44 protein-coding genes and 2 tRNA genes (2 of these 46 cut by a window edge) are annotated in these 57,671 nt (G+C 62.1%); 18 read left to right on the top strand and 28 right to left on the bottom strand.

All coding sequences use genetic code 11. The annotated features are described in order from the left end of the window. From ACRQHG_RS03395 to ACRQHG_RS03405, 3 genes are all read left to right on the top strand, one after another. Nucleotides 1-267 carry the final stretch of a Dam family site-specific DNA-(adenine-N6)-methyltransferase gene (locus ACRQHG_RS03395; RefSeq protein WP_435719501.1) on the top strand. It extends 1,644 nt beyond the left edge of the window, so only the last 267 of its 1,911 coding nucleotides appear in the window; its start codon lies off the left edge, out of view; its stop codon occupies nt 265-267. Next, nucleotides 254-2,047 (top strand): AlwI family type II restriction endonuclease, encoded by a 1,794-nt coding sequence (locus ACRQHG_RS03400; protein WP_435719502.1) that lies wholly within the window; start codon nt 254-256, stop codon nt 2,045-2,047. The genes ACRQHG_RS03395 and ACRQHG_RS03400 overlap by 14 nt, the downstream gene beginning before the upstream one ends. Nucleotides 2,048-2,200: 153 nt before the next feature. After that, nucleotides 2,201-2,962: a hypothetical protein gene (locus tag ACRQHG_RS03405; protein WP_435719503.1), complete on the top strand. Its 762-nt coding sequence runs from the start codon at nt 2,201-2,203 to the stop codon at nt 2,960-2,962. Nucleotides 2,963-3,149: 187 nt separating this feature from the next. On the opposite strand, the gene ACRQHG_RS03410 is transcribed toward ACRQHG_RS03405, so the two are convergent. The 4 genes from ACRQHG_RS03410 to ACRQHG_RS03425 all read right to left on the bottom strand — a co-directional run bounded on the left by ACRQHG_RS03410 (nt 3,150) and on the right by ACRQHG_RS03425 (nt 6,435). Further along, entirely contained in the window at nt 3,150-3,614 is a 465-nt protein-coding gene (locus ACRQHG_RS03410) for a hypothetical protein (RefSeq protein ID WP_435719504.1), read from the bottom strand. Next, the gene (locus ACRQHG_RS03415; RefSeq protein WP_087070053.1) at nt 3,602-4,174 is read right to left on the bottom strand and encodes a Panacea domain-containing protein; all 573 of its coding nucleotides are present in this window, start codon (nt 4,172-4,174) and stop codon (nt 3,602-3,604) included. The genes ACRQHG_RS03410 and ACRQHG_RS03415 overlap by 13 nt, the downstream gene beginning before the upstream one ends. Before the next feature lie 286 nt (nt 4,175-4,460). Further along, a complete protein-coding gene (locus ACRQHG_RS03420) occupies nt 4,461-4,673 on the bottom strand; it encodes a hypothetical protein (RefSeq protein ID WP_435719506.1) in 213 nt (70 codons plus the stop codon). A gap of 49 nt (nt 4,674-4,722) precedes the next feature. After that, the gene (locus ACRQHG_RS03425) at nt 4,723-6,435 is read right to left on the bottom strand and encodes an ATP-binding cassette domain-containing protein (RefSeq protein WP_435719507.1); all 1,713 of its coding nucleotides are present in this window, start codon (nt 6,433-6,435) and stop codon (nt 4,723-4,725) included. A gap of 388 nt (nt 6,436-6,823) precedes the next feature. Between ACRQHG_RS03425 and ACRQHG_RS03430 the strand changes: the two genes are divergently transcribed. Then, nucleotides 6,824-8,467 carry an RNA-binding domain-containing protein gene (locus ACRQHG_RS03430; protein ID WP_435719509.1) on the top strand — a complete coding sequence of 548 codons (1,644 nt, stop codon included), beginning with the start codon at nt 6,824-6,826 and terminating at the stop codon, nt 8,465-8,467. A gap of 11 nt (nt 8,468-8,478) precedes the next feature. Here the strand turns inward: ACRQHG_RS03430 and ACRQHG_RS03435 are convergent, their stop codons facing one another. The 3 genes from ACRQHG_RS03435 to ACRQHG_RS03445 form a co-directional block, all read right to left on the bottom strand. After that, nucleotides 8,479-9,387, bottom strand: a complete 909-nt coding sequence (locus tag ACRQHG_RS03435) for a trimeric intracellular cation channel family protein (RefSeq protein WP_435719510.1) — start codon at nt 9,385-9,387, stop codon at nt 8,479-8,481. Nucleotides 9,388-9,511: 124 nt separating this feature from the next. Continuing rightward, entirely contained in the window at nt 9,512-10,390 is an 879-nt protein-coding gene (locus ACRQHG_RS03440; RefSeq protein WP_435719512.1) for a DNA-processing protein DprA, read from the bottom strand. A gap of 104 nt (nt 10,391-10,494) precedes the next feature. Next, nucleotides 10,495-10,989, bottom strand: coding sequence for a Panacea domain-containing protein (locus ACRQHG_RS03445; RefSeq protein WP_435719513.1), 495 nt, complete (start codon nt 10,987-10,989; stop codon nt 10,495-10,497). 274 nt (nt 10,990-11,263) lie between these two features. Between ACRQHG_RS03445 and ACRQHG_RS03450 the strand changes: the two genes are divergently transcribed. Together ACRQHG_RS03450 and ACRQHG_RS03455 are read left to right on the top strand one after the other, a co-directional pair. Beyond that, nucleotides 11,264-11,491: a hypothetical protein gene (locus ACRQHG_RS03450; RefSeq protein WP_435719515.1), complete on the top strand. Its 228-nt coding sequence runs from the start codon at nt 11,264-11,266 to the stop codon at nt 11,489-11,491. 310 nt (nt 11,492-11,801) lie between these two features. After that, nucleotides 11,802-12,113, top strand: a complete 312-nt coding sequence (locus ACRQHG_RS03455) for a hypothetical protein (protein WP_435719517.1) — start codon at nt 11,802-11,804, stop codon at nt 12,111-12,113. 181 nt (nt 12,114-12,294) lie between these two features. On the opposite strand, the gene ACRQHG_RS03460 is transcribed toward ACRQHG_RS03455, so the two are convergent. Together ACRQHG_RS03460 and ACRQHG_RS03465 are read right to left on the bottom strand one after the other, a co-directional pair. Then, the gene (locus ACRQHG_RS03460; protein WP_435719519.1) at nt 12,295-13,410 is read right to left on the bottom strand and encodes an endonuclease/exonuclease/phosphatase family protein; all 1,116 of its coding nucleotides are present in this window, start codon (nt 13,408-13,410) and stop codon (nt 12,295-12,297) included. 22 nt (nt 13,411-13,432) lie between these two features. Further along, nucleotides 13,433-15,406: an acyltransferase family protein gene (locus tag ACRQHG_RS03465; RefSeq protein WP_435719520.1), complete on the bottom strand. Its 1,974-nt coding sequence runs from the start codon at nt 15,404-15,406 to the stop codon at nt 13,433-13,435. Between the two features lie 226 nt (nt 15,407-15,632). On the opposite strand from ACRQHG_RS03465, the gene ACRQHG_RS03470 reads away from it, so the two are divergent. Both ACRQHG_RS03470 and ACRQHG_RS03475 read left to right on the top strand, forming a co-directional pair. Further along, entirely contained in the window at nt 15,633-16,610 is a 978-nt protein-coding gene (locus ACRQHG_RS03470) for an ABC transporter ATP-binding protein (RefSeq protein ID WP_435719522.1), read from the top strand. Further along, nucleotides 16,607-17,563, top strand: coding sequence for a hypothetical protein (locus tag ACRQHG_RS03475; RefSeq protein WP_435719523.1), 957 nt, complete (start codon nt 16,607-16,609; stop codon nt 17,561-17,563). The genes ACRQHG_RS03470 and ACRQHG_RS03475 overlap by 4 nt, the downstream gene beginning before the upstream one ends. 509 nt (nt 17,564-18,072) lie before the next feature. On the opposite strand, the gene ACRQHG_RS03480 is transcribed toward ACRQHG_RS03475, so the two are convergent. After that, nucleotides 18,073-19,263, bottom strand: a complete 1,191-nt coding sequence (locus ACRQHG_RS03480; protein ID WP_435719524.1) for a Fic family protein — start codon at nt 19,261-19,263, stop codon at nt 18,073-18,075. A 209-nt stretch (nt 19,264-19,472) separates the two neighbouring features. Between ACRQHG_RS03480 and ACRQHG_RS03485 the strand changes: the two genes are divergently transcribed. Together ACRQHG_RS03485 and hrpA are read left to right on the top strand one after the other, a co-directional pair. After that, nucleotides 19,473-19,742: an IS3 family transposase gene (locus ACRQHG_RS03485; protein WP_435719525.1), complete on the top strand. Its 270-nt coding sequence runs from the start codon at nt 19,473-19,475 to the stop codon at nt 19,740-19,742. Between the two features lie 295 nt (nt 19,743-20,037). Continuing rightward, nucleotides 20,038-24,627, top strand: a complete 4,590-nt coding sequence (gene hrpA / locus ACRQHG_RS03490; protein ID WP_435719527.1) for an ATP-dependent RNA helicase HrpA — start codon at nt 20,038-20,040, stop codon at nt 24,625-24,627. 17 nt (nt 24,628-24,644) lie between these two features. Here the strand turns inward: hrpA and ACRQHG_RS03495 are convergent, their stop codons facing one another. The 6 genes from ACRQHG_RS03495 to ACRQHG_RS03520 form a co-directional block, all read right to left on the bottom strand. Then, nucleotides 24,645-25,340 (bottom strand): hypothetical protein, encoded by a 696-nt coding sequence (locus tag ACRQHG_RS03495; protein ID WP_435719528.1) that lies wholly within the window; start codon nt 25,338-25,340, stop codon nt 24,645-24,647. Nucleotides 25,341-25,651: 311 nt separating this feature from the next. Then, on the bottom strand, nt 25,652-26,350 hold the full coding sequence (locus ACRQHG_RS03500; protein ID WP_435719529.1) for a hypothetical protein: 699 nt from the start codon (nt 26,348-26,350) through the stop codon (nt 25,652-25,654). Nucleotides 26,351-26,403: 53 nt separating this feature from the next. Beyond that, nucleotides 26,404-27,651, bottom strand: a complete 1,248-nt coding sequence (locus tag ACRQHG_RS03505; RefSeq protein ID WP_435719531.1) for a hypothetical protein — start codon at nt 27,649-27,651, stop codon at nt 26,404-26,406. Further along, the gene (locus ACRQHG_RS03510) at nt 27,648-28,301 is read right to left on the bottom strand and encodes a low molecular weight protein-tyrosine-phosphatase (RefSeq protein WP_435719532.1); all 654 of its coding nucleotides are present in this window, start codon (nt 28,299-28,301) and stop codon (nt 27,648-27,650) included. Before ACRQHG_RS03510 ends, ACRQHG_RS03505 begins: the two co-directional genes overlap by 4 nt. 398 nt (nt 28,302-28,699) lie before the next feature. Next, the gene (locus tag ACRQHG_RS03515) at nt 28,700-29,821 is read right to left on the bottom strand and encodes an ABC transporter ATP-binding protein (RefSeq protein ID WP_435719533.1); all 1,122 of its coding nucleotides are present in this window, start codon (nt 29,819-29,821) and stop codon (nt 28,700-28,702) included. 287 nt (nt 29,822-30,108) lie between these two features. Then, nucleotides 30,109-31,062: a LysR family transcriptional regulator gene (locus ACRQHG_RS03520; RefSeq protein WP_435719534.1), complete on the bottom strand. Its 954-nt coding sequence runs from the start codon at nt 31,060-31,062 to the stop codon at nt 30,109-30,111. Between the two features lie 424 nt (nt 31,063-31,486). On the opposite strand from ACRQHG_RS03520, the gene ACRQHG_RS03525 reads away from it, so the two are divergent. Both ACRQHG_RS03525 and ACRQHG_RS03530 read left to right on the top strand, forming a co-directional pair. After that, nucleotides 31,487-33,031, top strand: a complete 1,545-nt coding sequence (locus tag ACRQHG_RS03525; protein WP_435719535.1) for an MFS transporter — start codon at nt 31,487-31,489, stop codon at nt 33,029-33,031. After that, entirely contained in the window at nt 33,031-34,065 is a 1,035-nt protein-coding gene (locus ACRQHG_RS03530) for an L-idonate 5-dehydrogenase (RefSeq protein WP_435719536.1), read from the top strand. The genes ACRQHG_RS03525 and ACRQHG_RS03530 overlap by 1 nt, the downstream gene beginning before the upstream one ends. Before the next feature lie 914 nt (nt 34,066-34,979). Here ACRQHG_RS03530 and ACRQHG_RS03535 read toward each other — a convergent pair. The 9 genes from ACRQHG_RS03535 to ACRQHG_RS03575 form a co-directional block, all read right to left on the bottom strand. Then, nucleotides 34,980-36,344: an N-acetylglucosamine-6-phosphate deacetylase gene (locus tag ACRQHG_RS03535; RefSeq protein WP_435719537.1), complete on the bottom strand. Its 1,365-nt coding sequence runs from the start codon at nt 36,342-36,344 to the stop codon at nt 34,980-34,982. Next, nucleotides 36,345-37,115: a glucosamine-6-phosphate deaminase gene (locus ACRQHG_RS03540; protein WP_435719538.1), complete on the bottom strand. Its 771-nt coding sequence runs from the start codon at nt 37,113-37,115 to the stop codon at nt 36,345-36,347. A 97-nt stretch (nt 37,116-37,212) separates the two neighbouring features. Continuing rightward, a complete protein-coding gene (locus tag ACRQHG_RS03545; protein ID WP_435719539.1) occupies nt 37,213-37,887 on the bottom strand; it encodes an N-acetylmannosamine-6-phosphate 2-epimerase in 675 nt (224 codons plus the stop codon). Between the two features lie 165 nt (nt 37,888-38,052). Next, on the bottom strand, nt 38,053-39,231 hold the full coding sequence (locus ACRQHG_RS03550; protein WP_435719541.1) for an ROK family protein: 1,179 nt from the start codon (nt 39,229-39,231) through the stop codon (nt 38,053-38,055). A 9-nt stretch (nt 39,232-39,240) separates the two neighbouring features. Next, the gene (locus tag ACRQHG_RS03555; RefSeq protein ID WP_435713209.1) at nt 39,241-40,161 is read right to left on the bottom strand and encodes a dihydrodipicolinate synthase family protein; all 921 of its coding nucleotides are present in this window, start codon (nt 40,159-40,161) and stop codon (nt 39,241-39,243) included. Between the two features lie 4 nt (nt 40,162-40,165). Further along, nucleotides 40,166-41,038 carry an ABC transporter ATP-binding protein gene (locus ACRQHG_RS03560; protein ID WP_087070239.1) on the bottom strand — a complete coding sequence of 291 codons (873 nt, stop codon included), beginning with the start codon at nt 41,036-41,038 and terminating at the stop codon, nt 40,166-40,168. 16 nt (nt 41,039-41,054) lie between these two features. Next, nucleotides 41,055-43,163 carry a dipeptide/oligopeptide/nickel ABC transporter permease/ATP-binding protein gene (locus ACRQHG_RS03565; RefSeq protein WP_435719542.1) on the bottom strand — a complete coding sequence of 703 codons (2,109 nt, stop codon included), beginning with the start codon at nt 43,161-43,163 and terminating at the stop codon, nt 41,055-41,057. A gap of 2 nt (nt 43,164-43,165) precedes the next feature. After that, nucleotides 43,166-44,122: an ABC transporter permease gene (locus tag ACRQHG_RS03570; protein ID WP_087070237.1), complete on the bottom strand. Its 957-nt coding sequence runs from the start codon at nt 44,120-44,122 to the stop codon at nt 43,166-43,168. A gap of 163 nt (nt 44,123-44,285) precedes the next feature. Next, entirely contained in the window at nt 44,286-45,887 is a 1,602-nt protein-coding gene (locus ACRQHG_RS03575) for an ABC transporter substrate-binding protein (protein ID WP_284889970.1), read from the bottom strand. A gap of 302 nt (nt 45,888-46,189) precedes the next feature. On the opposite strand from ACRQHG_RS03575, the gene ACRQHG_RS03580 reads away from it, so the two are divergent. Beyond that, a complete protein-coding gene (locus ACRQHG_RS03580; RefSeq protein ID WP_435719543.1) occupies nt 46,190-47,206 on the top strand; it encodes a FadR/GntR family transcriptional regulator in 1,017 nt (338 codons plus the stop codon). A 1,120-nt stretch (nt 47,207-48,326) separates the two neighbouring features. Continuing rightward, nucleotides 48,327-53,270: an exo-alpha-sialidase gene (locus tag ACRQHG_RS03585; RefSeq protein WP_435719544.1), complete on the top strand. Its 4,944-nt coding sequence runs from the start codon at nt 48,327-48,329 to the stop codon at nt 53,268-53,270. A gap of 224 nt (nt 53,271-53,494) precedes the next feature. On the opposite strand, the gene ACRQHG_RS03590 is transcribed toward ACRQHG_RS03585, so the two are convergent. Next, nucleotides 53,495-54,697 (bottom strand): sialidase family protein, encoded by a 1,203-nt coding sequence (locus ACRQHG_RS03590; protein ID WP_435719545.1) that lies wholly within the window; start codon nt 54,695-54,697, stop codon nt 53,495-53,497. A gap of 479 nt (nt 54,698-55,176) precedes the next feature. On the opposite strand from ACRQHG_RS03590, the gene ACRQHG_RS03595 reads away from it, so the two are divergent. The 3 genes from ACRQHG_RS03595 to ACRQHG_RS03605 all read left to right on the top strand — a co-directional run bounded on the left by ACRQHG_RS03595 (nt 55,177) and on the right by ACRQHG_RS03605 (nt 56,671). Further along, nucleotides 55,177-55,773 carry a GNAT family N-acetyltransferase gene (locus ACRQHG_RS03595; protein WP_435719546.1) on the top strand — a complete coding sequence of 199 codons (597 nt, stop codon included), beginning with the start codon at nt 55,177-55,179 and terminating at the stop codon, nt 55,771-55,773. Between the two features lie 123 nt (nt 55,774-55,896). Beyond that, nucleotides 55,897-55,984 (top strand) — tRNA-Ser (locus tag ACRQHG_RS03600). Between the two features lie 513 nt (nt 55,985-56,497). Beyond that, a complete protein-coding gene (locus ACRQHG_RS03605) occupies nt 56,498-56,671 on the top strand; it encodes a hypothetical protein (protein WP_435719547.1) in 174 nt (57 codons plus the stop codon). Between the two features lie 118 nt (nt 56,672-56,789). Here ACRQHG_RS03605 and ACRQHG_RS03610 read toward each other — a convergent pair whose 3' ends face one another. Beyond that, the gene (locus ACRQHG_RS03610) at nt 56,790-57,086 is read right to left on the bottom strand and encodes a type II toxin-antitoxin system RelB/DinJ family antitoxin (protein ID WP_435719549.1); all 297 of its coding nucleotides are present in this window, start codon (nt 57,084-57,086) and stop codon (nt 56,790-56,792) included. A gap of 270 nt (nt 57,087-57,356) precedes the next feature. Here ACRQHG_RS03610 and ACRQHG_RS03615 point away from each other — a divergent pair. Next, nucleotides 57,357-57,429, top strand: a tRNA-Arg gene (locus tag ACRQHG_RS03615). A 93-nt stretch (nt 57,430-57,522) separates the two neighbouring features. On the opposite strand, the gene ACRQHG_RS03620 is transcribed toward ACRQHG_RS03615, so the two are convergent. Continuing rightward, a protein-coding gene (locus ACRQHG_RS03620) for a hypothetical protein (protein WP_435719550.1) crosses the window boundary here: on the bottom strand, nt 57,523-57,671 show its 3' end. Its footprint extends 295 nt past the window's final position; 149 of the gene's 444 nt are visible here — the last part of the coding sequence; the start codon falls outside the window, past its right edge; its stop codon occupies nt 57,523-57,525.

Here is a 57,671-nt window from a genome sequence, read left to right on the forward strand (position 1 = left end):
AAATCCTATCCGACTCCATTTGCATCTCGCAAAGGCGCCTACAACGCTTTTGACCGTTTATTCCATCAGCATCGGAACTCGATTTTACTCGTTTCATACTCCTCCAACTCATTGCCGACCCTTGATGAGATGGTCGAAATTATGAGCAAACATAAGCGAAACGTGGAAGTGCTTCCGATCAACTACAAATACTCTTTCGGAAATCAACACGCTCGAGTGGGTAACAATAGAAATTCAGTCCAAGAATACCTTTTTGTCGGATATTAAAATGAATCATGAGATCGACTTCAGCTTACGGCCTTGGCACCTAGCCAACACGACCTTGCGAAATCCTTTGCGGCTCAGAAATGCTTTACAAGCCCTCGTCGATGCCGGTTTCGAAGGCCGCATGGGTAAAGAAGAGGAAGAAGCAATCGCAAGAGCGCTCGATAACGCCGGTATTATTACGTTGAATCCTCGCACTAAAGATATCACGTCCATTTCCAGAAAATGGCGGTCAGGGCTCAGCAAACTAGGCTTTATCACCCCAGATTTCACGAAGTTAAAGGAGATTAGAGAGCTTGACACAAAACAAATCCTTAACGAACTTGGAAAGCCATACACCGTTACCGAAAATGGACAACGCTTATTATCCGCACAGTCACTGCAAGCACAGCAAGAGGTCTTCTTGCGCTCAATTTCAGCGTTGAGCTTACCTAGCCCTCTTGAGCATAATTACGCATTCAAACCATTCTCACCGCTGCGGCATATTTTAGAAATATTAAGACAGTTAGAGAAAAGTGGAATAGAGCCATACATTTCGCGGCTTGAAATGGCATCTCTTGTAATTTTCACTCACAATACTTCCGATATCGAAGCCATCTGCGATGAGATAATGGCGCTCCGAACACGTCGAGAAAGGGCTGTTAGCAAAAGGAAGTTCGATGCGGAAACTATGGAATCAGCTTTGGAACGACAACGCACTCTTGGCGCATCGCACAGTAATTACGGAACATTCTACGACTATCAAGACGTATCTTTCAGGTACCTTAAAATGACAGGGCTTTTCCAGTCTAAAGGACGTGGAATCAGTCTGGTCCCTGAAAAAAAGACTATTGCGCACGCGATCTGCGATGACTCCTACGATCCCCTCCCTGGGGCAGTTCCGTATATGCAACGACTTTTTAGCGGTGCCGAACTTCCAACCGACAATATTCGTGGCGCTGTGTCCGTACTCGAAGATCTTATTAAAGTCGCGAAAGCCCGACGCCTCGCTTTCGACAAATCAAACTACGATTTAGATACAGTAGCCGGTGCGAGTGCCGCGCGCTACGATCTGGACGCACTAATTTTTCAGAATAAAGAACTTGAATTCGCGTTGGAGCAGCCGCGAGAAATCGATGAAATATCGGCCTACCTTGCAATGCTAGATGAGAATAAGACTACCTACCAATTCGGAGACTACGAACTGAAGATTCCGAAAGAGGAGCGAGCCGCATACTTAGAGTGGACGTTGTGGAGGGTAGTTTTAGCCTTCGGCGACCTCGCCATTCCCCCAAATTCCGTTCGCCGATTCCACATTGATCAAGACTTCTTGCCTATTGGCACTGCTTCTGGTGGTGGTGCAGATATAATTGCGGAATACGACGACAAGGTAATTGTGATAGAGGTTACGCTTACCGAAAGTTCGCGCCAGGAGGCCGCTGAAGGAGAGCCAGTAAGGCGTCACGTCGCCGACATGCTCGCTGAACATCGCACAGACGGAAAAGATGTTCTAGGTCTTTTTATTGCTCGGAACATTGATACTAATGCCGCAGAAACTTTCCGTGTTGGGACCTGGTATTTGAGCGATAATGACAAAGTTCGACTAGATATTGCGCCTCTCACTTTGAAACAGTTACGTTTAGTCGTCGATTACGCAGGCCGGCACAAGACCCTATCTCCGCGCGTATTTTTCGAGCTAATCCAATCCGTTATGTCGAGCCGCGATATCACATCGGGCGCACCGGGATGGAAAGAAGAAATCGAATCTTATGTACAGTCATTTTACAGTCCTCAACGGAGATGAAAAGCCTCGGCCGGTCGGCATCAAGTAGTTGTGAAACGTTAGCGACTGTAGCGTAGGGATATGCCGGGGTTGAGGCGAGCGAAGATCCTGGCCTAACTTGCCTGCCTGGCCTGCCTGGAATCTGGGAAGCCCGTTGCGGCGGTAGGATGAAGCATGGCATGGAACAATGTGGCTCGCGGCGTGGCGGGGATATGTGCGGTGTGTTTGCTGGGGGCGTGCACGAGTAGCAGCCAGGCCCCCGCGGCGGGATCGCGGAGCGAGACCGGCGCGGCGTCGTCGGCCTTGAAGGAAGAGGCGGGCGGCGAGGTGAACTCTGCGAGCCCGAGCTCCTCGGCAGCGGAACAGAATGCGGGCAGCGGGGATATTTCCCGCGAGGCGCTGAGGTTCGTGGACGAACTCGCAGCAGCGGAGATGGGAATTATCCACTGGGACAACGCCAAGGGAGGCCCGGAGGACCTCAATTACGTGGGCGAACGGCGCATTGCGGTGACCTACTCGGGCGACGAGGCGAGTGACTATACCGTGCGCACGCGGGTGCCGGACGGTGCTGACGGCGGCCCCGTTCTCAAAAGCGATATGCGTTTCCTGATTGAGCATGCCGATTTTGGGCCGGCGGACGAGAGGGGCGTCTTCCACGGGAGCGTGCGCGAGGGAACCGCGGTGCCGGCAGCCGATACTCGCCTCCTCGAGGGATGCTCGGAGGGCGACGGGTGGATTATCACGCGGGGGTGGGTTGCATACAACCGGAACACCGATGTGATTGAGTCTTTCGACTTCACGGTAAAGAAGCCGGGCGCCACGATTGCGGTGCGCCCGTCGGATGGATCAACGCGGGAGGAGACTCCATCCTGCACCGTGGTGTGGGACTTTACCTCGGCAAACGGGCGGGTGATTGAGAAGCCGATGCCGAATTAGGGCGCATGAGGGAATAATGGAGCGGGCCGAGCCAGTGGGTGATGAGCCCAGTCAGGTTAGACGCCAAGACCCGCTGCAATTTTTTCGAGTGCATCGCGAATTTCTTGGCCAGTCACGTACATTGTTATCAGGTCGTTTTCCTGGCGTATCGCTGGTTTAAAACCATACTTTTTGCGATAGTACTGAACTAAAGCGTCATCGCCAGTATGCAAGACAAGATACCTGGCGCTAGAAAACCTGATGCTATCAGGAAACAAGAAAAAACGCCGTACATCATGAGAACACCAAATGGCGGCTTCCCAGCACAAGAAGCATCGAGAGCAAATTTTCCAAGCAAAACAGCCGGATGCATTTTATAGGAGCCAGCGGTACCGCCATTTTTCGGATCGAAATACTTGTCTCTGCGCCGGACATCATCGCACAATACCGAGTACGAGGAAAGACAAAAATACCCGAGAGGAACGTTGCTGTTTTTCGGAAGTACCACCCACACTCGGCAAAGATCTTCGCTATCCGCGCGCAGGGCATGACGGCGCAGCCAGGTTCCGTGATAGTCGCCATCGCCAAGCGTGGAAAAAGACGAAAGATCATGGCCTGCGCTAATTTGGGTAAGCTCCAGGCCATGCTTCGATAACAGGCTCATGCCCGACACAGCGCCAAAATATCCTCAACGAAGGACCCGTGATCGAAATCGGCAACAGGTTCCTCTTCAAAAACCGTCACCGCTCGCTCAGGCAATTCCAACCCTTCCGGGACTTTTTTAGCTATGAAGTGATCGATAATATCGGAGCTAGGGAGATCGGCCCGCTCGCTTCCCTCTACCCGGTTATTCCAGGCAGTAATCCAGGGCTGTTCTTCATGAGTCATATCCCGAAGCTCCCACCTATCGTGCGGGCTGTAGTAATCCCACACGGCCTCAAGAATCTCTTTTTCATAAAGAGAAAACTCAGCAGGCGAAAAACCGTGACGCTCCTGGGCACGCGCAAGCGGCTCTTCCGTCACCTCAATGGTTTTAGCATGAGCCGAATAGAGGTCGGATATGACAGGCCCGTGCTTCATCGCGTAAAAATGTTCGCGGAAAAGGGGCCGGGCAGTTTCGTAGGCATACCACCCGTAAGCATAGAAGCACAACTTCTGCAAGGTAATAGCGGGAATGCTTCGCGTAGGAGATTTCCGGATAAAAAACCGCGCAACATCAAAAACGGTGATCATACCTACCCCCTCACAGCCCTTGAAAACCGACAGAGTCTCCTACCTCAGCCTATTGCAAAAATGTGGCATCGTATACATTATCCGCAGCACACTTTTTACGACGACGCGGGGCGGGTGGCGCAGCCACCCGCCCCGTTGCCTTGCCAACAGCCCAATAATGGCAGGTAGTCCCTTCCCCGTGCAGCGACCAACAATTCCCGAAGCGCCTGCGAGAAATCTGGGCGAATGAGGGAGCGGTACAGGTGGCCAGCTGCGTAATGGCGGTACTCGTTTGAGAGAGTACCGTTTAGACGAGAGTGTCGAGGAAGTCGAGGACGTCGCGGAGATTATCGAAAACGGCGCCGTCTTCCGGAATTTCGCCGGCCATGATCTTCTCCGCGTGTTCAATTACTTGCTCGGTGAGTTCATTCGGTACGTATGACTCACGTGGAGTGCTTGGAGGTAACTGGCCGCTGGCATGTGTATCGGCCTGATGAAGCATCGAATCTGGAAACTCCATTGGGGCCACCCCTTTCGCGCGGTTGGATTTATGGTGTGCAAGATTGAGACTACCGAGTGCGGGCGGGGAGGTGAAGCCCCTTCGATTCCGGAACGGTAAGGCTAGAGTCCGGTAGGTGGAGGCGTGGGCCGGGCCAGTGGGTGATGAGCCAGCGGTCGTGCGTGGCGAGGATGATCGTGCCTGGCCAGCGGGCCAGGGATTCCTCGAGAGCGTGCATGGCGGCCAAGTCAAGGTAGTTAGTGGGTTCGTCGATGACGAGGACAGCAGGCTGGGCCGCGAGTGCGAGAGCGAGCTGGGCGCGGCGCTGGTTGCCGGCCGAAAGCTCGGGGATCGGGGTTGCCCACATGGATGGGTGCAGGATTCCGGTACCCAGATCACCAATGCCGGAGTTCCAGACCTCGGGAGCGAAGCCGGGATCTCCGCAGCGCGGGAGACGCTGCGGGACGAAAGCCAGCGGGCCCGCGCAGGAGAGAGTGCCGGAAGGCCGCGCGGAGGGTGCCGCGACAGGCTGCGCGACGGTAGTAGGCGCAGTGAGGCGCAGAGAGTCGGGCGATACCGCGACGGATGACGTAGTAGGCGGCGGGGTGCCGGTGGCGATCCAGGTGAGGAGCGTGGATTTGCCGCTGCCGTTGGCGCCGGTGACCACGAGGTGCTCGCCGTGGGAAAGGTCGAAGGTAACCGGGGAGAGGCGGGGAGGCCCACCGGCGTAATCCGGGAACGTAAAAGTGTATCCGCGGGGTTTGCGTACTTCCCGGGTGGCGAGGGACTCGAGTTTACGGTCGTCGTGGCGGGTGCGGCGGGTGGCCGTGCTCTGGGCGCGGTCCGCGAAGAATTTCTTCGCCTTGCCCTCCGCGTTTGCCAGGCGCACCCCGCCCCGGGCAATACCTCCGGCCGCCTGGCGATGCGCGCGCAGCTGCGTCTTTTCTTCTTGTTGGGCCAGGTAGAGCGCCCGGTAGCGTTGCTCCGCATCGCGCTTTGCTTCAAGATAATCCGTGTAAGTACCGCGGCACTCCCACACCCCACATACCTCACCTCCACCGTCAGCACGCGCCAGCTGCGCCCATACACTCACATCCATATCCACAATGAGCGTGGCAACATCCTCAATAAAAGCCCGATCATGGCTGGACATGAGCACCGGGCCCGGCCAGGAACGCAGCATATGGCTGAGGTACGCACTCGCCTCCGCATCCAGATGATTGGTGGGTTCGTCCAAAATAAGAACCTGCGGGCGGGCCACCAGGGCAACAGCCAAGTTTAGCCGCGCGCGCTGGCCCGGGGAGAGCGTGGCCAACTCCCGCGAGCGCCCGCTCCCGGCCAACATATCCAGGCCCAGACCAGCCAAAGCGTCGTCGACCCTATCCTCAAGCGACCACAGGTCCAGGCGGGTGATCTCGGATAATAGCCGGTCGTATTCGGCCGCGACCGGGCCGCCCTCCCCCAGGTGTGCGCTGAGCGTTTCGAAACGGGCGAGTAGTTCCCGCGCGGGTGCGAAGGTGCTGTCGAGGAAGTGAGCGACGGTCGCGGCGGCGTCGTCGTGCGGCACGGGGTTCCACGGGATGGTGCTGGCGCCGGTGCGGGTGACGGTGCCGCGTTCGGGGCTGAGGTGACCTGCGGCGATGCGCAGCAGGGTGGTTTTGCCGCAGCCGTTCGGGCCGATGAGGACGGCGCGGTCGGCGGTGGCGAGGCGCAGGGTTATGCGGTCGAGGAGCGGGCGGGCGGTGTAGGAAAATGAAATATTGTCAAGAATGAGGGCAGGCATGGTGATCTCCTTGGACGCGGGTGCGGGGTGCGGCGTCTCAGCGGGGCTGAGTGGGGATCACAGCGACATCGGAACGATGGCCTCCTTTGAGCGTGGGGTTGTAGCCCCGGTTACATAGGTAAATGTAGCGACGACGCGGGCCGTGGGTCAATGGTTAGCGAATGGCTCGTGAATGGTGCGGCAGTGGAATGCGCGCAGACTGAAAGTCTGGACGCCAGACTCATAGTTAGAGTTACAGTTAGACTCATAGTTTCGCAGTCTAATTGAGAGTCTGCGGTAGATTTTAACAGTCTCAGCGCTAATTTTGACCGTATAAGTAATAATTTGCGCCCCAGACTTCGATTTAGACATTGAAAACCCGCGTGACTCATAATAGTCTATGAGTGTGATGTCGAAGTTAGAAAGCGAAGAAGAGCTGCTTGCCCTTCTTGCTCGTTTGCGCCTGCACTGCGGGGATGACACGTTTTACGAGGTCAAAGCCGCACAAGGCGGCCTTCCGGAAGACCTCGGGAAAACAATCTGCGCCTTCGCTAATATGCCTGAGGGCGGTTTCATTATTTTAGGAGTCTCGGAGCCTAATTTCGATGTTATCGGTGTTACGCGCCCCGCAGACATCGAAGCAGGCGTAGTCAGCGTTGCACAAAACGCGATCATCCCGGCGCCGTCGGTTACCACGCGAACTCTGACGGTCAACGGCACATTCGTTGTAGCGGCTCAGGTGCACCCGCTCGCTGTCATGCACAAACCCGCCACGTTCCAGGGCAGTCCTTACCTGCGCCAGGCCGACGGTGATTACGTTATGCCGGCCAACGAACAGCGGATGCTGGAAGTTGCCAAGCTGACGGACCGCGACATTGATTCACCAGACTCACAGGTAGTGGCGGATACGAGTGTAAGTGACCTCCAAACCGACCTCGCGGAGAAGTATATACGTGCGTGCCGGCGTGAGGTTCGCTCGTTGAGTGAAAACTCCGATGAAGAAGTGCTGCGGAATACTCGTGTGGTGCGCGAGAACCAGCTCACCCTCGCGGGGTTGTATGGATTAGGAACGTTCCCTCAAGGGCCCTGCCCCGCCCTCGCGGTAACCGTGGCTGTCCGATACTCGGGCACTCGCGCGACGGTCCGAACTTCTGACCTAAAGCGATTCAACGGGCCGGTTCCAGAACTCTTCGATGCGGTGATGGATTGGATTCGCCATAATCTCACGAGTTACCAGGTCTACCTCCCGAGCGGTGATCTGCGTTCCATCCCCGAACTTCCCCTCAACGCAATTCGCGAAGCAGTAGCCAATGCTTTGGTTCACCGAGACCTCGGATCTCACACAGTCACGGAAAAAAGCATCGATATCCGCTTGGAGCCACAGAAACTTATCATTGCTTCCCCCGGCGGGCTCAAGTCGCTCACAGTTTCCCAATTACTGAGTGACGAGCTCACCCGCGTGCAGGTCAACCAGCACCTCTACCGCATCGCTACCTATATGACCGATTCCGACGGAAATAATATTATTGAAGGCGAAGGCGGCGGCATCCAAACGATGCTCCGCGAAATGAAACGGTACGGGCTTGCTGCTCCCACAATTATTGATACGGGAGTCAAAGTCACTGTAGTTTTCCCGCGCCCGCAATCTGTCGATGATATTGACGTGGATGCGGTTCTCGGATCTCCTGCACGCATCTCACCATTCGTAGACCCAGGTCCGGTGCCCGCTGGCGTCCTCCTGCCAGAAATTACCTCACAAGAAATCACTTCGCCCGATACGGGCGGCCCGCTCCTCGCATCGCGCGATACAGATGCCTGGCTCCGCGGACTGAGCCGGAACGCACCTGCTATTGTCGCGGTCTTGCGCAGTCATGATACGGCGCTCTCCACCGGAGAGCTCGCTCTACTGACGGGGCTGTCCATCGCGCAGGTCCGCTACGCGCTCAAGCCGCTCCAGGAAGAAGGCGTGATCCAGCGCAATGGCGGGCAAGGCGTGAGAACCACGACGTATACCCTTTGCGAACGGGGTGTTGCACAAGGGGGTGCTGATTAGCTACCCGAGGACTACCCGCCGCTGGAAGGCTTCCCCGAGCCGCTCGGCCCGGAATCCCCGGAGCCACCCGCCCCGGAAGAATTCGCTTGGCTCTTCTTGCTCAGCGCCCGCGCGCGAAGCGACTGGCGGGATTGGTTGCGGCGTCGTACCGCACGTTCCTGGCGTTCGGCGCGCGCCTGGCGGCGATGCTCCTCATCACGCAACCGATGCATCCGGCGACTGAGCGAGGAACTCACGTGCTGGAGCGTGTCATTAACGGAATAGTCGCGGTTCACGGGCAGCGACCACTCGAAAACGCGAGCCAGAATCACCAGCAGGGAAGCGAGCAGCGTAGAAACCGCCATCGCAAGCATCGGCGCGTGGTTGTACCACAGCACCACCGCCGGGAACGCCGCGATCAGCGAAGCCGTGGCGTAGAGAGTATTGCCGCCGAAAATCACCGGGGTGCGGCCCACCGTGATGTCGCGGATGAGCCCGCCGCCCACCGCAGTAATCATGCCCATCATGACAGCCGGCATCACACCCAGCCCCGCGTTGAGAGTTTTGATCACGCCGGTGGCGGTCCAGGCGCCCATGACTGCGGCGTCCATGACCGTCATGAAACGCCGCACCCATTTGCCGCGCAGGCGCAGCAGATACGCCACCAGCGCCCCGAGCAGGGCGCAGCTGAGATAGTAGGGATTGGTGAGGGCGACCGGCGGTTCCTTGAGAAGCGGCGCCTGCTGGATGAGGACATCGCGCAGCATGCCGCCGCCCAGGGCGCTGATAATCGCGACGATAACGAAACCGACAATGTCGAAGGACTTTTCGCGGGCCACCATGCCGCCGAGGATGGCCGCCACGAACACCCCGAAAATATCTAAGAGGTCAAAAACAACCGGAGACCATTCCGAGAGCGTATCCAAATCCACGTCTTCCATTCTAGGGGACTGAAGTTTTCAAGGAGTGGGATTGGGGTGGTGTGGTAGAGGCGCTGGAGGAGATGTTCCGTGGTACGCAACAACCGCGCCATCGCACTCCAAGCTCTCGCAGAGTGATCTAGGATCACGTGAGCGCAAAGAGGTTATAGGCGCGGGCAATGTGCGCCAGGGCCTGGCGAATCTCCTTCATAGTGGAAGCGATATACACGCCAGGATTACCCACGAGCTTGCGCGCCCACTGCGTTTCGCGAGCCACGGGCGCAAGGAGGATAACGCTGCGCCCGTGCGCTAATGCAGAGCGTACGTGGTTACGGGTCCCTGAATATTCACCGGCAGCCACCACAATGGTTGCCTGGGAATATCCGGACATGGTGGCGTTGCGCATCGGGAAAGACGCCTTGGTTGGCGCGACACCCGGCTCGAACTGGGTGAGGACCAGGCCCCCGCTCTCAATAATTCGCGAACGTAGCTGGATGTTTTCGGGCGGATAGGTGATATCGATGCCGGTTCCCATCACGGCGATGGTGCGCCCACCAGCCTCCAATGCCCCTTCGTGCGCCGCGGTATCAACACCGCGTGCCAGCCCGCTGGCAACGCTATAACCTTGCTCAACCATCATCTGGGCGATCAACCGCGCACGTTCGCAGTCACCCCGTGTGGCCTGGCGTGAGCCAACAATAGCAACAGCCCGGTCTACAGGATCAATCTTGCCTTCGTAGTAGATGAGCAAGGGCGCATCACGAACCTGGGCAAGGTACTGGGGATAGTCATGATCCAAGACGGAGAGGATCTTGATGCTGCGCTCTTGCCAGGTAGCAATATCGTGAGCGGCTTGTTCGCGTTCAAGCTGGCATGGCAGGAGCGCGCCCGGATCAGCCTCCGTGAGGGCAGCGTCAATTCCTTCATAAAGCAGAGTAGCGAGGCGTACCGGCTGCGTGATCTTCTTATTGGTTTTACGCGCGAGCGCAAGAATATCGGCCAGCTGGCTCATCGTTGTTGTCACCCCCTATCTGTGGTTTCCACCTTAGCGTTGCTGTCATACTCGGGGCCTGCCTCCAACGTGACCGGGCCACCTAACGCACAGTGGGAATACAGCACGAAGGGTAGCTAACTGTCAAAGTTAGTACCCCGATAGAAAGCCGCCTCGTAAGGGATGCTCTCCCCGAGGCTCGCGCCTGCCCAGGGCGCTTCACGGCGGGACAGCGCTTCCAGCTGCGCCCCGCTCAAGCGTGAGTAGGTCCGGCGAACTCGCTCCAAGATGACCCGATCACCCTCGTCAAAAACCGACATATCTGGCTCGCGCAAGACCTTGTAGACAACAGCAGGGCGCGACTCCGTGTGCTTGTCTTCTTCCGCTATCGCGAGCAACCCGCGTTCCGCCATACCCTTGGCAATATCGAGATAGGCTTCGGGGGCCGGCCCCATTCTGCGATTCCGGTAGGTATCCCCGGTAATGGAGACCATCGATTCCTTGTACTCGAAGCGATCAAAATCGGCATAGTAGAGGAGGCTGGCCAGTTTTTGGCTCCCATGCACGGCATCGTCTTCTTGCGTTGCCGCCAAGAACAAGATGGTGTTTTCGTACTTTTCTACATTGACCACGACGCCTCCCCGCTCCTGCGTTTAGCCTATCGTCTTACCGGGGCCGACTAAAGGTTTCCCGAGTTGACTCAAAGTAGTCAGGTTGACAAAACCAGTCGATGAGAACGGCAAGATCGCGCGGGCTATTCGATGGCTGGCTTAAGTTATCCACAGAATTACTCCCCGTTTTTCCACAGGTTGTGGGTAGCTCTTTTTTGCGCTTGCATACCGTGCAAGAATGACGGAGAAGCACACATAACTACTTCGCCATGAGGCGATTGAAGGAGTGAGACAAATGGATATTGCTGAGGATCGGCTGTGTACTCCGGAACTTACGTTTACATCACTTGAGGATGTTCTCAAGCGCAAGGAAGAAATCTTGCGTGAGGTCAGAATGACCCGCGAAGAATTCGACTGGCGCGCTGATAACTACCAGCTCGGACCAAAAGAAACTAACGCCTACTTCGAAATGGAAGGCCTGGATCGATTCGAGGAGTACTACCGTGGTGAACGCACGATTTGATGAGCTCACTAACGAGTTCGCGGCACATTTACAGTCGCTTGGGGAGCTAATTGACCCCGGATTTTCGCTGCGGAAACAAACAGGCACAAAAGGAGCTCTTCCGCGAAAAAGATTGTTGGGTGATATTCGCGTTGCCCCTCTGCTCATTGTCCGCTTCGATTACGAGGTTTTCCTCAATTCGAAAACCGGTTTACTCGCTGTCAATGAGTCAACCTTCTCAGTGATTCACGGAAGAGTTGGAAAAGAGCCGCTGGTGCGGTGGGATTATATTCGCTCGCCGCGTTCGAATATCCCTTGCGCGCATGTCCAAGTGCATTCCCATCGCGATGAATGGACTCACGCTTTGCTTCTAGGTGGCAAGCATTCCCGCCGCTCGCGCCGGCGCCTCAAGAATGCGCTGCGCACTCCCCGGATTGCCGATGTTCATTTCCCGGTAGGTGGGCGCAGGTTCCGGCCCTGCTTGGAAGAAGTTCTTCTTTTCGTTATCGACGAGTTCGGGGTGAAGTGCACGCCCGAGGCACGTGAAGCGCTCCAGCGCGGCATGCGGGAATGGGAAGAGATTCAGGTGCGCTCCGTGGTGCGCAACAACCGCACCATCGCACTCCAAGCCCTCGCGGAGTGAACCACCCACGTTTGACGAGCCTGTCTATACGTTTGCGTGTGGAGCAAAGAGGCCCCAAACGCAAAGCAAAAGCAATAGCCCCGGGGGTGTATCGATGTTTCGCGACATTGACCTTCCCGGGGCTCCCTGCAATGGAGTTTACCTGAAAGCCCTTGCTTGCGAACCCCGCCCCAGCCAGTCCCTAGGAATCGGATTCCGCTGCCAGCGTGGGATCAGTAGCAGGAGCAGGTGCAGAATCGGTAGCCGGACCGGCACCAGCAGCCGGAGCAACATCAGCAGCAGGCTTGAGCCGCACGATGATGCCGCGGTGGTCGCTGGCATTATCCGGGTCGATGATCTCCCCGGCCACCCCGCGGTAAGCCCCCGAACTCATGACCCGATCAATTGGCGAGGCCAGCAGCGCGGGCACCGTGGTAGGCCAGGTCCCCACCGCCCCGATTCCGGCGTCGGCCCCCAGATCGCGGCAGGTAGAGCCGGGGCTGAGGGCAGCCTGGTGGTCCGCCGTCGAATTAAAATCCCCTGCAACAACCGCATCCGGCACGGCCTCGCACACCCGGTACAGTGCCCGCGCCTCCGCGCGCCACAGGTCCATATACGCAGGTACCGGCGCTGTGGGGTGCCCGGCCACGAACATCGGAGCATCCGGGCGCGCCCCGCCGCGCGGCGCCGCCGCCACCGCGCGCGACACATCCTCCCCGTACGTCTCACTCAGATCCACCGCTTCATACTCCCCGCGCGCGGCAGACACCAGCAGCACCGAGGACCGCCACGCGGCGCTATACCGCGACACCCCGCCGTCGAAAAGCTGATAGTCCGCCCCGCGCGCGGCCAGTTTCTCCTGAATCTCCGCGCCGGCCTCGCTCGACGTTTCAATAAGCGAGACCGCATCCGCACCCACCCGCACAATCGCATCGGCCAGGTGATCCAGGTCCACGCGCCCGCCCTCCGTGTTGTATTGCACCACGGTGAGCTCGCCGGCCGCGGGCGCGCCGAGGGTCTCCCGCTCCAGCCCGCGCCCACTCAAGGTTCCGGCATGCGCCAGGGCCACGAGTAGTAGTACGACGGCGCAGCTCACCGCCACGCGCCCACCCCCGACATACCTACGGACCGCGCCGAGCAGCCCCACCGCGAGCGCGGCGATGAGCATCCCGAGCGCGAGTGCCCCGCGACTGGACATGATCTGAGCGCCGGGCACCACGGTGGCGAGCCGGGCGGCCGGACCGAACCAGGCCGGCTGCACCGTGAACACCGCGAAAACGGCCAGGAGCAACCCGAGAAGAGAACTAAGAACGCGCACCGCGCCTACCTTTCCGGCTGGCTTAGGCCCCGCACAGGGCCTGCTGGATAAGGGTAGCGAAGTGCTGCTGCCCGGTGGGTGTGAGATGGATGCCATCGTCGCGCAGGAATTCTTCGTGGCCTTCGGTGGCGGCCCACCAGTCGATAATGCCAACGTTGGGGTGGGAGGCGGCATAGGACTTGAGCAGCTCGTTATTGGGGTTTTGGGCCTCCAACGGGCTGCGATTCGTCACGAAATAGACGGGCAGGCCCTGCGCGGCGTCCACGAGTTTTTGAATATCCGCCTCGCTGCCGATGAGCCCATTTGAGCCGAGGGCATAGATAAGCACCCGCGGTTTCTCCCCCAGAGCTTGGCGCTGGGCGAACACCTCCGCGCCGGCGGCGAATTGGCGGCTGACCTTGCCGTCCACCACCGAATTGGGGAGGACTTCCTTGAGGGCTTCGGTGGCGCCCAGGGTGACCGAATCGCCGATCATCACGGCGTTTGCGGAGCAAACGCCGGTGGCCGGGTCTTTGGCCCAGGCGGACGTATCCAGGTTGGCCGGGACTTGGGTGGCGATGGGTTGGAGGGCACTTGAGCTCGGCGTTGGAGTGGGAGTCGGCGTAGCCGGAGCTGAGATAGCAGGCGCGGGCGCGGCGAGCTCGGGGCGCAGCGCCACCGCGCGGGAATCCGCGAGACGCTGCCAGGGAATCGGCGCGAAAGCCAGCAGAGCCACAAGCAGGAGGGATACCGCGCTGAGCACCGCGAAAATCGTGTCGCTCAGGTGGTGCTTGCTCACCAGGCTGCGCCAGGTGCGCCAGCTACGTGGGCCGGTGCGCCACGCGCGAATGTCGCTGCGCCACGCGCGCAGGCCAGTCCACCAGCTGCGCAGGCCCGCGCGCCAGCCGGCCCGCGCCAGGCGCGCGCTCGGCTGTTCCACGCAGCGATAAAACAGCTCCGCCACCAGGCCCACCACCAGCAGCTGCCCGATCTTGGCCGCCCCGGAAATCTCCGCGGTGCGGGTAGCCGGATTCATGAGCAGAAGCAGCGGGTAGTGAACCAGATAGAGGGAGAAAGACCGGGAACCCAGGTAAGCCAAGGGCGCGCTGGCCAGCACCCGGCTCAGGCCGAGCCGCGGGTTGTGGACGGTGAGCACAATAAGGGCGGTCAAGAGCGCCGTCGTCGTTAAACCACCCGCGTACGTGAGGGCCGATTCGCCATCCGCCCACACGGCCAGCGCCAGCAAAGCCAGGAGAGCGGCGCCGGTGCCCACCCGCAACGCGAAAGCGGCGGTGGCGGAATGCGTGGGAGGCTGCGGCGTCGTCGTACTATCCGCGCGCGGCCACAAAGACGCAACATACGGCGAAACCAGAGCCGCAAGCGCGCCGATGAGGAGTTCGGCGGCGCGGGTGTCCAGGCCGTAGTAAGCGCGGGTGGAATCCGGGCCCGCGAAGAACAGCACGGCCATGAGCAGGGCGGATGCGAGGGCCAGGCCCGCCACGATCCGGAGCGTCGAATAGCGCACCCGGCGCAGGGCCAGCAGGATAAACGGCCAGACCAGGTAAAACTGGGCGAGGACCCCCAGGTACCACAGGTGGGTGAGCGGGGACGGCAGCCCGGACGCCGCGAAATACGGGACCTCGCGGAAAATATAGACCCAGTTGCTTGCGAAAAGCGCGGCGGGGAGGGCGTCGGCCTGGACTTTCGGGAGGAGGCTGGGCGCGATGAGGTAGCTGAGGAGCGCAGCCCCCGCGATGGTGACGAGGACCGGGGGCCACAGGCGCAGGAGGCGACGGCGCAGGTAGCGCCGGTAGGAGAAGCGGCGTTCGCGGCTCAGCTCGCGCAGCACGCTGCGGGTGATGAGGAAGCCGGACAGCACGAAGAACACCGTGACGCCCACGAAACCGCCGGTGAGCAGCGCCGGGCGCATGTGATAGAGCACCACCGCGATGATCGCGAGCGCGCGGATGCCGTCGAGGGCGCGGATGCGGGTGGTGGTGCGTGAGGATTGCGGCATAGGCACATTCTAGGACTGCGCGAATACGGGGCGGCGAGACACGGGGCGGCGGTGCGTCCATGAGATGAGCGCCACCGGGGAGCGGGCGGGGCGACGGCACGGGACAACGGCGCTAGGCGACGACGCGGGGCGACGGCGCGGACCAACGGCGCAGGACGGCACAGCGGCGCAAAGTGGGCGGCTGTAGAATTGTGACGTTGCCTAATCCAGCACGAAAGGACTGCCTGTGATAACAGTCGAAGCCCTGACGAAACGCTACGGTGCGACCACCGCGGTCGATAACCTCAGTTTCCAGCTCCAACCCGGGAAAATCACCGGGTTCCTCGGCCCGAACGGTTCGGGCAAATCCACCACGATGCGCTGCATTATGGGGCTGGATCGCCCCACCTCCGGGCGCGCCCTCATTGCCGGTCTGCCTTACGAGCAGCTCGCCTCCCCGCTCACCACGGTGGGTGCGCTGCTGGACGGCAAGGCTTTCCACGGCTCGCGCAGCGCGCGCAGCCACCTGCAGATTCTGGCGGCCACCCACGGGATTCCCGCGCGGCGCGTGGACGAAGTGATCGAGCTGACCGGGATTGGGAGCGTGGCCAAGCGCAAGCTCAAGGGCTTCTCGCTGGGCATGGGCCAGCGGCTCGGGATTGCCGCGGCCCTGCTGGGCGACCCGGAAGTGCTGCTCTTTGACGAACCCGTGAACGGGCTGGATCCGGACGGGGTGCGCTGGGTGCGTCTGCTTATGCGCACGCTCGCGCAGCAGGGCCGCACCATCTTGGTCTCCTCGCATCTCATGAGCGAAATGCAGCAAACCGCCGACGACCTGCTGGTCATCGGGCGCGGGCGCATGATCGCCTTCGGGCCCATCGAAAGCTTCACCGAGGCCGCGGCGAATACCACCGTGCTGGTGGCGTCCCCGAACCGGGCCGGCCTGGAGAGCGCACTGCGCGCGGCCGGGCTGGACTTCCAGGATGCTAGCGAGGTTGCGGCGCCGGGTACAGCCACCGCATCACCCGCACCCATCGCCCGCTTCGCGATCCCGGGCGGTTCACGCGCGGACATCGGCAAAATCGCCTTCGAGGCGGGGGTGCAGCTGGACGAACTGGCCACCATCCACCGCTCGCTGGAAGATATTTTCATGGACCTGACCGGCCACGACGTCGAATACGGCGCGGGCCGCCCCGCCACGAACCTCCCGGGAGGCCACCAATGAGTACCGCTTTTGTTCCCGCCGGCCCCGGCACTCCTGGCTCCGGCACTCCTGGCTCCGGCGCTCCCGGTGCCGGCGCTCCCGGTGCCGGCGCTCCCGGTGCCGCCGCGCCTCAGCTCGCTCAGCTCCCCCCGCGCATCAGCCAATTCGCCGCGCCGAGCTACCGCGTCACGCTGGGCCGCTCCGTGCGCTCTGAGCTGCGCAAAATCCTCACGCTGCCTTCGCTGCGCTGGACGCTCATCATCGGCACCCTCTTCTCGCTGGCCATCACCGCGCTAACCGCCTGGGGCTCCAGCGAGCTCGAACTCAACACCTACGCCACCGCGATGGGCGCGGAGCATTCGCTCGCCGCCTACGTCCTCATCAGCGCGAGCACCATTTTCCAGATCATCATGGTGGCTTTCGGCGCCGTCACGGTGTGCTCGGAATACGCCGCGAACACCATGCGCTCCACCGTGAGCGCCGACCCGCGCCGCTGGCGCAACGTGGCCGCCCGCACCCTCGCGCTCAGCCTGATTGCCCTGGCCACCACCCTGGTGCTCCTGGTGCTGGGCGCCGTGGTGGGCACCCTCTTCGGCCTCACCATCGGCTTCAGCGGCGACGCCTGGTGGCTCTTCCTCAACTTCATCATCGCCATGGTCACCTCCGCGTGGATGGCCCTGGGAATCGGCTACCTGCTGCGCAGTTCCGCCGGCACCATCGTGCTGATCCTCGCGGTGATGATGCTGTCCCCGGTGCTCGCGCTTATTCCCTCCGAGTTCGTGCGCAGCTTCGTGATCCCCTACCTGCCGCCGATGCTCCTCACCGCGGCGCTCAGCCCGCCCGGCCTCAACGCCGGCGCCGACGTCACCTCGTTCACGGTTTCCAGCCCGGCCATCGGCCTGGGGCTGTGGTGCGCGCTGGCGGTGGTGCTGCTCGCGCTGGGTGGCTGGCGCTTCTCGCGTTCTGACGTGTAGTCGCGCCTGAGCCGCGGTGCTTTCCAGCGCGGCATTTTTGCGTACGGCACCTTCAAGCACGCTGCTTTTAAGCACGACGACGCAGGTGGGGCCCGGGCAATCGCCCGGGCCCCACCTGTTTCACTAGCCCACAGCCAACCCCAACCGGTAGGAAGCTCCGGCCTGACTTGCACAGCCTTAGTGACCCACCACCCCTCAGCAGCCGGCAGTCGGGTCACTAATCTGCACGAGTCAGGCAAACCGGCGAATGACGGGCAACACCACCTTCCCGAGCAAAACCCGTCCTGAGTGACGGAGAACGACCTTTTCCCGAGCGGAACCCACAACAAATAATGGACAACCGCCAGATCCCAAGCAAAAGCACTCGCGAATGATGGACAATGGGCAGTTCCCCATCATTCATCGGCGCTTGTGATGGTAAACCAGCAGGAGAAGCACACCCCCTCACAGCCGGAAAAGCCAGCCGAGATGCCCGCCAAAGCGCCCCGAAGGCCGCTGTCGGCTCAGGCTCAAACCAACACCCGAACGATCGCAGGCGCGAAATACACTTTCGGCCGAGCGCTCTCGTTGACGGCGGCCAAGATTTCCAGATTCTCTAGCTGCCTAATTAGCTCGCCCGCTCGCGCCACTGAAAGATCCAGTTCTTCCGCTAGCGCCTTAGTCGTGAAAGTGATTTTCGCGATGGCTAAATCGACCACACGCAGACCCGCTTCTGAACGTAGACCAGAATCACGCACTTTGCCTTTGAGCACATTTCGAACACGCATCAGCTCCTGCACCTGGCGCAAGGCCTGGCTGGCCGATTGCCCTATTCCTCTGGCGAAAAATTCGACGTACTCATCCCAGTTACCGGCGGTACTTACCGCAAGCAGCCGGTCATAGTATTCTGCTCGACGGGCTTCAAACCAAGGCGAAACGGAAAGCGTCGGCTCGGAAAGCACACCCTGAGACATCAAGTGCAGAACTATCAGCAGCCTACCGAGCCTGCCGTTGCCATCCATAAACGGATGTAGAGTCTCAAACTGATAATGCGACATTGCGGCGGCGACCACGGGGTCTATCCGCTCAGAATGATCCTGCCCTATCCATTCCACCAGCCTTTCGACGCCCGAAATCAGCAAGTCCCCCGGAGGAGCTGGAACAAACCTAGAGGAAAGTATCGCCGGCTCATTTGCTTTGGCGCTACTTCGCTTATCTATGACAACCTGACGCTCTCGCAGCCGTCCGGATTGCCCAGCCAGTCGAGTGCCTTTCATCAGCTCCCCCTGCAGGGCAGTAAGCATCCCAACAGATATTTCTCTCCCGTAACTCAACCATTCAAAAGCCGCATAGGACATATCCAGATAGTTGACGATCTCACGCATGGTCTCGTCTTCTGGCGAGTCAACATCAGTTGTCATGACTCGCTCCAGAGGAGCATATGTGCCTTCCAAAGCAGAGGTACTTTGCGCTTCCCGACGAAGAGCAGAACTTCTGAAAAGAGCAGGGTTAGGAAGCTGTAAAGCAACAGCGTCCAAAGCAGCCAAGCTAGACCTGGCATTTGCGACTTGGACGACAGTCCGCCCAGACAGCTCAGGCATCTTAGAAGGAAGCACGGCGGGCACGAACGCCTTGTGCTCCCAACTACCCAAAATGGGATCACTGCCCGCAATGTCCACCAACGAACCCATCTGCGGGGCAGTAAAGTCTTCAAGCCTCATGACGTAAATTTTAGGTCACCGCGACGCACAAACCCAGGCTCAATGATGGACAAGTGCCACTTCCCAAGCAAAACCACTAGCAAATGATGAACAAGAGGCACTTCCCCATCATTCAGCAGCTCCATTGATGGTAAACCAGCAAAGCTGAAGCCGGCCAGAGTGAGCACCCACTCGTGATCCATTCGGATCGGGGAATCCACTACCGGTCTGTGTCCTGGATTGAGCTTACGCGGCGTTACGGGTTGACGCGGTCGATGTCGAAGAAGGGGTGTAGTCCGGATAATTCTGCTTGTGAGGGGTTTTTCGGGCGGATGAAAACCGAGATTTATCACGGGAAGAAGTGGGCTACAACCGATGAGCTATGCGAGGCGATAGACGAGTATATGCTCTTCTATAACCAGAAGCGTATTACCTTGAAGTTCGATGGTTTAACTATTGCGGAACATCGTCAAGCGGTTTTAAGCGATAATGTCCAATAAACAGTCCGCAGCCCCCTTTCCAGCGCGGCGCTTTTAAGCACGACGACGCAGGTGGGGCCCGGGCAATCGCCCGGACCCCACCTGTTTCACTAGCCCGCGGGCAACCTCGCTTACAAAGTGGTACTGGAGCTACAGCCAACACCCGATTTCCTGTCGGGGAGTACCACTTTGTATGGCTCGATGTCGTACAGGACCACTTTGTTTCCTCAGCATGCGGCAAGAATCAAGCTAGGCACACCAATGTCACCCCAACCGGTAGGAAGCTCCGGGGAGGCGTGGAATAATGAGGCACGATATGGATAAGTCTCAGGAACCCGCAGCGCCCTCCGGCAAGGGCGAGGCCAACCACCACGCTCGCACCGACCAGCACAACGGTGATGGCTCGACCGGCCGGCAGGGAGGTGGCGCTTCGCGCCGTCGTCGTTCCAACCGCACCGGCACGCAAGGCAAACGCGGCCACCACAATAACCAAAGCAAACGCCGCGGCAACCGCGCGGGCCGCACCAACCCGCGCGGGCCGCGGCCCTTCACCCCCGCGCAACTCGAAGCGCGCAAGGCGGCCGTTCCGCACATGAGCTACCCGGAAACCCTGCCCGTTTCCGCTCGGCGCGCGGAGATCCGCGAGGCCATCGCCGCGAACCAGGTGGTTATTATCGCCGGGGAAACCGGCTCCGGGAAAACCACGCAGCTGCCGAAAATCTGCCTGGAGCTGGGCCGCGGCATCACCGGGCTCATCGGGCACACCCAGCCGCGGCGCATCGCCGCCCGCTCGGTTGCCGAACGCATCGCGGCCGAACTGGGGCAGAAAGTCGGCGGCGCCGTCGGCTATCAGGTGCGTTTCACCGAAGAAGTGGGCCCCACCACGCTCGTCAAACTCATGACGGACGGCATCCTGCTCGCGGAGATCCAATCCGATCCGCAACTGCTGCGCTACGACACCCTCATCATCGACGAAGCGCACGAACGCTCCCTCAATATCGATTTCATCCTCGGCTACCTCGCGCGGCTCCTCCCCGCGCGCCCCGACCTCAAAGTCATCATCACCTCCGCGACCATCGACACCGAGCGCTTCGCCGCGCATTTCGGCGAGCACCGCGCGGGCGGCCGCCCCGGCGACACCGCGCCCATCATCGAAGTGTCCGGGCGCACGTATCCGGTGGAAATCCGGTACCGGCCCCTCGATGAGGAACAGGATACGGACCACGAAGAACAGTACGACGACGCCGGTGCGCAGCGCGTAACCGCGCCGCGCACCCCGGGCCGGGCGGCGGCACTTGATCAGGTGAGTGGAATCGTGGCGGCTGCCGAAGAGCTCATGGCGGAAGGCGAGGGCGATATTCTGGTCTTCCTCTCCGGGGAGGGCGAGATTCGGGATACCGCGAAGGCTCTCGATGACGAGCTCGGGGCGCGGTATGTGGCGCCCGGGGGGAGCTCCAGCGCGCCGGGTGCCGTGGAGGTGCTGCCGCTGTTTTCGCGGCTTTCCGCGGCGGAACAGCACCGGATTTTCCAGCCCGGGCCCTACCGGCGCATTATCCTGGCCACGAATATTGCGGAGACTTCGCTGACGGTTCCCGGGATCAAATACGTGATTGACCCGGGCACCGCGCGCATTTCACGCTACTCGAATAAAACGAAGGTACAGCGCCTACCCATCGAGCCAATTTCGCAGGCCAGCGCCAATCAGCGGTCAGGGCGGTGCGGGCGCGTGACGGACGGGATTGCGATCCGGCTCTATTCCGAGGATGATTTCCTGGCTCGGCCCGAATTCACCCAACCGGAGATTCAGCGCACGTCGTTGGCCGCGGTGATTTTGCAGATGCTCGCGCTCGGGCTGGGCGCCGTCGACGATTTTCCTTTTATTGATCCGCCCGAAGCGCGGGCGGTGCGGGCCGGCACCCAGCTCCTCGAAGAAATCGGGGCGATAACGTACGGGGTCTTTGGAGCTGCGGGCGCGGCTGGGGCCGAGCGCGGCGCCGCGGACAGCGACCCCGCACAGAGCGACCACCCGGAAAGCCGCTGGACAGAAAGCAGCCGCGCCGCGCACCGCCACGCCCCGCGCCTGACTGCCATCGGGCGGCAGCTCGCGCGCCTGCCTATCGACCCACGCCTGGGCCGCATGCTTATTGAGGCGCAGCGCAACGGGTGCGCTTCCGAAGTGTTGGTGCTGGTTGCGGCGCTGTCGGTGCAGGATGTGCGCGAGCGCCCCGCTGAGAAACGCGCCCAGGCCGATCAATTCCACGCGCGTTTCACGGCCGGCTCCTCGGATTTCCTCGCGTATCTGACGCTGTGGCGCTATCTGCGCACCCAGGCGCGCGAGCTGTCCGGTTCGGCGTTCCGGCGCATGTGCCGCGCGGAATTCCTCAACTACCTGCGCTATCGCGAGTGGGCGGATGTGGTGGCGCAGCTCGAGCAGATGGCGCGGCCGCTGGAGCTGACGATCCGCCGTCTGGCACTGCCCAGCTCGAAGCAGATTCGCGCCGCGGCCGATGCGGGTGCAGGGGCGCCTCAGCTGGGCGGGGCCCCGAATTCCGGGGCGGTGGCCCACGCCTGCCGCGAGCTCGGGCGCGGTTCGGATACCCCGGAGGCGGGTGCGATTCACCGGTCGTTGCTGGTGGGGCTGCTGTCCAATATCGGCAATTATTCCCCGCGTAGCCGCGATTACCTGGGCGCGCGCGGCACCCATTTCGTGATCTGGCCGGGCTCGGGCCTGCACCGGCGCACTCCGGAGTGGGTGATGGCCGCCGAGCTGGTGGAAACTTCCCGGCTGTTCGCCCGCACCGTGGCCGCGATCCAGCCGGAGTGGATCGAGCCGCTGGCGAAGAAGCTGGTGCGGCGTTCCTATTCGGAGCCGTATTGGTCGGCGAAGAACGGCGCGGCGATGGTCCACGAAAAGGTGACGCTCTACGGGGTGACCCTGGTGGCGGACCGCCCCGTACTACTGGCGACTTCCGGTTCGGATGCGGCGCGCGAGCTGGCCCGCGAGATGTTCATCCGCCACGGGCTGGTGGAGGGTGAGTGGCGCACGCACCACGAGTTCCTGGCCCGCAACCGCGCGGCCCTCGAGGAGGCCGGTCGCACCGAAGATAAGCTGCGCCGCCACGGGCTGGTGGCTGATAATGACGCGCTGGCCGCGTTTTACGAGGAGCGCATCCCGGAGAGCGTGGTCTCCGGGCGGCATTTCGATTCCTGGTGGAAGAAGGAATGCCACGCGCGCCCCGAACTGCTCGATTTCACGCAGGATTTCCTGCTGGGCGGGGCCTGCGGAAGCGCCGCGGAAGAGGACTTCCCCACCGAATGGCGCCAGGGCGATATCACGCTGCCCATCACCTACACCTTCGCGCCGGGCTCGTTCAACGACGGCATCACCGTGGACGTGCCCATCGCGCTGCTCCCGCGCCTGCGCCAGGACGGTTTCGACTGGCTAGTGCCCGGGATGCTGGGCGAACTCGTGGTCGCCACGATCCGCGCGCTGCCCAAACGCGTACGCCGCAACCTGGTGCCCGCTCCCGACGTCGCCCGCGATATCCGCGCGGTGCTACCCAGCTGGGAGGAGGCCGTACACGGAACGGAACCGATTTCTTTCGAGGAGGCTTTTCGCGCAGCTACGGCCCGCGTGCGCAGTATTGAGATCGACGACGCCGCATGGCGGGAGGTGAATCTGCCCGCGCATCTGACTGTGAATTTCCGGGTGCGTTCGGAGCGGGGTGCGGTGCTTGAGGAATCAACGTCGCTTGAGTATCTGCAGCGCAGTCTTGCCCCGCAAACGAAGGCGGCGGTGGAAAACGTGGTGGCCGGGGCGGTAGCCCAAGCCCTCGATGAGGCACGGGCGCGTTTGCGCAAGCCCAGCTCAACGAAAGATGGCATGAAGCACTCCGCGAGTGCACAGTCTGCGGGCACCCCATCCGCCGGCACGCCGGCCGCGGGTGCGCCAACCACAAGTTCGGCCAGCACCACCAGTTCGGCCGGTGCGGCCCCCACCGAACTCGCATCCGGCGATGCTTTGACCGGTTGGCCCGAGGTGGAGCAGGGGATTATCCCGGCGGTTATCGAAACTGAGGGCCCGGCCGGGACGGTTCGTGCCTACCCGGCGCTTGCTGACCGCGCCGGAAAGGTTGTGCTGGATGTGGTGGCGGAGCCGGGTGAACAGGTGCGGGTGCATCGTGGCGGCGTGATTCGTTTGCTCGCGGATGCGCTGGCGCTGCCCGAAGGCCGGATTACCTCGCGCTGGGATGGCGAGCTGGCTTTGCAGCTGGCGGGTAGCCCGGCACCGTCTACGGCGGCGCTGGTGGCCGATCTGCAGTGGGCGGCGGCGCGGAATCTCGCCGACCGCTGGGGTGCGGCCAATGATGCCAGCCCGGAGGAGCTGCGTTCCGGGCGTGAATTCGAGGAATTGCAGGCGTGGGCTCGCGACGAGTTCGAGGACGAAGTGTTCCTGATAGCGCAAGGCGCGGGCAAGGCCGCAGCCGCCTGGGCTGAAGTGGAACAGCTGGTGCGAGACAACCGCTCGGTGGCGCTGCTTGCCACAATGAGCGACGAGCGCGCTCATCTGGATGCGCTCATGCCCGCCGATTTTGTGCGGTCCACGCCGGCAGCACACTTCTGGGATCTGCCGCGTTATCTCCAGGCCGCGAAGCTGCGCATCGAGAAGGCCTCGGTGAATCCGGCAGCCGATGATTCGCTCGCTTGGCAGGTGCAAACCGCGGCGGATGCGGTGGAGAGTGCCCGCGAAGAAGCCAGCTACGCGGCTTTCGATCCGGGCCGCGCGCGGGTACTCGACCACGCCCGCTGGCTCCTGGAAGAGCTGCGCGTCTCGCTTTTCGCCCAGCAGTTGGGCACCAAGGAAAAGGTCTCCGTCAAGCGCATCCAGAAGCTATTGGCCAGCTAAGGACCAGCCGTGCGTCATCACTTCTCGATCACGAAGAATCCCCGTGTTGCTTCGAAATCGACGGTGGAGTTTCCGTACTTTTCCCAGACGTTATCCGCCAGGTTTCCCTGAGGTGACACGTGCCAGAAGTAGGCCGATACCAGTTTCCCTTCCGCGTAGTTGAGGGTCTGGAGCGCGCCGAAACCATCAGTTCCGGCAGGAGCCTGGCACTTGTCTCCCCCGCGTTCCACACCAACGCCACCGCACTCCACATAGAACGCAGCCGCGTAATCCAGAGCGGTGTTTTCATCCAGCGGGCCGAGCCCGAAATTCTTCTCCAGAGCGCTTACGAGTTGCGCGGAATTCTTCTTGTCGAGAGCGACAATGGGAGCCAACTCCGTATCATTCACTTCGACTATTCCATCCCCGGAGAGTACGGTCTTTTCTTTCAGATCCGTATGACCCGGAATCGCCCGCTCCGAAAGCTCCGTTAAAGTACGAGCGTTCCCAGCTCCGTAAACCATGTTCCAGTTCTTTTGCGCACTCGAATCCTTGAGTTCCTCACCGAGAGCTGCGGAAACCCGCTCGAAAGCTTCATCCGAGCCACCGGTAACTGATACCGGCGCATCGCTAGTCACGGGCGTTGGCGTTGCCCCAGTCGCATCGAATTCGGTCCCCTTTTCCGATGAGCACCCGCCGGCCGCGAGCGCGAGCACTAAAGCTCCAGCAGCCACGAGAGATAGTACGGGCCGCGAGCTAATTTTTTGCACAAACATAATGGGATCCTCATAAGTATTGAGAGGAAACAAGGATGGCGGACCGTGGCGTGAGAGCCCGCATATCTCTGATTAGCATCATTGCTTATCAGGTCGCGTTAGGGTTCGTTCTGACGGCAACTGTCTCGTCCGCCTTCAATGTAGTTAACTGAATTATCCAACGGTGCGCAATGGTTTCCTGCGATGTAGTTGTGCGGGCTCACCTCATGGCCGGGCCGCGATGCACCTAAGCGGCCGGGTGCATATATGCGTCGTCGTACTTCTTGAAATTACAGCAGGCTGACGATGCCCATGATGACAGCTGCGAGCAGCGCGCCGGCGATCATTCCACCCCACCATTCCAGCTGGTCCCCGGTGGTGACTCGGTCGAGGGACTGCGGCTTGAACGGCAGCACCGGCGCGGTATTGGGCAGCAGTTTCGGGCGCTGTTCCAAGGAACGCATGAGGGCTTCTTGTTCCGGGCTGGCTTCCTCCACACTGGCGAGGCCACCGTAGCCCTTTTCTGTTTGGCGCAGCGGGAGCAGGGTGCCGGGCTTGCTCTCCGCGAAGCCCGCCTGCTCGGCGCCGTGCACCGCGATAACGGTGCGGAAATCCGCGGATTTATCCACCGGGCGGACCACCACCGGCACCATGAGCGCCTGCTTGCGGCGGCTATTGCCAACCGTGCGCATCCGCCGGCTTTCGTCGGTGCCTAGCACTCGGGCGACCACGTCTACGCCGGGTGCGACCGGCGTTTTGTCGCGGATCAACCACGGCAGCGCCAGCAAAAAAGCCACCACCGCGAAAGCCGGGATCAGGTAGAACGCACGCGAACCGACCAGGGCATTCGGGAAAGCGATAAGTCCGAGCACCACGCCCGCGCCCAGGCCCCACAGGGTGCCGGTGCATACCCGCCGGGCATGATCGATAGGCCGCGCCGCCGGGAGGTTGCCTTCCCGCCAAATCTCAGCCACAACGTTGGTGCTCATACGTCCTTCCTCTTCTCTCGCGCCGCTACTAGCGCTTTCCATGGTAACCCGGGCTAGCGCAGGCTTTCACTTTCCAGCACCACGTCCCCGTTCTCCACCCGGAATCGCACCGCATGCTCCCGCTCGAAAACCCGCGCGGTATCCGAGCGTTTCTCCCAGCTCAACGGGGCAAGAAGCCGCCACTCGTAGCTGCGCTCCAGCACACCTCCCCGCACGCTCACGGTTCCACCCAGCCCTTCCACGGACGCACTCACCTGCGGCTTCTCTCTCCAGTTCAGCTTCTCCTTGCGGGTATCCCCGAACGTACGATCCTTGCGGAAAGCGGCCGGGCAGCCAGCTGGCGGCGTCGTCGTACCATCACCGCGTACGCAACTCTCCACGAGGCGTTCCACCAGTTCCACTGCGCGTTCGCCCGCGGCCGGGGTGGCTTGGGCGCTGAGACGCGCGGTCGCGGTCTGGCCGGGCCGCACCGTGGCGGTGGCGCCGGCCCCGAAGGTGAGGTAGTGCGAATCGCCAGGCGCCGCGACGGTGTAGTCGCCGGGGAAGGCCGGGGCGGGTTCCTGGGGTGCGAGGGCGACGGGTACGTCGTTGATGCTGGTGAGGTTGGGAGGGGTGGAGACTGGTCCGCTGCCTGCGGTCGGCGGTTCGCTGCCGGAAGCTTGCTCGGTGCCGCTGCCGGAAGCTTGCTCGGTGCCGGGATCGGCGGCGTGTTCGAGGCGCAGCTGGCCGAGGGCGCCCTCGCTTACCTGCCAGCGCGGGCTCAGGATCGGCGTGGTGCCGCGGCGCACCAGGGTAATGCTCAGGGACTCTTGGGTGCCGTTGTAGCTGACGACGCCGTCTACGCGCACGCTGGTTTCCGCGCCGTTACTGGTGCCAGCAGCATTGCCGGCGCCGTTGCCGGAGTCGGCACCGTTACTGGTGCCGGTGCCATTGCCGGCGCCGGTGCCGGTCTCGATGATGCTGGTTTCGCGCACCTGGAAATGGGCGGGACGGCCGGGGACAGCGCGATAGACTTCGTCGCTCAGCAGTGCGAGGGATCCGGAAAGCGCGCCGGGATCGGTGAGGTCCAGGGCATCGCGAGCGCGGCCATCTTCGAGAGCGGCCATATATCTGCTGGCCACGGCCGCGGGAGAGTAGTACGTGGCGGCCAAGACCTGGCGCACGGCCAGCACCGCCAGGGCGATCAGCAGCACCGCGAGCGCGCAGAACAACACCCCCCGCCGGCGCATAACTATACGGGCGCGCGCCGCGGGCTGGGTACGCGCCGCGGGCTGGGTACTCACCGCGTGACGAGCGCTCACCGCGCCACGGGCAGGTGACCGCGCAGCAGCTCAACGAGGCGCTCGGAGCCGGCTTCCACGCAGGTGAGCGTCGCTTCGAATTCGCGCGCCGAACCGCCCCACGGATCGGGTACATCGTACTCGCCGGACGAATAATAAAAATCGGAAGAATGCTGGCGGCCCGAGGCCCGCCCGGCGTCGTCGGAAAGAATGCCGCCGTGCCCGAATACGCCCTCCGGCGCGATCCCCACCTCCGGCAGCGCGAACTCGGTCCACAGGTGAATATTGGTCAGCGAAAGGGAGAGGGAGCGGCACAGCCGGCGCACCGCCCGGGCATGCCCGGTGGTCATAGCCAGAATCAGGCCGGCGTTTTCCAGTTCCTCGGCGGTGACGCGGTGGGCCCGGTGGTGATCGGGCAGGTCATAGCCGTGTTCGGTAAGTGTGCGCTGGGCGGGCGGGTAAATCGGATTGCCGGATTCCTCATTCGAAACCCCCGCGGACGCCACCGCAATATCAATACCGGCATCGCGCAACCGCTGGCGCAGCACGATTTCCCCCATGGGAGATCGGCAAATATTCCCGGTACAGACAACAAGAATGCGGGGCCGTTCCGCCAGCGCGCGAACGACGCCCGCACCGGGGTAGGCAGCGGGAGTGGCACTTTCCGTCATGCTGGCAAGTCTAGGCACCGCGCCTGAAAAGTTTTGAGCAGTAGGTCTCATCGAGTGCATACTACGCTGAAAGTATGCAGAATCCCGGGATAGAAACGCCCGGGCACGTGTGACCGGGCGGCCCAGATCACCCGTGTTGAACTGCGGAAAAGTCACGTCCGGGCAGTTCTGCGCCGCGGTTATGCATAATCCCAGCTGAAAGCGCGTGATTTTCGCCACGGCCTATGCGGGGCACAATCGCGCGCTCATTATTGAGTAACGACGACGCAGGGCCGGGGCGCGTGCGCCCCGGCCCTGGAAATCAGACCACTGCCTGAGCAGCCTCGCATCGCCTCATTAATGCGGGCACTACCCCGGGCTAGGCGATGCAGGGGCTACCCCCGCGGGTGCTACCCCGGCTAGTTGATGCGCGTGCCATCCCCGGCATGGAACACATGGATAGCATCCAGGTTCGGGGTGGCGTACACGGTGTCACCCACCGCGGGAGCCTTGAACGGCGGGATCCGCACAACCACCTGGGAGGAGCCATCGCCCGAGCCGAAGCCGGACTTCTCCACACCGGCGATCTCGCCATATACATAGTTATCCGAACCCAGGTTCTCCACCATATCCACCACGATCGGCACCGAGCTTTCCCCGGGCTCGCGCGTGAGCTCCGTGAAGGATTCGGGGCGCACGCCCAGGATTACCTTGCCCTTATCATCCGGGGTGATCGCATCGATCACCGCGCGGGGCAGGCGAATGCGCGCTTGGCCAAGGACTGCGTCGTCGCCCTCAATATTAAAGGTGCCGAGGTTCATGGCCGGCGAACCAATGAAGCCCGCCACGAAAGCGTTTTGCGGCCGGTTGTACAGCTCATCCGGGCTGCCCACCTGCTGCAATACCCCGAAGTTGAGCACGGCGATGCGGTCGCCCATGGTCAGCGCTTCGGTTTGGTCGTGGGTGACGTACACCGTGGTGGTGCCCAGGCGGCGCTGCAGGGTAGCGATCTGGGTGCGGGTCTGCACGCGGAGCTTCGCGTCCAGGTTAGAGAGCGGTTCGTCCATGAGGAAGACCTGCGGGTTACGCACAATCGCGCGGCCCATCGCCACGCGCTGGCGCTGCCCACCGGAGAGCGCCTTCGGCTTGCGATCCAGGTACTCGGTCAGATCAAGAATCTGGGCGGCTTCCTTAACGCGCTTATCGATTTCTTCCTTCGGGGTGCGCGCGATCTTGAGCGCGAAGCCCATATTCTCCGCCACCGACATATGCGGGTAGAGAGCGTAATTCTGGAACACCATCGCGATATCGCGATCCTTAGGCGACACATTGGTGACATCGCGGTCCCCAATATAGATACGCCCGTCATTAATATCTTCCAGGCCGGCCAGCATGCGCAGCGACGTTGATTTACCGCAGCCGGACGGGCCAACAAGAACAAGGAATTCCCCGTCAGCAATGTCGAGGTTGAGCTGATTGACAGCCGGGGTATCCGACCCCGGGTAGATACGCGATGCGTTCTCAAATGTTACAGATGCCATTACTGGTCCCTTCACCGGCAGGTACGTGCCGGACGATCCGAGTGAAGAGTGCCGTTGCGGGCACCCGAAGCTCCAGCACTTGTGGTACGACGACGCCGCCCCTTGGCAGGCCGCAATGCCCCCACGCCCGGACACCCGGGCCATGTACAAAATGCTGTGACTTCAGAGTGTCCACTCTGACACAGTCGCCCTGTGCGACATACCCAATTTTGCCAGGCGCCGGCGCGGATTTCCAGCTCCGCTGCCATGTTTTGCGCAAAGCTTCCAGGCTTTTCCCGGATTAGGCTCTAGCTGGTATCCCCCGCATCACTCCGCTGCGGCTGGAGGGAGCGCACGCCGGCGGGCTGCGGAATCGCCAGGATCAAATCACGCACGTACTGGCCGATCGGGGTGAGCGGCACCGCGGTATTCGCCACCACGGAAACTTCCCGCCCGTAATCACCCGCGATTGCAATCGCGCGCAGCCCCTCGTGATCGCAACTGCGAAAAGCCAGCAGGTTAATAACCGGGGTGAGCAGCCCGGCCTTGCACATATTAAGGAGGGTCTGGGGTTGCTCGGTGCGGAAATCCGCGATGCGCGGCTCCAACTCCCATAAATCAAAAGCGGCGCGCATTTCCGGGTCGATGCTCAGGCCCGGTGCGCCGGTCAGTCCCAAGGTCACCTCCGCGAGATCGGCGGGAGCCACCACCTCCACGCCCTGGAAATCCGGTGAATTCTTGCGGACCACCGCCACGTAGGGCTCCCACCACAGGCGCTGTGAATCAGGAATGGAAGGCAGCGAACTAAATTGCGAAACGATGGCCAGCTGCGCGTGCCCGGCCCCCACTTTCTCCAATAATTCCGCGGAGGTGCGCTCCAGCAAATTAACGGAAATACCGGGCTCCTCCAGCTGTAATTGCGCCAGCATTCCCGGGCACAGCACCGCCGAAATAGAAGGAATCACCCCGAGGGTAACCGCGCCCACCAGGCTGCCCGATTCGGTATTGAGCTCATCGACCGCATCGCGCAGCTTCACTAAAATCTCCTCGGCGCGCGGTAGGAACGTTTCGCCTTTCGCGGTGAGGGTGCAGGGCACATGGCTGCGATCCACCAGGGTATGGCCCGTGGCCCGCTCCAAATTCGCAACGTGGAGCGATACCCGCGACTGACTGCTGTGGAGCAAACGAGCCGCCCGCGAAAAGGACGATAATTTCGCAACGGCAACGAAAGACTCCAACCATTCAAGTCGGTCGATGCGCATAAAACCCTCCACGACTGTGTGGCACCAACGAGCTCTCCGATAATTTACCTGGCGCATTTCAAGTTCTTTCGCGGCGAGTCGGCTCCCCCGGCGGCGCGCGGCTGCGCGCCGCCGGGGCGGCGTCGTCGTTCCACCACCGCCCGCACCCACTCGGGTAGGCGACTTATCCGCGGAATCTCGCGGCGTTTCGCGCACACCAACGCCGCGCCGTGCCCACCGCGAGCACCCGGCTTCCACCCCGCCCGCGTATCGCTATTCGAAATCCTCATATGACATATCGAAATATCGCCGTCTCTCGGGCGTGATTTTGGCGCATTCCCGCCGCGATACTGAAGCCATCGGAGCTCGCTTATCCATCCGGCTATCCGCCCGGAAAGCAGCTTCTTCTCAGTTAACACAACGAAGTGAATGTGGAAGGCACCTCATGTCCAAACAACACCCGCCGGGAACAGTAACCGCCCCGGTGCCCACGCGCTCGACCTCGGACCTGGTCAAGGCCGCGGTTTCCGGCTGGCTCGGAACAGCTCTGGAATTCATGGATTTCCAGCTGTACTCCCTGGCCGCCGCGCTCGTCTTTAAAGACATTTTCTTCCCCGCCGGTCACCAGTCCATGGCGATCCTCGGGGCCATGGCCATTTACGGCGTGGGCTACGTGGCCCGCCCGCTGGGCGCCTGGTACTTCGGGCGGCTCGGCGATCGCATCGGCCGCACCAAAGTCCTCTTTATTACCATCGCCATGATGGGCGTGGCCACCACCCTCATCGGCTTCCTCCCCACCTACCAGGTGGTGGGTATCTGGGCGCCGATTATGCTGGTGATTCTGCGGCTCATCCAGGGCTTCGGGGCCGGCGCGGAAATTGCCGGCGCCTCCGTGATGCTGGCCGAATACGCTCCGCGGGAACGCCGCGGCATTATTTCCTCACTGGTGGCCCTCGGCACCAATACCGGCACCCTGGGCGCCGGCGCGATCTGGGCGATCATGCTCGCCACCATGGGCACCGACACCGTGGTCGCGTGGGGCTGGCGTATCCCCTTCATCGCCTCGGTTGTGCTCATGGGCCTGGCCGTGTTCATCCGGCTGCACCTCAAGGAATCGCCTGTTTTCGAGGCGGCTACCAGCGGGGAGATTTTGGACGACGCCGCCCTGGTGGCCACCTATGACCAACCGCTTCCCTCGCGCGCCGAGCGGAAGGCGGGGGCTGCGGCCGCGAAGGCCGGTGCGGCGGAAGCTGCTACTCAGCGGGAAGCCGCGGCCGCCCAGCGCGAAGCCGCCGTGGAAGAACTCGCCAAAACCCCGAAGTCATTCAAGGCATTCATGGCGGCCTTCCTGCTGCGCTTCGGCCAGTCCGGCAACTCCGGCATGGTGCAGACCTACCTCATTACCTTCCTGACCGCCCAGATTCTGGTGGCCAAGGACGTGGCCTCCGCCGTGGTGGTCTACTCCTCGCTGGCCGGCTTCATTACCGTGCCGATTATCGGCTGGATCGGCGACCGCATCGGCCGCGAGCGCACCTACCGCCTGGTCACCGGCCTGGGGATTCTCCTCATTATTCCGTGCTTCCTGCTCATGGTCTCCCCGCGGTTCCTGGGCGACCTCAATGCACCGGAGCTGGTGGACGGGCAGATGGTGGACCATTACGGCACCCCCACCCTGCTGTTCTTCATCGGGTACATCGTGCTGCACAACATCACCGTGCTGGCCATGTTCTCCCTGGAAAACATCACGATGGCCGAATGCTTCGGCTCCGCGCACCGCTACGAGCAGCTGGCGCTCGCCAAGGAAATCCCGAATATGATCACCGCCGGTTTCGGCCCGCTGATCGCCGCTGGCTTGGTGCAACTCTTCGGCGGTTCCTGGATCGCCTGCGCGATTCTCATGTTTGTTTACACCGGAGTCACCCATATCACCGCGTGGCTCATGCCCGAAATCACCGGGCGCGACCTCACCCTCAAGGAGGATGCATTCTAATGAAGGCTGTACAAGTTCGTACCGATACCCCCAAGCAGATTCATATCACCGAGGTTCCCGACCCGGTTGCCGGTGCTGGCGAGGTGCGGGTGCGCATGGAATGGGGCGGCATTTGCGGCTCCGATCTGTCCTACTGGAAGAATGGTGCTTCCGGAACCGCGATTATGCGCGAACCGCTGATCCTCGGGCACGAAGTTGCCGGCGTGGTGGACCAGGTGGGCGAAGGCGTTGCCGGAGTTGAGGTGGGCCAGCGGGTGGCGATCTATCCGCCGACCCTCGTGGGAGAGCACGATATCCCGGAAAGCACCCGCGGCAAAGATAACCTGTGGCCGGAGGTCCGTTACTTCGGATCCGCGGCTTTCTTCCCGCACGAGCAGGGCGGTTTCTCCACCTACCGGGTGGTGCGGCCCGATCAGCTCCGTGCGCTGCCGGAGAACGTTTCGACGAAGGAAGGCGCCGTCGCCGAACCTCTCGCGGTGGCAATGCACGCCGTGAGCCTGGCCGGGGAGCTGTCCGGGAAGCGCGTACTGGTGAACGGCGTGGGCCCGATCGGGGCGCTGGCCGTGGCCGCCGTAAAATTCGCGGGGGCGCGCGAGGTGATCGCTTCCGACGTGGCCGCGGAATCCCTGCGGATCGCGAGCGCGATGGGCGCTACCAGCACCGTGAACCGTAGCGCCGGTGAGGAGCTTCCCGCCGACGTGGACGTCACCATCGAAGCGTCCGGCGCCGCCGTTGCCATCGGTGATTGTTTGCTGGCGACCGTGCGCGGCGGCACCATGGTACAGGTGGGCAACTTGCCGGCCGGCGCAGTCTCCGTGGTGCTCGGGCAGCTGGTCACCCGCGAAATCACGTACCGGGGCTCGTATCGGTTCAACCCGGAGTCCATGGACGCCGCGATTGACGCGATGGCGCGCGGATTGGACGTTTCGCCCGTGCTCACGCACGAATTTAAGATCGACGACGCCGCAGCCGCTTTCGCCACCGCAGATGATCGGTCCACGGGGTCGTCCAAGGTGATGCTCCAGCTCAGCTAGGCGGAGCAGGCCGGCGCGGCCGGGCGATGCACTCTCGCCTGGCTCGGGCTGGCCTTGCCTCGTGATTCGCAGCGTACATCGCGCGACGCGCGGTGTACCTCGCTCACGAGGCGGCGAAGGGGCACGGACTTACGGGTCCGTGCCCCTTTTCCGTGCCCTCACCATGTTCACAAAGTGCAACCTCACGACAGCGAGCCCCACAGGATGCAACCTCAGGACAGCGAGCCCCGCAGGATGCAACCTCACGACATCGAGCCCCACAGGATGCAACCTCACGACATCAAAACGATTTCTTAATGTAGCTGTCGTTGCACTTTGATTTCCGGCAGAGAAGACGACCGGACCGCGCGAATCTCACGGGCCTCGCAAACCCCAATAGTCACACGCGCCCCTGCGGGAGTGGTATATGTTTTCAGAGCTGTAGTGCAGATGTCGTACATGCGAAGTACACCCCGGAAAAACTGTCACCCATGTACATTCTGCGAGTCGGCTTGGTCTCCCGCCTCCTCGAAGTGTGCATTCCAGACAGTGCATCCCGCGTAGTGTGCGTATGGAACACGAAATCGCTCCGAAACGGTGCTCTTACGCGCACTTCATTTTGGTGCCTCGGCGACTAGCCCGTCGCTGCCCAGCAAAGTGGTACTCCACGACAGCGGAAGAAACAAAGTGGTACTCCACGACAGCGGGCCTTACAGAGTGGTACTGCACGACAGAAAACCGGGCGTTGGCTGTAGGTTCAGTACCACTTTGTTTTTGGAGCTTCGGCGGGCAAAGAAAGCGGGGCGCGGGCTTGAGCCCGCGCCCCGTGGAGAGGGGCAGGATCGACACGCCCGATCCTGCCCGAGGGAGGCAGTGAACGCTTCCCGGCTTGTGGTGCTGCCGTGCCCGCGAAGGGTTTCCGGAAAACCCGGAGGCTAGGAGTGGGAGATTTCCACTCCCTCGCGGACAACCGCCAGCGGGGTCATCGCCTCATTCCAGGCGACCAGATTGACCGGCTTGCCCGGGGTGAAGTCCACCGTGACACCGGGAGCATCCCAGGCACCACCGGCGTAGACCGGCCCGGCCACCGTGGCCCGCACCAGCTGCGGGAGCGTCAGCTTCCCGCGCCCGGCGAAGAGGGCCACCTGATCGGCCAGCACCGATGCACCCCCGGCCAAAGTATCGGTACCTTCCAGGTAGCAGGCGCCGTCGCGCACTTCCACCGCGAGCCCGCCTAGGGTGTACTTCCCGGGAGGCATACCGGCCGCCGCCAGGGAATCCGTGACGAAGAAAGCCCCGGGAATACCCAGCTGGCCCGCGCCCGCGCTCCCAGACGCCCCACCCCCGAGATCCGGCTCATCGAGGTAGGCCACCACATCCTCGACCAGATCAGGATGCACGTGGTAGCCGTCGGCAATCACTTCCGCGCTGATGAACCCGCGGCGCGCCGCCTGAATGTACTCGCGGATCGGGCCGGGAGCCCGGTGCGTAAAAGCGGTCATCGCGTTGAAGAGATGCGTGACGGTTTGTGCGGCTTCCTGCCCGACGGCGCTACCGCCGCCATCGCCAAGCGCCGCCAGCGGCGTGTACCCGTGCCGGCGCGCCACTTCCAGGGTGCGCGCAATTTCGGCCCGGGTGACCGCGCCGTCCCCGTGGGAATGCCCCCAGGACGGCTTGCCGCCATATTCAAGCAGCAGCTCGGCGGCCCGCTGGGCGCCCTCCGCTTCCGGCGCCACCGTCATCGTCTTAATCCAGCCGCGCCCGGCCTCCAGCCAGGAACGCAGCTCGGCCTCGTCCACCGCGCGAATCACCTCGGGGTTCTGCGCCCCGCACTTTTCCCGCGAAATATACGGGCCCTCCAGGTGGATACCGGCCAGCTCCCCGCGCTCGCAGAACGGCACCAGCGCCTTGATCTGCGGGAGCGGATCCGCCAGCGACACCAGGGAAGCGAACATCGCCGTGGTTCCCCCGCGCTGGTGGGTGCGGATCGCGGTCGCGATCTCCTCCTCCGCATAGTTATCCGGGAAAGCAAAGCCACCACCGCCGTGGCAGTGAATATCCACGAGGCCCGGGGTAATAACATGCGCCCGGCGCACCCGCGGGTTATCCGCGCCCAGCCCGAAAGCCTCCGCGGCCCGCGCTTCGATCCCGCGCGACTCCCGCTCCGCCGCCAGCCCCGCGGTTACCGCGGCGGCCTCCTCAGCGGTGAGCAGCCGAGCCAGCGTACCGGCGTCGTCGATCTCAATACCGTACCCAACCTCGCGGCCGTACCCGTTGAGAACGCGCCCCAGGTAAAACACTTAGATCATCTCCCAACGCGCGCGGTACAGATCCGTCAGCTTGAGCTGCGCGGCGGCCGCTTCGTCCAGGAGCACGGTGACATCCGGATGCATCTGAATAATCGTGGCGGGCCAGAAGGCGCTGATGGGGCCTTCGCACAGTTCGCGCACCGCATCCGCCTTATTCGCACCGAAAGCGAAAAGCACCAGCTTCTTCGCTTCCATAATGGTGCCCAGGCCCTGGGTGATGCAGCGGGTGGGGACGGCCGCTTCGTCGCCGTCGAAGAACCGCGCATTATCCTTGATGGTTTGCGGGGCCAGCGCCTCCACGTGGGTGCGCGAGACCAGCGAACCACCCGGCTCGTTGAAGCCGATGTGGCCGTCCGCGCCAATGCCAAGGATCTGGAGATCCACGCCGGCCGCACCGATCTTCACATCGTAGTCGGCGGCCGCGGCCTGCGGATCCGGGTTCTGCGCATCGGGCGTATTGAGGCCCTCCTCGGTCAGGCCGGTCTTATCCTCCCCCACGAGGTTGCGGCGCAGCACATTGCGGTAGGACTCCGGATGCTCCGGATCCAGCCCCACGTACTCATCCAGGGCAAAGGCCTTGGCGCCGGAGAGGTCAAATTCGCCGGCCGCGTGGGCCTCGCGCAGCGCCGCGTAGAGGAGGTCCGGCGTGGAACCGGTGGCCACCCCGAGCGTCGCGTGCGCGTCACGCGCGAAAAGATCCTGGATAATGCGTGCGCCCTCGCGGGAGGCTTCTTCCGCGGTGGCGAAAATTCCGATATGCATGAGTTCGTCCTTTCCCGGGCGCGTTTCACGTGAAACGCGGCAGTGCTCAGTGCTCGCGGGCCCCGCGCTTCGGTTGCGTGGGAACCCTGGTGAAGTTTTAGTTTTCGACGGCCTCGCGGAACCACGTGGTGATCGTGGTCGGGTGCGTAATAGCGGTTCCGACGACGGCCGCCCAGGCGCCAGCTTCCATGACAGCCCGCGCTTGCTCCGGAGTGTGGATGCGCCCTTCGCAGACCACCGGGATCTCCGGGAATTCCGCGACCATCTGGGCCAGCAGTTCAATATCGGGGCCATCCGTCTTCGGGCGGTCCCCGGAGTAGCCCGCCAAGGTGGTGCCGAGGATGTGGCAGCCGGCCTTGGCCGCCGCCCGGGCATCCTCAATCGAGCCGCAGTCCGCCATGACGAGCGCGCCGTCGTCCAGAAGAGCAGCCACCGTTTCCGCGAAGCTCAAGCCATCCGGACGCGGGCGGGACGTGGCATCGAGGGCCACAATATCGGCGCCGGCGCTGATGCACGCGCGCGCGTGGCGCAGGGTCGGGGTGATGAACACGCCTTCGTGGCCCTCTTTCCACAGGCCGATGACAGGCACTTCCACCTGGCCTTTAATCGCGGAAATATCCGCCAGGCCCTGGCAGCGAATCGCCGCCGCTCCCCCGCGCTCGGCGGCGAGGGCCATCTGCGCCATCGTTTCGGGGTGGCGCAGCGGTTCGCCCACGTACGCCTGGCAGGACACGACGAGGTGCCCGCGGAGAGATTCGATCATCGGATGCACGGTAACTCCTAAGTTATAACGAGAAATGCAGAGGTGTAGTTATGCGGTGCGGCGCGTTTAGCGCGCGGCTGCGTGCGCGGCGCGGCTGCGTTTGGCGCGCGGCCGGCGCCGGCACAGCGCGTTTAGCGTTGCGCAGCGCGTTTGGCACGCCACCCGCCCGCCGCGCTAGCCCGCGGTGTGCAAGAAGTGAACGGACGCGCCGATGAGCGGGGCCTGCGACCCTAGGCTACCCTCCACAATCGGGGTGGCGGCGGTGCCCACCATGGCATCGCGCCGATAGCCCTCGCGCAGCGCGTCCATCCAGAACTCGCCCACGTGAACGAGCGAGCCGGACAGGATAATAACGTCCGGGTCGAAGGAATTCGCCAGCCCGCCCAGGGTCTGCCCGAGCGCGAAAGCACCGTCCGTGAACACCTCGCGCGCGAACATATCGCCCGCGTCCACGAGGGCTTTCAGTTCCCGGCCTCCACGTACGACGACGGGGCGCTGCGCGCCCGGGGCCCGCAGGTAGGCACTTTCGGGGACATCGGCGATCCCGGTGAGGGAAGCCGCTGCCGCGGCAGCGTAACTCGCACCCTCCACGTGGGCTTCGGCCTGGCGCTTGGCGTAGAGGCGGGCCGCCCCGCTACCCGAGGCCACCGATTCCACGTGGCCATCGCGCCCGCAGGAGCACACCAACCCGGCGGCGTAAGGATGGTGAATATGGCCGAAGTGGCCGGCCACCCCGTGTGCGCCGAAGAGGATGCGCCCGTCAATAACAGCCGCGCCGCCCAGCCCGGTTCCCACCGCGATGACGAGGGCGGTACGCGCGCCGGCTCCCGCCCCGTAGGTTGCTTCCCCGAGGGCGTGGCCGTGCACGTCATTGAGGACGCGCACCGGCAGACCGCAGCGTTCGGCAAGATGCGGGCCGAGGGGCTGACCGCCCCAGCCGGGCATGGTGTCCGTGGCGGAGGCGATGCATCCGCTCTCCACGTCCACCACCCCGGCGCTGGCGATAGCGATTCCGCGCACCGGCGTTCCGGCGGCGCTGGCTGCCGCGATCTGGCGCTCCGCGAAATCCGCGATATCCGCCAGCACGCGCGCTCCGCCGCGCCGCGCTTCGGTAGGAATACTGGCTTCGAGGGAGATGCGCGGGGCCGGGAGCGCGGCGGGCTCCACGCCCGCTCCACCCGCGGCCAGTACCCCGGCCGCGCGGTCAGCGCCCGCGTGACCGGCGCCCGCGCCCGCATCACCGCCCGGAGCGGTGGCCGCAAAGGTCACCACCGCCCCCGCGATTTTGGTTCCCCCGATATCCAGCCCGAGCAGCGAGAACTCAGACCCGGGCTGGAACGGTGCTACCTTCATGAGTGCTCCTTAGAGCAGCCCGCAGCTGGCGAGTACGCCGCGAATAGCTTCGACGTTCTCACCTTCGAGGGCCTTGACGGGCCGCGGCATCTGGTTGGAGGCGATAACCCCCAGTTCCTTCATGGCCGCCTTGAAGGCACCCACGCCACCCGCGAAGCCCTGCACGCCCTTGGGCACCATGACGATGCGCATGAGGTGGGCGAGCTCGTTCTGCAATTCGGCCACGCGAGCCCAGTCGCCGGCCTGCGCGGCATCCCACTGCTCCACGTAGGGGCGCGGTGCCACATTGGCCAGGCCCGGAACGGAGCCGTCCGCACCGCCCATGTAGGCGCCATCAACAACCACTTCGTGACCCGTCAGGATGTTGAGCGGCTTACCGGCGGCCTTGTTCTCCTCCAGCAGGAAGCGGAAGTTAACGTCGTCGCCAGAAGAATCCTTGACGCCGGTCAGTACGCCTTCGCTCCCGAGGCGCATGAGCAGGTCAATGGAGAGCTTCTTGTGCACGCACACCGGGATGTCGTACGCGAAAAGCGGCAGGTCCACGGCGTCGCGGATGTAACGGAAGTTCGCTTCGATTTCCGCTTCCCCGCCCAGCGCGTAGAACGGTGCGGTGGCGACGATGCCGTCCACCCCGATGGACTGCGCGTCACGGGCGTGCTCGATCATGCGCTCGGTTTGCATATCGATAACGCCGGCGAGCACCGGGACGCGCCCGTTCGCAACTTCCACCGCGGTTTCGAGGATTTCACGACGACGCGCATCGGTGCTGAAAACCACCTCGGAAGTCGAACCGAGCACAAACAGGCCGTGCACTCCGGCGTCGAGCATCCGGTTGAGCGAGCGCGCGAAGGATTCCTTATCGAGTTCGCGTTCTTCGGTCAGCGGCGTCACTGTCGGGGGGATAACGCCGCGGAAACGAGGATCTGACATGGGACTATGCCTCCAATTTCGGATGGAGCAGCGACGGCGCCGCTGCCAAAAGTGTTCTCGTGTAGTCATTTTGCGGATTGTGGAGCACGTCCTTGGCGTCTCCCCATTCCACGATCTCTCCGTGATTCATCACCGCGATCTTGTCCGATACGTAACGCACCGTCTGAATATCGTGGGTGATGAAAACCATCGCCAGCCCCAGATCCCGCTTGAGATCGGTGAGCAGGTTGAGGATCTGGGCGCGCACGGACACGTCCAAGGCCGAGGTGGGTTCGTCCGCGATAATCGCGTCCGGGCCCACGGCCAGCGCACGGGCAATAGCCACGCGCTGGCGCTGCCCACCGGACAGCTGCCCGGGCAGCGCATCGAGCGCCGATTTAGGCAGACCCACCATGCCGATGAGGTCCTTGACGCGCTCGTAGCGTTCTTCGCGGGTGCCGATCTTGTGGACCGTCATCGGGTCGAGGAGCTGGTCCCGGACCGTCATGCGCGAGTTGAGCGCCGTGGCCGGGTCCTGGAACACCACCGAGACCACGCGGCCGATATGGCGGCGCTGGGCAGCGGTACGTTTCGTGACTTCTTCGCCCTTGAAAAATACCTGGCCGCCCGTGGGTGACTGGAGTCCGCACATCACATTGGCCGTCGTCGACTTACCGGAACCGGATTCGCCAACGAGACCGATGGTCTGGCCGGGCATGAGGGAAAGGTTGACGCCGCGCACGGCGCGCACCTTATTCGGATTGAAGATGGAACCGGTACGGGTGCGGAAGGTGACGTCGACGTCGCGCAACTCGATAATCGGCACATCGGACAGGGCAGGCCGGTCAGCGGCGCGCGCGCCGGCAGCGTGACGAGCTTCGGTATCCAGAGTAGTCATGATCTTTCCTCCTTCGTCACTTCTGGGCATCCGGGCCGGTGGGAGCGCCGGCGCTTCCACCAGCGGCATCACCAGCAGCGGGAGCTGCGGCGGGGCTCGCGGTTTCGGTGGGGCTGGACGCGCCCACCGATTCCTTGGGCACCAGGTTGGTGGTGGCCGGATCCGGAGCATCGGGCTGGGCGGCGTAGAAGTGCCACGTCTCGCCCACGCGTTTCATAATCGGGCGGGTGTCCAAGCCCACCGTCGGGTGCGAGGACCGCGGGGCGAAACGGTCGCCCTTCGGGAAGTCGCGCGGCGAAGGAACCGTGCCGGGCACCTGGTGGAGCCGGCCGGCACCCGCTTCGATGGAGAGCACCGAGCCGAGCAGACCGCGAGTGTACTCGTGGTGCGGGTCGGTGAGCAGTTCCTTGGTGGAAGCCTGCTCCACAACCTGACCGGCGTACATGACGGTAATCGAGTGGGCCACTTCGGCAACGAGCGCCAAATCGTGGGACACGAAGACCATCGCGAAGCCGAGTTCCTTGCGCAGGCGGTTGAGAAGCTCCACCACCTGAGCCTGGACGGTCACGTCAAGCGCGGTGGTCGGTTCGTCCGCGATAACCAGCTTCGGGTCACGGGTGAGCGCCATGGCGATAAGCACGCGCTGGCGCTGGCCGCCGGAAAGTTCGTGCGGGTAGGACTCCAGGGTCCGCTTGGGATCCAGGTCCACCAGCTCGAGGAGCTCTTCGGCGGTGCGGGTACCCCCGCGGCTGGTCAGCTGCTTCATCTGTGCCTTGATGAGCATGGAGGGGTTGAGGGAGGACAGGGCGTCCTGGTAGATCATCGCGATCTCATGCCCGCGCAGTTCATTGTGCTGCTTGGGGGTGAGGTCGAGGAGGTTCTGCCCGTTGAACATGATCTCACCGCTAATATCGGCGGACTTATCGAGCAGGCCCATAATCGCCAGGGAGGTAATGGACTTACCGCACCCGGATTCACCCACGAGGCCCATAGTTTCACCGGCGCGCACATTGAAGGACACGTGGTCCACCACATTGACATCGCCGTGGCGCGGGAACTTGATGCACAGGTCGCGCACTTCGATAACCGGGGCCTCCTGCGAGGTGGGTTCGAAGCGGTCGCTGCGGCGTTCTTCGGCTTGGCGTAGTTCCTCCAGGCGCTGGACCAGCGCATCGTGCTGGGCGGCGTAAGCGGCCACCGGGTCCACGAGGAGGCGGTCCTCTTCGCGCTTGGCGTTCGCGTCCACATTATCGGGAACGGCCGCGGCCTTCGGGGCCGCCACCATGGCGTCCGTGAGACCTTCGGAGAGGATGTTGAGGCAGAGCACCGTGATCATAATGGCCAGGCCCGGGAAGAGCGCCTGCCACCACCGGCCCAGGAGCACGCCGCCGCGAGCGTCGGCGAGGATATTACCCCAGGTGGGTGTGGGTTCGGCGATGCCGGCCTGGATGAAGGACAGCGAGGCTTCGAAAACAATCGCATCGGCCACGAGCACGGTGGTGAACACCATGACCGGGGCGATACAGTTGCGCGCCACGTGCTTGACGAGGATCCAGGGGGCCCGCGCGCCGGAAACGATGACCGCGCGCACGTAATCTTCACCGTATTCGCTCATGACATTCGCGCGCACCACGCGGGTGATCTGCGGAATGTAAAGGAAGCCGATCGCCATAATAATGACGGGCAGGGTATTACCGAATACGGAGACGAACACCGCGGCCAGCGCGATGCCGGGGAAGGACATGATGATGTCCATGCAGCGCATGATCACTTCGGAAATCCACTTGCGGGATACCGCCGCCAGCGCACCGAAGATCGCACCGAAGAAGAGCGCGAAAGCGGTGGCGGCGAAGCCGATGACCAGCGAGTAGCGGGCACCGTAGATCATGCGGGAGAGAATGTCACGGCCCTTTTCGTCAGTACCGAAGAGGAAATCACCGTTGGGTGCCTGACGGGCCACTTCAATGGCCTGCGGATCGTGCGGGGAAATAAGGGGTGCGAAAACGGCCGCGAGGGCGATGAGCACCAGAACGACGACGCACAACTGGGCGCCGCGAGTCATATTGCGGAAACGCTTGAACCGGACGCCCGGGCGTTCCATCTTTTCCGTGAGTTTACGCCTCATATTTAGACCTCCCGGATACGCGGGTTGATCAGCACATAAAGCATGTCAACCACAATATTGACGACGATGAAGGCCAGGGCCACCACGAGGACCACGCCCTGCACCAGGAGGGGGTAGTTCTGCTGGACGCCTTCGAGGATGGCCATACCCATGCCGCGCAGGTTGAAAATAACTTCAATAACCACAGCGCCACCCATGAGGTAGCCGATACGCAGGCCGAGCACGGTCACCGGGGAGATCAGGGCATTGCGCAGCACGTTGCGGGACACCACCACGCGCTTGGGGATACCCGCACCGATAGCGGTACGCACGTAATCCTTATCCAGTTCCTCCACCATCGAGGTACGAATAACACGGGTGAGGGAACCGGCCACCGGGACGCCCAAGGCGATAGCCGGCAGCGCCATGCGCGCCAGCCAGCCGGCCGGGTCTTCACCGAAGGGCGGCAGGGCACCGGATGCCGGAAGCAGAGGCATATTGACGGAGAACGCCAGGATCATGAGGACGGCCAGCCAGAAGGACGGCGTCGCGATGAAGGCGATGGAGAAGACGCGGATGATCTTGTCGGGCCACTTGTCGCGGTAGAGCGCGGCGAGGACACCGAAGACGAACGCGAGAATGACGGCGATAATAAGGCCGAGGAAGGTCAGCTGCATGGTGATGGGGAAGGCCTCACCCACACGTTCGGCCACCGAAGCTTGGTTGGCGCCATACGTGCCGAGGTCACCCTGCACGAAGTTGACGAGGAAGTTCCAGAACTGAGCGAGCCAGGGATCATTGAGTCCCATGGTGTCACGATAGGCTTCCAGGGCTTCCTGGGATGCACCTTCACCGAGGGCCGAGTAGGCCGGATCGATCTTAGAGAAGGACATCAGGAAGAAGACGAGGAAGGCAACGCCCAGAACCATGATCGGGAGCACCAGCAGGCGGCGCCCGATGAGTCTGAGAAGGTTGTTCACTGCGATATCTCCTCGGGGCTGCGGTGCCCCGCGTTGAGTATAGGGGAGTATTTGGGCAAAGCTCGGGCCGGGGGTGGGGTTTACACCACCCCCGGCCCTCGCATTACCGTGTGTTCTTTGAGCCAGCGCCGCGCGTGTCGTCAGCGCTGATTCACGGGATTATTTACTTTCCAGCCGCGGAGCCAGCGTTGATGAAATCAAGGCCGGTCGTCGAAATCGGGGAGAAGTTGGTGACCTTGTCCGGGTAGTACGCGGTCAGCATCTGACGGTGGAAGAGCGGGTAGAGCGGAACTTCTTCGGCAACGAGGTCGAAGGCCTTGTTCCATTCCTGCTGCTGGGCGTCGCCTTCGAGGGTGACGGCCTTGTCCATGTACTGATGCAGTTCCTTGAACTTCTCGGAGCCGCCCCACTGGGTGCGCTTCTTGGTCCAGGTGTTATCGCCGTACCACCAGCTGAGCAGGAGGTCGGGGTCCTGACCGAAGACCGAGGGGTCGCCGGGGGCCAGGGTGACATCGAAGGTCGGGTTGTCCACGTCCAGGTTATTGGCGTAGAGAGCCGAGGAAGCCTGGGATTCGATGGTCGCGTTGATACCGACGGCAGCCAGGTCGTTCTTGATCTGGGGAGCCAGAGCGGTGATCCACGGGTGATCGGTGGTCAGCAGCTTGATGTCGAGGTTCTCAACACCGGCTTCCTTGAGGAGTTCCTTGGCCTTTTCCGGGTTGTAGGTGTAGACCGTGGAAGCTTCGTGGAAGTTCGGGTGGTTCTCCGGAAGGAAGGACTTGGCGGCCTTCGCGTTGCCCGAAAGGGCGTTGGAGATGAGCTTGTCGGTGTCAATGGCATAGAAGAACGCCTGGCGCACCTTGTTGTTATCGAGCGGAGCCTTCTTGGTGTTGAAGAGCAGGAAGGGCAGGTTGAAGCCCTGAACCGCGTCGATCACGCCGCCGGCGCCCTTGATCAGAGCTTCGGCATCGGCCGGGGCAGCTTCGATAACATCGACGGTGCCCTGCTGGAAAGCGGTGGTACGAGCGGTGTCGTCTTTGAGGATCTCCCACTGCATCGCTTCCGCGGTGGCCGGGAACTGGCCGTTGTAGTTCTCATTCGGGGAGAACTTGATGTGGGCGCTGGTGATCTCGTCGTACTTCCACGGGCCGGTACCCACGGGCTTGGCGGTCAGATCATCATCGCTCATCGAGGCGGGAACGATCTTGACGAGGGCCAGGCGCTCCTTGACCAGCGAGAAGGGGTGCTTGAGGTTGATGGTGACGGTCGTGTCATCCTTCTTCTGCACGTTGTCAATGAAGCTCAGCATCGGCAGGTAGATATTGCCTTCAGCGGTGGACCGCTCGAAGGACTTGACCACGTCGTCCGTGGTCACCGGGGTGCCGTCCGAGAACTTCGCGCCATCACGCAGCGAAACTTCGTACTGGGTATCGGTCACCTTGGTGGGAGCATCTTCCTTCGCCAGGGCGCGGTAGGGCTTGTAATCGTGGTAATCCAGTTCGTACAGGCCCTCCACCACGTGCATATTCGCGCCGGTTGCCAGCGCGGACGAGGTGGACGAGGGATGGTAGTTATTGGATTCGTAGGCGGCCGCCGCGCGAATGGTGCCACCCTTTGCCGGCTGTCCCGAGGGAACTGCGGCCTTCTCGGGTGCATCTCCACCGCTCTTGCCGGTGTCAGATCCACCGCCACCGCAGCCGGACAGCGCCAGCACACCAGCGGCCAGCACGGCCGTGGCCTTGGCGCCCCACTTCATGCGTGTCATTGAAGTGTCCTCTCCTTTGAGTTCTTCCGGAAATTCACTGCCGAATTTCCGCTATTTTTTCGCGTGCGACAACCATCTTTAGCGTCGCGTAGCTATGACTCTAGATTGTCTGACAACTTTGTGCAAGCCCGATATCTGGCTTGTGAGCAAACTGTGACCAATTTGTGATGAACCTGAGATATGGGTGCGTGGGCAGCTGTGCGGCGTCGTCGTTCCTGCGCGATACCACGCGTAACGTGACCCTATTCAATATTCCTGCGCACATCTTTTGAAAACATCCGTTTTCCGATACCTTAGGTGTCATGATGCCCGACGACGCGCAGTCACATGCCACGCAGGGCGCTATGCGGGTCACCGGCGGCCACCCCCGTTCCGGCTCGGATCGCGCCGATTTGGTCATGGACGCTTTGAAACAGCGAATTATTGAAGAACGCCTGCAACCCGGCGCGAAGCTCCCCACCGAAGCGGAGCTGTGCCGCGAGCTGGGGGTTTCGCGCTCCTCGGTGCGCGAGGCGCTGTCCAAGCTGGCCGCGCTGGATATTGTCACCTCGCAGCGCGGGAAGGGCACCCAGGTGGCGAATATGTCACTCTCCCCGCTGGTTGAATCCTTGCTGCTGCGCTCCTCCGCGCGGGCCGGTGCGGGCACAGGTGCGGTGGAAAGCGTGGCTCAGCTGCGCGAATACCTGGACCTGGGGATGGCGGAAGGTGTGGTGCGGGCACTGTCGGGCACCCATCACGATAATCTGCACGACATCGTGGCGCGGATGACCGAAAAAGCGCTGCGCGGGGAAAACTTCCAGCACGAAGATATTGAATTCCATATTGCGATGACGTCCGCGCTCGATAACGAGGTCGCGTTGGAGATGGTCACGGCACTGTGGGTGGTGCACTCTATTGCGCTGCGCGATTTAAACGACGACGTCGACGAACTTCTCCTAGAAACCGCTCAGGCGCATAAACGTATTATTCAGGCCGCCGAAGATGGTGATATTTTCGCGTATCGCGGGGCGGTCATTGACCACTACCGGCCCCTCAATATGATTATTGACCGGCACGAAGCCGCCCAGCAGCGGGCGAATTCCGGGAGTTCGGAGGGGTCCGGGGGAAGCGGCGCGGAAAGTGCGGAAAGTGCGCTCGGAGATTGTGAGGATCCGGAAGCGCCGCCGGAGGCGCTGACCGCTCAGGCCGCTGCCCAGCAGCGCGAGGCTGAGCGGGCCGAACGAGCCGAGCGCGCCGCTGATATTGCCGCGCGGGCACAGCGGGCCGCCTCCTTTGCCGATATTGCGGATCCGACATCGCGGGTTTCCGGGGTGTTGTGAGGCGGGATGCCGGTGTCCCGGCATCAGGCGAAACAAAGTGTGCGGGAGAGTACCGTTTCGGGGCGATTTCATGTCTCTAACGCACACTACACGCCCCGTACGGCTCAGGATGCACATCTTGTCCATGGATCCCATAGTTGGCTAGAATATACATAATCGTTCAGCCCGCCCCGACTTCGGTCGGGAGTGGGCTGGATCTCTGTTTGCGGCCGGTAGCCCCACCACAACAGGATGCAAATCTACGCACCATTTTGGCCAGATTTCCGCTCTGAGTTTGCACTACGCACCCCTATTAGCCCGGAATCATTGTTTCGGTGTTCCCATCCCGATAGGCTTGTAGCGGAGCCCCGGTGGAGCGCTATCTAGCCATGTCAGATATTCTTACCGGGGCATTGAACTTCATCGCGGAAGTACGTGCCGACTGAGCTGCGCCGTCGTACCGAAGTGCGGAGAAATGGACCCACCGCGGCCGCGACCCGTACTGAAACGATATTTCGCGCGACCAACCGACGTTCCACAGCATGACCACAACGACGTTCCGTGCGCTCGAAACGCTGCTTTATGTGACCGGAACGCTGTTCCACTGGGCATTATTGTCTGACAATAACTTTCCAAGCGCGGAGTTGCTGTGCTATTTTCGTTGTTGTCTGACAATAGCGTCAGACGAGACGATGATGTCTGCCAGAAAGGTAACAGCACAATGTCAACTCCTCGCGCCCGGCGTGGGTGGAGTGCATTCGTGGCACTGTCGGCCACGGTTGCTCTCACGGTCACGCCGTTGACAGCGTGGGCCAGCCCGGGGGAAACGCCCCCGCAGCCCGAACCTCAGGCAGCGGAAGTCCTCGAGACTGCGCAGCCGGCCCTCACTGCTGACGAATTAGAATCAGGCACGTCAAGGCTCTCGCCGCGGAGAGCACGCCAGAAAACAGCGAAAGCTCAACTTGAACCTACTAATAGAGCCGCCGAGACTACTGAGAGAGCAGTCGAGAGCACCGAAGCTTCGGAGGCGGAAAAACCGAGCGCTTCAGAAACTTCGGCGCCCGAACTTATGTCGGTGACATTTGAGCGTACTGACAACAACGGGGACGAGCTCCGCATCGGCCAAAAGATGACTTTTGCGGTGACCTACACAAATCTGACGAAGGACAAGACCTTCACCGCCTTCCCGTACGATTCGAATCTATCCGGTTTCCTCACTACCGGACGACCGAACTGCCGTTGGGGAAATCTGCGCCCCGGTCAAACCCAAGGCTGCACCAGCATTAGCTACACGGTGACCGCCGAAGCTGCGAAGACCGGCAGCTTCACCCCTTACGTAGTTTTCCGCGCCACAGCCGATACCGCCGGCAAGAAAGTTCTCCAAGATGGAATCCGGAAAGAACTAAAGTCGGTAACCCTTATCAATGAACAGGCACCTAAGGAACCAGATCCGGCTACTATTCCCACTGATCGCCAGGATATGCAAACCGTGCCTCTGGCTCGTGCGGGAGATAAGCCGAATTACTGCTACCGCATTCCAGCTCTCGCCCAGGCAAATAATGGTTGGATCCTCGCGGCCTACGACGGCCGGCCCGATTCCTGCATGGACTCCCCCAACCCCAACCACATCACCCTGCGTATTTCCAAGGACAACGGAAAGTCCTGGACTGAACCCAAGGAGATCTTGAAGGGCAAGGGCCACCTCAATAGCCCCGATAAGTACGGCTATTCTGACCCGTCCTTCGTGGTGAATGAGAAAACCGGACGCATTTTCCTCTTCTCCGTCTTCTCCTACGATGTGCGTTTCCAGGATTCCAAGCCCGGCACTGATCCTAAGGCGCGCAATGTTCTGCATGCGCAAGTGTCCTACTCGGACAACAACGGAGAAACCTGGTCTGAGCCCCGCATCATCACCAAAGACATCACCTTCAATGACGCTATTAGTTCCCGCTTTGCCGCTTCCGGCGCGGGTATTCAGCTCAAGTACGGTCCCCACAAGGATCGGCTCATCCAGCAGTTCACCATGACCGTCCCGGGTCGCGGTTACGCGGCGGTGTCTGTGTACTCCGACGACAATGGCGACACCTGGAAGCCCGGAGAGCCTGTCTACGGAAATATGGATGAAAACAAGGTCGTGGAGCTCTCCGACGGCACCGTGATGCTCAACTCGCGTTCCTCAGACGGTACGCTCGCGCGCAAGGTTGCGTACTCGCATGATGGAGGCGAAACCTACACGCCTATGCAGGTGGAGTGGCAGCTGCCCGACCCACGCAATAACGCCTCAATTATCCGCGCGTTCCCTGATGCCGAAGAGGGTAGCGACGAAGCGAAGATCCTGCTCTACTCTTCCTCGTCGGCCCGGTCGCGTTCCAACGGCCTCATTCGTATTTCGTACGACGACGGAAAAACCTGGTCGGTAGGCAAGCAGTTCAAGAAGGGTGCTATGGCCTACTCCACGATGTGGGCGCTGGATAATGGCAAGTACGGCATCTTCTTCGAAGGTGACAACAATGACATGCTCTACGCCCACTTCGGGCTAGACTGGCTCGACGCGCTCCCGATCACGAGCACTCCGGAACCCACGGTCGTTAACCGCGGAGAGGCAACTCTCAAGATGCGGGTGACGAACAAGGGCACTGCGGAAATTCCCGATCCCGTTCTCACGCCCGGAAAGCTCCCGCGTGGATGGTCTGCCGAACCGGTACGGATCGGAAAGCTAGCCGCCGGGGAGAGCCGCCTTGTCAACATTCCTGTAACCATCGCCGATTACGCACCTGCGAACTCGGAACCTATTACTGTCAACTTCGTCATTAACGCGAAGGGCAAGGTAGGAGTCAACGCTGCGACGTCGACCCAACTCGTTAATCGTGAAGGCGAGGTTCCCGAAGCACAGAAGTACATGACAGTGAAGTTCGAACGCACCGATGACGGCGGAAACACCGTTCGTATCGGCCAGGAACTGAACTTCAAGGTTACCTATACGAATATTTCTGATCGTACGATCACCGCTTTCCCCTACCAGTCCAACCTTTCCCGGTTCCTCACCACGGAAAGGCCCAACTGCCGTTGGGGTGATTTGCGGGCTGGCGATACCCAGGGTTGCTCCTCGATCACCTACAAAGTAACGGCAGAAGACGCAAAGAAGGGCACCTTCACCCCTTATGTGGTCTTCCGCGCTACCGAGGATCGCGAGGGCACACGGGTGCTTCAGGATAATATCCGCGCTGAACTGCCCGCCATCAAGGTGATCAACGAAGAGATCGGCAAGCGGCCTGACCCGGCCACCGTCCCCACCGAACGTGGGGATATGGAAACCGTGCGCCTGGCGCGCGCCGGGGATAAGGACAACTACTGCTACCGCATCCCGGCCCTCGCCCAGGCGAATAACGGCTGGATCCTCGCGGCTTATGACGGCCGCCCGGATTCCTGCATGGACTCCCCCAACCCGAACCACATCACTCTCCGCATCTCCAAGGACAACGGAAAGTCGTGGACGGCACCGGAGGAAATCCTGCAGGGCAAGGGGCATATCCGCGATGCCGATAAGTACGGCTTCTCCGATCCCTCCTTCGTGGTGAATGAAGAAACCGGCCGTATTTTCCTCTTCTCGGTGTTCTCTTACGATGTGCGTTTCCAGGATTCCCAGCCGGGCACCGATCCGGATAACCGGCGGGCCCTGCACGCGCAAGTGGTCTACTCGGATGACAACGGCCAAACCTGGTCCAAGCCGCGCCTCATCACCAAGGACATCACCTTCGATGAGAATATTCGCTCCCGCTTCGCGGCCTCCGGCGCGGGCATCCAGCTCAAGTACGGCCCGCATAAGGGCCGCCTCATCCAGCAGTTCACGATGACCATGCCGAACGGTAAGGGCTACGCCGCCGTCTCCGTCTACTCGGACGATAACGGCGCCACCTGGACCCCCGGCGCACCCGTGTACGGCAATATGGACGAAAACAAGGTCGTGGAGCTCTCCGACGGCACCGTCATGCTCAACTCGCGTTCTTCGGACGGCATTATGGCCCGCAAGGTCGCCTTCTCGAAGGACGGCGGCCAGACCTACACCCCGATGCAGGTCGAATGGCAGCTGCCCGACCCGCGCAATAACGCCTCGATTATCCGCGCGTTCCCGAACGCACCGGAAGGCAGCGCACAGGCGAAGATTTTGCTTTATTCTTCGTCGTCCGCGACCTCGCGTTCGAACGGCCTCGTGCGTATTTCGTACGACGACGGACGCACGTGGTCAGTTGGTAAGCAGTTCAAGCAAGGTGCCATGTCGTACTCCACGATGTGGGCCATGGATGATGGCCGGTATGGCATCTTCTACGAGGGCGATAACAATGACATGCTCTACGCGCATTTCACCCTGGATTGGCTGAACTCCCTGCCTGTTTCCGCGGTACCCGCGGAGAACGCCAAGGTATATCGCGGTAAGTCCACGATTCCGCTGTCGGTAACCAATATGGGCAGCGAGGATCTTGCTGGCGTGGTGGCCACCCCCGGTGAGCTGCCCGCCGGTTGGGAAGCCGAAGCTGTGGAGCTGGGCACCCTCAAGGCCGGGGAGACCCGCGTTGTGCAGGTGCCGGTGACCATCGGTGCGAAGGTGCTGGCCGGTGACGGTAACCAGACCATCCCCTTCCTCATCACCTCCGGTGACAAGGTGGCGGCCAATGGTTTCGCCGAGGTCACCCTCATCAACCGCGAATGCGAATCGCGGCCGGTCTACGTGCCGGGCGTGAAGCTCGCTAACGAGGTGGCGGCGGAAACCGCCCGGGAGGATAACGGCACCGATAACCTCTTCGACGGGGACCTCAACACTATCTGGCATAGCCCGTGGAGCTCCACGATTAAGCTGCCGCTGGATATTGATCTGGCCCTGCCCCAGGCTGAGAATATCGGCCGGGTGGATGTACATCCGCGCAGCGCCGGCGGGGATAACGGCCGCATCCGCTCCGCGGAACTGTGGGCCGGTAAGGATGCTGCGAGCGCGGTGAAGATTGCCGAAGGCACCTTCGAGAATTCGCCGGAGCCGGCAACCTTCTTCGTGGACGCTAAGGACACCCAGTTCCTGCGCCTGCGCATTACCGGCACCTACGGGCGCACCGCCGATTCCCTGGCCTCCGCTGCGGAAATCGCCGTGTACAAGATGACGGATGTGTCCGATACCTGCGTGGAGCCGAGCCCCGAGCCCAGCCCGACGCCCGGTACCGAGGATCCGACGCCGGGTACTGAGCCGACTCCGGGTACTCCGGACCCGAGCCCCAAGCCGGATCCGACGCCCGATAAGCCGGCGCCTTCGCCCGATCCGACGCCCGATAAGCCGGCGCCTTCGCCCGATCCGACGCCCGGTACTCCGGACCCGAGCCCGACTCCTAGCCCGGAGCCGAGCGAACCGGCGGTTCCCGAATCCAACGGAAACTCCAACTTCCTCTCGAACTCGTGGACATCCACAGTTGCTGATCTCGTCTTCTCCTATGGGCGCGCCGGCGACGAACTCCTCGTGGGCGATTGGACCGGAGACGGCCGCAAGTCCGTGGCCGTGCGCCGCGGTAACCAGTTCTTCGTGAAGAACTCCCTGGGCGGCGGCAACGCCGACACCGTATTCTCCTACGGCAAGGCCGGCGACAAGGTCGCGGTGGGTGACTGGAATGGCGATGGCAAGTCCACCTTCGCGGTTATCCGCGGCAATAAGGTGTTCGTGAAGAACTCGCTGACCAGCGGTAACGCCGATAGCGTTATCGCCTACGGCAAGGCCAGCGATACCCTCATCTCCGGCGATTGGGATGGCGACGGCGTCGCGACTTTCGCGGCGGTGCGCGGCAACCAGTTCTTCGTGAAGAACTCCCTGGAATCCGGAAACGCGGACGCGGTCTTCAGCTTCGGCCGCGTGGGCGATGAGGTCATCGTGGGTGACTGGGATGGCGACGGCGTGGACACCGTTGGGGTGCGCCGCGGCAACGTCATCTACACCGCTGATGCGCAGGGCAATACCGTGATGAGCGTCGCCTACGGCAAGCCCGGCGATCAGCTCATCATCGGTGACTGGGACGGCGACGGCATCGACACGCCTGGCGTGCGGCGCTAAGCGCTTCCCGCTTCGCGCAGAGGCATCTCATCCCATTGAGGCAACACCTCATCTCGCTGAGGTAGCGCCGCGGTGATGCAGCACCTTCGCATCACGTAGCGCCTCGCGCCGAGAAGCACCTCGCGGCGCGAGAAGCGAGATACAAACCGGGGCCGGGTGGGCTGGATTTCCAGCTCACCCGGCCCCGTTGCGTGGCGCGGCGCGCGGGTACGTTCCCAGCTTAGTTAGCGCAGTTCACTGCCCGGGATAAGGTCGAGGTAGAGAGAGTTCTCGCGTTCAAAAACGACGGCGAGGCTATCCGAAAGCCACACCGCGTCGGAGTAACCGAATTCGCCCGGGCCCAGGGAGCGGAGCAGGCGTCCGGCGTCGTCGACAATAGCGCCGTTCTCCCGCGCGGTATCCGAATGCGGGTGGATGAGGATGGTGCCATCTCCGCAGGTGATGAGCTTGGCATTGCAACCCGGATCGGGGAGGCTGAGGGGCTGCGGCGCGGACCAGGTCAGGCCGTCGCTCGAGCGCGCCACCACGCGCCCGCCGCGGCCCTGGAGGCGAATATTCGCGATGACCTCGCCGCCACTCACTTCGAGGGTAGTTTCGTCCAGGCCCGGGGTGCCGACCGGGAGGATCGGTTCGGAAATCGCCACAATCTGACCCGCGCGCACGTGCACCACGTAGATCACGGCTTCCCCGCCGCGGTTCGTGACATACGGCAGGAGCGCGGTATCGCCCAGCAGCGGCGTGGAGCCGGAGGTGGCGAAGAGGCCATCGCAGCGCAGCTCGCTATAGAGCTGGTCATCCACCCGGCTATGGCTGAGCGAGTCGAGGCTGCTCCCCCAGGCAATCCAGGCTTCCAGGCGCGGCCCAGCGAAACGCGAGCCAAAGTAGCCGATTTCTTCCGAGGCGGCGTAGGCCAGGGTAATGCCGGCGTCGTTGCCATCAGAGTTCCCGGCGGCGCTCCCGGCGGCGGTTGGCGCTGCGGGATCCGCGCCGGTAGCACTGCGCATAGGCGCGCCGGCCACGCACGGATCCCCGCACACCGCCGGCGTTCCCGGAACCGGGCGCGGCGCGGAAAAGTCGAGGTCCTGCGCGCGCAGCGGCGTGCCTGCGGCAGAAGCGCCCGCGTCCGCGGCGCTCGCCCCCGCATCGGCGGGCAGCTCAGCGGTGATATAGCAAATCCGATTGGGATTGGGCAGGTCGGCAGCCATGGCGCCGCCCAGGTTTTCCCAATCAAAATCCCCGCTCGGATGCGGGCGTTCATCGAAGAAGACGGTCAGCTGGTTATCCCGATGCAGCACAGCCGGGATGCGGAAATCACGGTCGGCGGTACGGGTGACGAGCGCGCGGGCCGAACGGCCAGCCGCGGCGCCAGCGCCGGGCGCGGTGGCCTGCGCACGATCATTGTGCGGGTCCTTATGTAGTGAAGTCATGGCACCATCCTATGCGGTTGTCAGACTTAATGCCGCGGGCCGGGCGCTGGGCTGCTGGCGTGCACTTTTCCGCGGGATAACAGGGCTGGTGGGCGGTAGGCGCGGCGTCGTCGCCCTTCTTGAAACGGAGGCACGTGCCGGTGGTGCACACCACGTTTTGACACGGCCGCCGCGCTGTGTAAAATCCTGTGTGCAGCAAGCGAGGCCGGGAGGTACCACCCGCGTTTCCAGCTGTTCGCGTACAGCAACGATACCGATTCTTGACCGTTACTAGAGCTTGCACTGAAGACTTTTCTTGTTTTACGCTGAGGTTCAGCGGCCCATGACCGCGTGACACCCCCGGTGTTTCGTCCAGTACGACGACGCCACCCCCAACCTAACCTAACAGCAGCGCATGTTTGCCTGATGCATACCAAGCGCTGGCTAATTCCTGACCGAATTTCCCCTGTGGGACCGAGTTGCGGAGGACGACGACTCTCATGACCACTCAACTGACTCGCCTAACCCGGTGCACGCGTGAGGACATCCCTACCCTCGCCACCATCCGCCGCACCATCGAAGAAACTATGGCCGCCGCCGGCAACAGCCAATGGCCCCTCGGCTCGCTGCCGGTGTGGAAGATCGCTGAGCAAGTAGACGCCGGCGAATTCTGGGCTTTGCGCGCGGCTGACGGCACCATCACCGCCGCGGTGCGGGCCCTGCATTCCGACCCGCTCATCTGGTTCGACGATATGCCCGCCCTCTACCTGCACACCCTCATGGCCAATCCGGCCGTTGCGGCGAAGGGCGCCGGGCGGGCGATCCTGGCCGCGATGGCTCAGCTGGCCGTGACCTACGGCTACGACCGGGTGCGCCTGGACTGCGTGGGGCCGCTGCGCGGCTTCTACGCTCGCCAGGGATTTGAAGACACCGGCATGACCCATTCCGGCAACCACTCGGCGGATATGGATGCGCATCTGATGGAACGCATCCTGCTGCCGGAGTTCACGCCGGTGGGGGAGTTTGAACTAGTCGGGCACTCTGGAACCGCGGGCACGTTCGGGCCGGAGCTCGAGGTGGCGGCGCCGGTGGTGTAGGTGGCGGCGCTATAGATAGCACCGCAGCGCTGTTGGCATTCCGATTTAGAATCCAGGCGGGTGCGGTAGCGCGCGAAACTACGCTAAACTAGCCTTTTGCAGCCCGCGTGGGCGGCGCTGCCTGGAGAGTTGTCAGAGCGGCCGAATGAGACGGTCTTGAAAACCGTTGTGCGGCGACCCCGCACCAAGGGTTCGAATCCCTTACTCTCCGCATGTGATCTAGCTCTCAGATTGAGAAATCGGCCTGAGGGCTAGTTTTTTGTTGCCACCATGCGGAAAAGTCGGGGTCCAGAGGGTCGCGGGACGCTCGTCCGGTTGCCGTTCTTTACGGGTCTTTAGGGGTCTTTAGGGGTACTCCGGGGGTACTTTTGGGGGTACAACCCGGGGTGTGGATTTGTACCCCCAAACCGGGGTGCGCGACGAAAATAAAAGGGGCGGTTTGAGGAACAGCGCCTCCGTTCGGGGCTGTGGGATAGATTTACACGCTGATAGTATTGAGATGCCGGCGAAAAGAGGGTCAGGGATCCTCTTCCCCCACCGAGGGGATAGCTGGCTCCTACTTTTTACCTGCCCCCGGCTACCCAACACTGGCAGCGAGAGGATCAACCCGGTCGGCGTCAAGATGTTCTTCAATATATGCCCCTGGGCAATGGACTGCGGGACATTTTCACGCGATGACGGCTCGATGTCGAGCGGAAGTTCTCGAATGGAAAGGCTTCTAACAATGAGAACAGACGCAGAACTACTCGCCGAAATTGAAAGCGACGCCGACATTGATCCCGAACGGCTCATCACCGATCCGGATCTTGTCAAAGCTGCCGCCACTCCTATTCAGATCAAAATCGCGCAAAGAGCGCAGGATAAGGCAGCCATACACGGAGCCGTACACGAAGGTTAGCATGCGCAGCACTTACCTAATCGAGCCAGGCCTCGGGGACAGGGGACGGCAGTATGCTTGCCGGATCATCTTGAACAGCGCCTTGGCGTCACGCTTGAACTGATTTGTACGAAAGACGCTAGTCAGCCTCATTGAGATCCGCCATCAGCTCAGCGACGCTACCAAACGAAGCGCCGGTGCGGGACTCAACTTCAGCTCTCGCCACGGCACTGGCCGAGTTCCCGCGATGCGGCGTGAACGGAATGCCGTTGCTGGCAATCGACTGCCGCAAAAACATATTGATGGCAGAACTCATATCCAACCCAAGATCACGGAATAACTCCGCCGCCTGGGCCTTCGTTTCATCATCCGTCCGGAAAGATACATTTGCCACCACAACCACCCTATTACGCGCAATCAACATTACTTTGTACATACAATAGCATTGATCGCGCAAGATCGTGGGAGCTTTCTGGCTAAGTCCGGTTGAATGCGCCCACACAGCCAGCCAGCACACCTGCCACCACTACCCAGCACTGACCGCAGACCCAGCCAGGCCGGATGTGAAACATAACGCACCTGGCCTGTAGATTTTGCTCTCGCCGGGGAACGCGGTAAACTCTTATCTGTCGCAAAACGAGGCGGGTTAATCGCTCGCCTCCTCAATTTTTTATTGAGGAGCTTGTGGTAGCCACCTCGTGACTGTGCGCTCGTAGCTCAGTGGATAGAGCATCTGACTACGGATCAGAAGGTCGGGGGTTCGAATCCCTTCGAGCGCGCGAAGCTCCTCCTCGGTGACCAAAATCCCGGTGGGGAGCAATTTCTTTTTCCACGCTCAAGCCCGAAGCCCCAAGCCCGGCCGCAAAACCAACCTAACGCGAATGCTTCAGGAAAGCCGGCAAATTGACCGGGTTGAAGCTGAAAACTCCCGGATGGGTAATATCCGCTTCCCAGGTCTGCGCCTTGCCCTCCGCGGTCCAACTAATAAGCGCGGTAGTGGCTTTGCGCTCCACATGAAAAT

The sequence above is a fragment of the Actinotignum vesiculae genome (genome assembly GCF_051267215.1).
In the GTDB taxonomy this organism is placed as follows: Bacteria; Actinomycetota; Actinomycetes; order Actinomycetales; family Actinomycetaceae; genus Actinotignum; species Actinotignum schaalii.

What these genes read in the sequence shown, in the direction of transcription:
- ACRQHG_RS03405 (WP_435719503.1), top strand. Translation starts at nt 2,201, where the DNA reads ATGGCATGGAACAATGTGGCTCGCGGCGTGGCGGGGATATGTGCGGTG.
- ACRQHG_RS03415 (WP_087070053.1), bottom strand. Translation starts at nt 4,174, where the DNA reads ATGATCACCGTTTTTGATGTTGCGCGGTTTTTTATCCGGAAATCTCCT.
- ACRQHG_RS03420 (WP_435719506.1), bottom strand. Translation starts at nt 4,673, where the DNA reads ATGGAGTTTCCAGATTCGATGCTTCATCAGGCCGATACACATGCCAGC.
- ACRQHG_RS03425 (WP_435719507.1), bottom strand. Translation starts at nt 6,435, where the DNA reads ATGCCTGCCCTCATTCTTGACAATATTTCATTTTCCTACACCGCCCGC.
- ACRQHG_RS03430 (WP_435719509.1), top strand. Translation starts at nt 6,824, where the DNA reads ATGTCGAAGTTAGAAAGCGAAGAAGAGCTGCTTGCCCTTCTTGCTCGT.
- ACRQHG_RS03435 (WP_435719510.1), bottom strand. Translation starts at nt 9,387, where the DNA reads ATGGAAGACGTGGATTTGGATACGCTCTCGGAATGGTCTCCGGTTGTT.
- ACRQHG_RS03450 (WP_435719515.1), top strand. Translation starts at nt 11,264, where the DNA reads ATGGATATTGCTGAGGATCGGCTGTGTACTCCGGAACTTACGTTTACA.
- ACRQHG_RS03465 (WP_435719520.1), bottom strand. Translation starts at nt 15,406, where the DNA reads ATGCCGCAATCCTCACGCACCACCACCCGCATCCGCGCCCTCGACGGC.
- ACRQHG_RS03475 (WP_435719523.1), top strand. Translation starts at nt 16,607, where the DNA reads ATGAGTACCGCTTTTGTTCCCGCCGGCCCCGGCACTCCTGGCTCCGGC.
- ACRQHG_RS03480 (WP_435719524.1), bottom strand. Translation starts at nt 19,263, where the DNA reads ATGAGGCTTGAAGACTTTACTGCCCCGCAGATGGGTTCGTTGGTGGAC.
- hrpA (WP_435719527.1), top strand. Translation starts at nt 20,038, where the DNA reads ATGGATAAGTCTCAGGAACCCGCAGCGCCCTCCGGCAAGGGCGAGGCC.
- ACRQHG_RS03500 (WP_435719529.1), bottom strand. Translation starts at nt 26,350, where the DNA reads ATGAGCACCAACGTTGTGGCTGAGATTTGGCGGGAAGGCAACCTCCCG.
- ACRQHG_RS03510 (WP_435719532.1), bottom strand. Translation starts at nt 28,301, where the DNA reads ATGACGGAAAGTGCCACTCCCGCTGCCTACCCCGGTGCGGGCGTCGTT.
- ACRQHG_RS03515 (WP_435719533.1), bottom strand. Translation starts at nt 29,821, where the DNA reads ATGGCATCTGTAACATTTGAGAACGCATCGCGTATCTACCCGGGGTCG.
- ACRQHG_RS03520 (WP_435719534.1), bottom strand. Translation starts at nt 31,062, where the DNA reads ATGCGCATCGACCGACTTGAATGGTTGGAGTCTTTCGTTGCCGTTGCG.
- ACRQHG_RS03525 (WP_435719535.1), top strand. Translation starts at nt 31,487, where the DNA reads ATGTCCAAACAACACCCGCCGGGAACAGTAACCGCCCCGGTGCCCACG.
- ACRQHG_RS03530 (WP_435719536.1), top strand. Translation starts at nt 33,031, where the DNA reads ATGAAGGCTGTACAAGTTCGTACCGATACCCCCAAGCAGATTCATATC.
- ACRQHG_RS03540 (WP_435719538.1), bottom strand. Translation starts at nt 37,115, where the DNA reads ATGCATATCGGAATTTTCGCCACCGCGGAAGAAGCCTCCCGCGAGGGC.
- ACRQHG_RS03550 (WP_435719541.1), bottom strand. Translation starts at nt 39,231, where the DNA reads ATGAAGGTAGCACCGTTCCAGCCCGGGTCTGAGTTCTCGCTGCTCGGG.
- ACRQHG_RS03555 (WP_435713209.1), bottom strand. Translation starts at nt 40,161, where the DNA reads ATGTCAGATCCTCGTTTCCGCGGCGTTATCCCCCCGACAGTGACGCCG.
- ACRQHG_RS03560 (WP_087070239.1), bottom strand. Translation starts at nt 41,038, where the DNA reads ATGACTACTCTGGATACCGAAGCTCGTCACGCTGCCGGCGCGCGCGCC.
- ACRQHG_RS03565 (WP_435719542.1), bottom strand. Translation starts at nt 43,163, where the DNA reads ATGAGGCGTAAACTCACGGAAAAGATGGAACGCCCGGGCGTCCGGTTC.
- ACRQHG_RS03575 (WP_284889970.1), bottom strand. Translation starts at nt 45,887, where the DNA reads ATGACACGCATGAAGTGGGGCGCCAAGGCCACGGCCGTGCTGGCCGCT.
- ACRQHG_RS03580 (WP_435719543.1), top strand. Translation starts at nt 46,190, where the DNA reads ATGATGCCCGACGACGCGCAGTCACATGCCACGCAGGGCGCTATGCGG.
- ACRQHG_RS03590 (WP_435719545.1), bottom strand. Translation starts at nt 54,697, where the DNA reads ATGACTTCACTACATAAGGACCCGCACAATGATCGTGCGCAGGCCACC.
- ACRQHG_RS03595 (WP_435719546.1), top strand. Translation starts at nt 55,177, where the DNA reads ATGACCACTCAACTGACTCGCCTAACCCGGTGCACGCGTGAGGACATC.
- ACRQHG_RS03605 (WP_435719547.1), top strand. Translation starts at nt 56,498, where the DNA reads ATGAGAACAGACGCAGAACTACTCGCCGAAATTGAAAGCGACGCCGAC.
- ACRQHG_RS03610 (WP_435719549.1), bottom strand. Translation starts at nt 57,086, where the DNA reads ATGTACAAAGTAATGTTGATTGCGCGTAATAGGGTGGTTGTGGTGGCA.